Origin of the sequence: Halomonas sp. ML-15 (assembly GCF_014779595.1) — a bacterium.
Lineage (GTDB): Bacteria > Pseudomonadota > Gammaproteobacteria > Pseudomonadales > Halomonadaceae > Franzmannia.
This window is the reverse complement of record NZ_JACXZT010000019.1, coordinates 848,079-904,017: the sequence shown is the minus strand read 5'-3', so window position 1 is coordinate 904,017 and position 55,939 is coordinate 848,079. Positions and strand designations below refer to the sequence as shown.

Annotated in this window: 53 protein-coding genes and 2 tRNA genes (2 of these 55 only partly in view); 23 read left to right on the top strand and 32 right to left on the bottom strand. The window is 64.9% G+C overall.

Annotated features, from left to right (window positions below; translation table 11 throughout):
- Together mreC and IEI94_RS15965 are read right to left on the bottom strand one after the other, a co-directional pair.
- Positions 1-812 carry the 5' portion of a rod shape-determining protein MreC gene (gene mreC, locus IEI94_RS15970; protein WP_191168256.1) on the bottom strand. 94 nt of this gene lie to the left of the window's left edge, so only the first 812 of its 906 coding nucleotides appear in the window; its start codon is at positions 810-812; the stop codon falls past the left edge of the window.
- Positions 813-845: 33 nt separating this feature from the next.
- Complete coding sequence (locus tag IEI94_RS15965; protein WP_163502762.1) at positions 846-1,883, bottom strand: rod shape-determining protein; 1,038 nt, start codon at positions 1,881-1,883, stop codon at positions 846-848.
- A gap of 191 nt (positions 1,884-2,074) precedes the next feature.
- Between IEI94_RS15965 and gatC the strand changes: the two genes are divergently transcribed.
- From gatC to IEI94_RS15945, 4 genes are read left to right on the top strand one after another with little or no spacing between them, the layout of a single operon-like run.
- Complete coding sequence (gene gatC, locus IEI94_RS15960) at positions 2,075-2,362, top strand: Asp-tRNA(Asn)/Glu-tRNA(Gln) amidotransferase subunit GatC (protein ID WP_191168255.1); 288 nt, start codon at positions 2,075-2,077, stop codon at positions 2,360-2,362.
- Positions 2,363-2,382: 20 nt separating this feature from the next.
- Positions 2,383-3,843 (top strand): Asp-tRNA(Asn)/Glu-tRNA(Gln) amidotransferase subunit GatA, encoded by a 1,461-nt coding sequence (gatA, locus tag IEI94_RS15955; RefSeq protein WP_191168254.1) that lies wholly within the window; start codon positions 2,383-2,385, stop codon positions 3,841-3,843.
- A complete protein-coding gene (gene gatB, locus IEI94_RS15950; protein ID WP_191169630.1) occupies positions 3,843-5,294 on the top strand; it encodes an Asp-tRNA(Asn)/Glu-tRNA(Gln) amidotransferase subunit GatB in 1,452 nt (483 codons plus the stop codon). Before gatA ends, gatB begins: the two co-directional genes overlap by 1 nt.
- A 45-nt stretch (positions 5,295-5,339) precedes the next feature.
- The gene (locus tag IEI94_RS15945; protein WP_191168253.1) at positions 5,340-5,891 is read left to right on the top strand and encodes a cupin domain-containing protein; all 552 of its coding nucleotides are present in this window, start codon (positions 5,340-5,342) and stop codon (positions 5,889-5,891) included.
- A 7-nt stretch (positions 5,892-5,898) separates the two neighbouring features.
- Here IEI94_RS15945 and IEI94_RS15940 read toward each other — a convergent pair whose 3' ends face one another.
- The 5 genes from IEI94_RS15940 to IEI94_RS15920 all read right to left on the bottom strand — a co-directional run bounded on the left by IEI94_RS15940 (position 5,899) and on the right by IEI94_RS15920 (position 11,341).
- On the bottom strand, positions 5,899-6,066 hold the full coding sequence (locus IEI94_RS15940) for a DUF6435 family protein (protein ID WP_191168252.1): 168 nt from the start codon (positions 6,064-6,066) through the stop codon (positions 5,899-5,901).
- A 187-nt stretch (positions 6,067-6,253) separates the two neighbouring features.
- Positions 6,254-7,573, bottom strand: coding sequence for a DNA recombination protein RmuC (gene rmuC / locus IEI94_RS15935; RefSeq protein WP_318153412.1), 1,320 nt, complete (start codon positions 7,571-7,573; stop codon positions 6,254-6,256).
- A gap of 95 nt (positions 7,574-7,668) precedes the next feature.
- Positions 7,669-9,165 carry an aldehyde dehydrogenase gene (locus tag IEI94_RS15930; protein WP_191168251.1) on the bottom strand — a complete coding sequence of 499 codons (1,497 nt, stop codon included), beginning with the start codon at positions 9,163-9,165 and terminating at the stop codon, positions 7,669-7,671.
- Positions 9,162-10,544: an aspartate aminotransferase family protein gene (locus tag IEI94_RS15925; protein WP_191168250.1), complete on the bottom strand. Its 1,383-nt coding sequence runs from the start codon at positions 10,542-10,544 to the stop codon at positions 9,162-9,164. The genes IEI94_RS15930 and IEI94_RS15925 overlap by 4 nt, the downstream gene beginning before the upstream one ends.
- A 20-nt stretch (positions 10,545-10,564) precedes the next feature.
- Positions 10,565-11,341, bottom strand: a complete 777-nt coding sequence (locus tag IEI94_RS15920) for a gamma-glutamyl-gamma-aminobutyrate hydrolase family protein (protein WP_191168249.1) — start codon at positions 11,339-11,341, stop codon at positions 10,565-10,567.
- 259 nt (positions 11,342-11,600) lie between these two features.
- Between IEI94_RS15920 and IEI94_RS15915 the strand changes: the two genes are divergently transcribed.
- A complete protein-coding gene (locus tag IEI94_RS15915) occupies positions 11,601-12,977 on the top strand; it encodes a glutamine synthetase family protein (protein WP_191168248.1) in 1,377 nt (458 codons plus the stop codon).
- Between the two features lie 82 nt (positions 12,978-13,059).
- On the opposite strand, the gene IEI94_RS15910 is transcribed toward IEI94_RS15915, so the two are convergent.
- From IEI94_RS15910 to hemA, 13 genes are all read right to left on the bottom strand, one after another.
- A complete protein-coding gene (locus IEI94_RS15910) occupies positions 13,060-13,605 on the bottom strand; it encodes a glycine zipper 2TM domain-containing protein (RefSeq protein ID WP_191168247.1) in 546 nt (181 codons plus the stop codon).
- Between the two features lie 148 nt (positions 13,606-13,753).
- A complete protein-coding gene (locus IEI94_RS15905) occupies positions 13,754-15,043 on the bottom strand; it encodes an NAD(P)/FAD-dependent oxidoreductase (protein ID WP_191168246.1) in 1,290 nt (429 codons plus the stop codon).
- Between the two features lie 203 nt (positions 15,044-15,246).
- Positions 15,247-16,077: an ABC transporter permease subunit gene (locus IEI94_RS15900; protein WP_318153411.1), complete on the bottom strand. Its 831-nt coding sequence runs from the start codon at positions 16,075-16,077 to the stop codon at positions 15,247-15,249.
- Positions 16,078-16,079: 2 nt separating this feature from the next.
- Entirely contained in the window at positions 16,080-16,991 is a 912-nt protein-coding gene (locus tag IEI94_RS15895; RefSeq protein ID WP_191168245.1) for an ABC transporter permease subunit, read from the bottom strand.
- A gap of 158 nt (positions 16,992-17,149) precedes the next feature.
- The gene (gene potA, locus IEI94_RS15890) at positions 17,150-18,286 is read right to left on the bottom strand and encodes a polyamine ABC transporter ATP-binding protein (RefSeq protein ID WP_191168244.1); all 1,137 of its coding nucleotides are present in this window, start codon (positions 18,284-18,286) and stop codon (positions 17,150-17,152) included.
- Positions 18,287-18,353: 67 nt separating this feature from the next.
- Positions 18,354-19,457 carry a polyamine ABC transporter substrate-binding protein gene (locus tag IEI94_RS15885; protein WP_191168243.1) on the bottom strand — a complete coding sequence of 368 codons (1,104 nt, stop codon included), beginning with the start codon at positions 19,455-19,457 and terminating at the stop codon, positions 18,354-18,356.
- A 124-nt stretch (positions 19,458-19,581) separates the two neighbouring features.
- A complete protein-coding gene (locus IEI94_RS15880) occupies positions 19,582-20,928 on the bottom strand; it encodes a glutamine synthetase family protein (protein ID WP_191168242.1) in 1,347 nt (448 codons plus the stop codon).
- Positions 20,929-20,982: 54 nt separating this feature from the next.
- The gene (locus tag IEI94_RS15875) at positions 20,983-22,272 is read right to left on the bottom strand and encodes an NAD(P)/FAD-dependent oxidoreductase (protein WP_191168241.1); all 1,290 of its coding nucleotides are present in this window, start codon (positions 22,270-22,272) and stop codon (positions 20,983-20,985) included.
- 284 nt (positions 22,273-22,556) lie between these two features.
- A complete protein-coding gene (locus IEI94_RS15870) occupies positions 22,557-23,312 on the bottom strand; it encodes a HesA/MoeB/ThiF family protein (protein ID WP_191168240.1) in 756 nt (251 codons plus the stop codon).
- Between the two features lie 7 nt (positions 23,313-23,319).
- Positions 23,320-23,820: an Lrp/AsnC ligand binding domain-containing protein gene (locus IEI94_RS15865; RefSeq protein WP_191168239.1), complete on the bottom strand. Its 501-nt coding sequence runs from the start codon at positions 23,818-23,820 to the stop codon at positions 23,320-23,322.
- A gap of 186 nt (positions 23,821-24,006) precedes the next feature.
- Positions 24,007-24,846: a peptide chain release factor N(5)-glutamine methyltransferase gene (gene prmC / locus IEI94_RS15860; protein WP_191168238.1), complete on the bottom strand. Its 840-nt coding sequence runs from the start codon at positions 24,844-24,846 to the stop codon at positions 24,007-24,009.
- Positions 24,846-25,934, bottom strand: coding sequence for a peptide chain release factor 1 (gene prfA / locus IEI94_RS15855; protein ID WP_191168237.1), 1,089 nt, complete (start codon positions 25,932-25,934; stop codon positions 24,846-24,848). The genes prmC and prfA overlap by 1 nt, the downstream gene beginning before the upstream one ends.
- Positions 25,935-25,981: 47 nt before the next feature.
- A complete protein-coding gene (hemA, locus tag IEI94_RS15850) occupies positions 25,982-27,253 on the bottom strand; it encodes a glutamyl-tRNA reductase (RefSeq protein WP_191168236.1) in 1,272 nt (423 codons plus the stop codon).
- 167 nt (positions 27,254-27,420) lie between these two features.
- Between hemA and IEI94_RS15845 the strand changes: the two genes are divergently transcribed.
- From IEI94_RS15845 to IEI94_RS15805, 9 genes are all read left to right on the top strand, one after another.
- Positions 27,421-29,157, top strand: a complete 1,737-nt coding sequence (locus IEI94_RS15845) for a tetratricopeptide repeat protein (protein WP_191168235.1) — start codon at positions 27,421-27,423, stop codon at positions 29,155-29,157.
- A 57-nt stretch (positions 29,158-29,214) separates the two neighbouring features.
- Entirely contained in the window at positions 29,215-29,835 is a 621-nt protein-coding gene (gene lolB / locus IEI94_RS15840) for a lipoprotein insertase outer membrane protein LolB (protein ID WP_191168234.1), read from the top strand.
- Entirely contained in the window at positions 29,828-30,733 is a 906-nt protein-coding gene (gene ispE / locus IEI94_RS15835; RefSeq protein ID WP_318153410.1) for a 4-(cytidine 5'-diphospho)-2-C-methyl-D-erythritol kinase, read from the top strand. The genes lolB and ispE overlap by 8 nt, the downstream gene beginning before the upstream one ends.
- Before the next feature lie 32 nt (positions 30,734-30,765).
- A tRNA-Gln gene (locus IEI94_RS15830) sits at positions 30,766-30,840 on the top strand.
- A gap of 70 nt (positions 30,841-30,910) precedes the next feature.
- Positions 30,911-31,852 (top strand): ribose-phosphate pyrophosphokinase, encoded by a 942-nt coding sequence (locus IEI94_RS15825; RefSeq protein ID WP_191168233.1) that lies wholly within the window; start codon positions 30,911-30,913, stop codon positions 31,850-31,852.
- A gap of 115 nt (positions 31,853-31,967) precedes the next feature.
- Complete coding sequence (locus IEI94_RS15820; protein WP_191168232.1) at positions 31,968-32,639, top strand: 50S ribosomal protein L25/general stress protein Ctc; 672 nt, start codon at positions 31,968-31,970, stop codon at positions 32,637-32,639.
- Positions 32,640-32,744: 105 nt separating this feature from the next.
- A complete protein-coding gene (gene pth, locus IEI94_RS15815) occupies positions 32,745-33,329 on the top strand; it encodes an aminoacyl-tRNA hydrolase (RefSeq protein ID WP_191168231.1) in 585 nt (194 codons plus the stop codon).
- A gap of 75 nt (positions 33,330-33,404) precedes the next feature.
- Complete coding sequence (gene ychF, locus IEI94_RS15810) at positions 33,405-34,496, top strand: redox-regulated ATPase YchF (RefSeq protein ID WP_191168230.1); 1,092 nt, start codon at positions 33,405-33,407, stop codon at positions 34,494-34,496.
- A gap of 103 nt (positions 34,497-34,599) precedes the next feature.
- Positions 34,600-34,676, top strand: a tRNA-Met gene (locus IEI94_RS15805).
- A 56-nt stretch (positions 34,677-34,732) separates the two neighbouring features.
- On the opposite strand, the gene IEI94_RS15800 is transcribed toward IEI94_RS15805, so the two are convergent.
- The gene (locus IEI94_RS15800; RefSeq protein ID WP_191168229.1) at positions 34,733-35,659 is read right to left on the bottom strand and encodes a DMT family transporter; all 927 of its coding nucleotides are present in this window, start codon (positions 35,657-35,659) and stop codon (positions 34,733-34,735) included.
- Between the two features lie 89 nt (positions 35,660-35,748).
- Between IEI94_RS15800 and IEI94_RS15795 the strand changes: the two genes are divergently transcribed.
- Positions 35,749-36,657: a LysR family transcriptional regulator gene (locus IEI94_RS15795; RefSeq protein ID WP_191168228.1), complete on the top strand. Its 909-nt coding sequence runs from the start codon at positions 35,749-35,751 to the stop codon at positions 36,655-36,657.
- Positions 36,658-36,675: 18 nt separating this feature from the next.
- Here the strand turns inward: IEI94_RS15795 and IEI94_RS15790 are convergent, their stop codons facing one another.
- Complete coding sequence (locus IEI94_RS15790; protein ID WP_191168227.1) at positions 36,676-37,974, bottom strand: M18 family aminopeptidase; 1,299 nt, start codon at positions 37,972-37,974, stop codon at positions 36,676-36,678.
- Between the two features lie 128 nt (positions 37,975-38,102).
- On the opposite strand from IEI94_RS15790, the gene IEI94_RS15785 reads away from it, so the two are divergent.
- Positions 38,103-40,142, top strand: a complete 2,040-nt coding sequence (locus IEI94_RS15785; protein ID WP_191168226.1) for a carboxy terminal-processing peptidase — start codon at positions 38,103-38,105, stop codon at positions 40,140-40,142.
- A gap of 107 nt (positions 40,143-40,249) precedes the next feature.
- Complete coding sequence (ligB, locus tag IEI94_RS15780; RefSeq protein WP_191168225.1) at positions 40,250-41,956, top strand: NAD-dependent DNA ligase LigB; 1,707 nt, start codon at positions 40,250-40,252, stop codon at positions 41,954-41,956.
- Here the strand turns inward: ligB and IEI94_RS15775 are convergent.
- From IEI94_RS15775 to IEI94_RS15765, 3 genes are all read right to left on the bottom strand, one after another.
- On the bottom strand, positions 41,902-43,164 hold the full coding sequence (locus IEI94_RS15775) for an RNA polymerase sigma factor (RefSeq protein WP_191168224.1): 1,263 nt from the start codon (positions 43,162-43,164) through the stop codon (positions 41,902-41,904). The genes ligB and IEI94_RS15775 overlap by 55 nt on opposite strands.
- Positions 43,165-43,167: 3 nt before the next feature.
- On the bottom strand, positions 43,168-43,527 hold the full coding sequence (locus IEI94_RS15770) for a YciI family protein (protein WP_191168223.1): 360 nt from the start codon (positions 43,525-43,527) through the stop codon (positions 43,168-43,170).
- A gap of 95 nt (positions 43,528-43,622) precedes the next feature.
- Positions 43,623-44,549 carry a LysR family transcriptional regulator gene (locus IEI94_RS15765; RefSeq protein ID WP_191168222.1) on the bottom strand — a complete coding sequence of 309 codons (927 nt, stop codon included), beginning with the start codon at positions 44,547-44,549 and terminating at the stop codon, positions 43,623-43,625.
- Between the two features lie 108 nt (positions 44,550-44,657).
- Here IEI94_RS15765 and trpB point away from each other — a divergent pair, with 108 nt between their 5' ends.
- Both trpB and trpA read left to right on the top strand, forming a co-directional pair.
- The gene (gene trpB, locus IEI94_RS15760; protein WP_191168221.1) at positions 44,658-45,863 is read left to right on the top strand and encodes a tryptophan synthase subunit beta; all 1,206 of its coding nucleotides are present in this window, start codon (positions 44,658-44,660) and stop codon (positions 45,861-45,863) included.
- Positions 45,864-45,883: 20 nt separating this feature from the next.
- A complete protein-coding gene (gene trpA / locus IEI94_RS15755) occupies positions 45,884-46,699 on the top strand; it encodes a tryptophan synthase subunit alpha (RefSeq protein WP_191168220.1) in 816 nt (271 codons plus the stop codon).
- Here the strand turns inward: trpA and IEI94_RS15750 are convergent.
- The 3 genes from IEI94_RS15750 to IEI94_RS15740 all read right to left on the bottom strand — a co-directional run bounded on the left by IEI94_RS15750 (position 46,692) and on the right by IEI94_RS15740 (position 49,011).
- Positions 46,692-47,330 (bottom strand): LysE family translocator, encoded by a 639-nt coding sequence (locus IEI94_RS15750; RefSeq protein ID WP_191168219.1) that lies wholly within the window; start codon positions 47,328-47,330, stop codon positions 46,692-46,694. The genes trpA and IEI94_RS15750 overlap by 8 nt on opposite strands.
- Before the next feature lie 48 nt (positions 47,331-47,378).
- Positions 47,379-48,005 (bottom strand): LysE family translocator, encoded by a 627-nt coding sequence (locus IEI94_RS15745; protein ID WP_191168218.1) that lies wholly within the window; start codon positions 48,003-48,005, stop codon positions 47,379-47,381.
- 115 nt (positions 48,006-48,120) lie between these two features.
- The gene (locus IEI94_RS15740; protein ID WP_191168217.1) at positions 48,121-49,011 is read right to left on the bottom strand and encodes a LysR substrate-binding domain-containing protein; all 891 of its coding nucleotides are present in this window, start codon (positions 49,009-49,011) and stop codon (positions 48,121-48,123) included.
- A gap of 145 nt (positions 49,012-49,156) precedes the next feature.
- Between IEI94_RS15740 and IEI94_RS15735 the strand changes: the two genes are divergently transcribed.
- Both IEI94_RS15735 and IEI94_RS15730 read left to right on the top strand, forming a co-directional pair.
- Positions 49,157-49,867 (top strand): FMN-dependent NADH-azoreductase, encoded by a 711-nt coding sequence (locus tag IEI94_RS15735; RefSeq protein ID WP_191168216.1) that lies wholly within the window; start codon positions 49,157-49,159, stop codon positions 49,865-49,867.
- A gap of 143 nt (positions 49,868-50,010) precedes the next feature.
- On the top strand, positions 50,011-50,583 hold the full coding sequence (locus IEI94_RS15730; RefSeq protein ID WP_191168215.1) for an AAA family ATPase: 573 nt from the start codon (positions 50,011-50,013) through the stop codon (positions 50,581-50,583).
- A 163-nt stretch (positions 50,584-50,746) separates the two neighbouring features.
- On the opposite strand, the gene IEI94_RS15725 is transcribed toward IEI94_RS15730, so the two are convergent.
- Positions 50,747-51,829 (bottom strand): threonine aldolase family protein, encoded by a 1,083-nt coding sequence (locus IEI94_RS15725; protein ID WP_191168214.1) that lies wholly within the window; start codon positions 51,827-51,829, stop codon positions 50,747-50,749.
- Positions 51,830-51,900: 71 nt separating this feature from the next.
- Positions 51,901-52,779 carry a LysR family transcriptional regulator gene (locus IEI94_RS15720; protein WP_318153409.1) on the bottom strand — a complete coding sequence of 293 codons (879 nt, stop codon included), beginning with the start codon at positions 52,777-52,779 and terminating at the stop codon, positions 51,901-51,903.
- A gap of 110 nt (positions 52,780-52,889) precedes the next feature.
- Between IEI94_RS15720 and IEI94_RS15715 the strand changes: the two genes are divergently transcribed.
- The gene (locus IEI94_RS15715) at positions 52,890-53,777 is read left to right on the top strand and encodes an alpha/beta fold hydrolase (protein WP_191168212.1); all 888 of its coding nucleotides are present in this window, start codon (positions 52,890-52,892) and stop codon (positions 53,775-53,777) included.
- A 47-nt stretch (positions 53,778-53,824) separates the two neighbouring features.
- Here IEI94_RS15715 and IEI94_RS15710 read toward each other — a convergent pair whose 3' ends face one another.
- On the bottom strand, positions 53,825-54,565 hold the full coding sequence (locus IEI94_RS15710; protein WP_191168211.1) for an SDR family NAD(P)-dependent oxidoreductase: 741 nt from the start codon (positions 54,563-54,565) through the stop codon (positions 53,825-53,827).
- A 115-nt stretch (positions 54,566-54,680) separates the two neighbouring features.
- On the opposite strand from IEI94_RS15710, the gene IEI94_RS15705 reads away from it, so the two are divergent.
- The gene (locus IEI94_RS15705) at positions 54,681-55,292 is read left to right on the top strand and encodes a TetR/AcrR family transcriptional regulator (protein ID WP_191168210.1); all 612 of its coding nucleotides are present in this window, start codon (positions 54,681-54,683) and stop codon (positions 55,290-55,292) included.
- Here the strand turns inward: IEI94_RS15705 and IEI94_RS15700 are convergent.
- Positions 55,289-55,939: the 3' portion of an MFS transporter gene (locus IEI94_RS15700; protein ID WP_191168209.1), read on the bottom strand. The gene runs 936 nt beyond the window's last position; the window shows 651 of its 1,587 coding nt (coding positions 937-1,587); its start codon lies beyond the right edge, outside the window; its stop codon occupies positions 55,289-55,291. The two genes, IEI94_RS15705 and IEI94_RS15700, sit on opposite strands and share 4 nt — an antisense overlap.

Here is a 55,939-nt window from a genome sequence, read left to right as displayed (position 1 = left end):
AGCAGCAGGAAGTGGCGCGAGCGCTGCAGCTGTGCCACCGGGGTGGCGGTGACTCGGGCAAACGGCTGACCGGGGTCGTGGACCACCTCGCTGACCCGTGCCACCGGATAGCCGGCGGGGAAGCGCCCGGCCAGCCCCGAGGTGATCAGCAGATCACCTTCGCGGATATCGGCGGTATCCGGCACGTGCATGACATTGAGGGTATCGTAGCGTCCTGAGCCCTGAACGATGAAGCGCAGGCCGTTGCGATTGACCTGCACCGGCATGGCATGATTCGCGTCAGCCAGCATCAACACCCGACTCGAGTAGGCCGAGACCGCGGTGATCTGGCCCACCAGCCCCGACGCATCCATCACCGGCTGCCCTACATAGGCGCCGTCGCGGCGGCCGCGGTCAATCACCATCTGATGGGTAAAGGGGTCGGAGTCCAGCGACAGCAGTTCGGCGGTGAGGTAGGGCATGTCGGTCTGCCCTGCCGCATTGAGCAGCTCGCGCAGGCGCACGTTCTCGGCGGTCAGGCTGGCCATGCGCTGCACCCGGTGGGACAGGGTCAGCAGCTGTTCGCGCAGGCGGCGATTCTCTTCGACCAGCGCACGCTGGTCGGATAGCGCCAATGACCCCCAGGTGAGAACATCACTGGGCACGCTCACCACCCACTGGATCGGCGCCACCACAGTGGTCATCTGGGCACGCAGGTCTTCCATGCGCGAGAAACGGTGTTCCGCGAACATCAGCGCGAACGCCACTATCGCACACAGCAGCATACGATAGCCTGGCACCGGCCCGTGCGAGAACAGCGGTTTGATAAGCAATCCCCCCGAAGGCAGCCCAGCAGTGGCCGGGCGTTAGTCGCTCGAGAGCAGCTCGAAGGTATGCTGGTCGATCATCTCCAGGGCCTTGCCGCCGCCGCGCGCCACGCAGGTCAGCGGGTCCTCGGCGACGATCACCGGCAGGCCAGTTTCCTCGGCGATCAGCTTGTCGAGATCGCGCAGCAGCGCGCCGCCGCCGGTCAGCACCAGGCCGCGCTCGGCGATATCCGAAGCCAGTTCCGGCGGTGACTGCTCGAGGGCGCTCTTCACTGCCGTGACGATCGAGGCCAGGGTCTCCTGCAGCGCGTCGAGGATCTCGTGAGAGTTGAGCGTGAAGCTGCGTGGAATGCCCTCGGCCAGGTTACGACCGCGCACGTCGATCTCGCGCAGCTCACCGCCGGGGTAGGCGCAGCCGATCTCCTCCTTGATCCGCTCCGCAGTGGCTTCGCCAATCAGGCTGCCATAGTGGCGACGGACATAGGCGGTGATGGCTTCATCGAAGCGGTCGCCGCCGACGCGGATCGACTCCGAGTAGACCACGCCGTTGAGGGAGATGATGGCGATCTCGGTGGTACCACCACCGATGTCGACGACCATCGAGCCCTGCGCTTCCTCCACCGGCAAGCCTGCGCCGATCGCCGCCGCCATGGGCTCCTCGATCAGGAACACCTCGCGGGCTCCGGCACCCTCCGCCGACTCCTTGATGGCGCGGCGCTCGACCTGGGTCGACATGCACGGCACGCACACCAGTACCCGGGGGCTCGGCGTCAGGAAGGTGCTCTGATGCACCTTGCGGATGAAGTGCTGCAACATCTGCTCGGTGACGGTGAAGTCGGCAATCACCCCATCCTTCATCGGACGGATAGCGGTGATATTGCCCGGCGTGCGGCCCAGCATGCGCTTGGCATCGACGCCAACGGCGGCGACGCTGCGCATGCTACCGGACTGGCGAATCGCCACGACGGATGGTTCGTCGAGCACGATGCCCCGACCGCGAACGTAGATCAGTGTGTTGGCGGTCCCCAGGTCGATCGACAGATCGCTTGAGAACAGCCCCCGTAAACGTTTAAACATGAAAGTCTTTCACCTAGTGCAGACCGGAACCCTGTGCGGATGCAAACGGTATCACCACGGCCGATATGCAGCAAGCTGAAGTGCCTGCCAGCGAAGCCAAGATGTGGTACGGTTTGCGGCTATTTCAGCGCGGATGTCGGCCGCCGACGTCCGACGCCCCATCGATATCATGCTCAGGGGACGTTTTTACCATGGCGCTTGAACCCTCCGACGTACAGCGCGCGGCTCACTTGGCGCGGCTGGCCATGAACGACGCCGATGCTGCCGGCTACGTAGACGACCTCGGCCGTATTCTGGCCATGGTCGACCAGCTGCAGGAAGTCGATACCGACGGTGTGGCACCGCTTGCCCACCCCCTCGACACCACCCAGCGCCTGCGCGCCGACGAAGTCACCGAAGGCGACCAGCGCGATCACTTTCAGCGCGTTGCCCCGGCCGTCGAAGACGGTCTGTACCTGGTGCCCCGCGTCGTCGAATGAACCCGCTTCAGGATCCTGCCATGCATGACATGACTTTGACACAGCTCGCCCAGGCGCTCGCCGACGGCGACATATCCAGCCGCGAGCTGACCGAGACGCTGCTGGGCCGCATTGACCGCCTCGACGGCCGCCTCAACAGTTTTATCACCGTCACCCACGAGCAGGCCTTGGCCGCTGCCGACGCCGCCGATGCGCTGCGCGCCAAGGGCGGCGCCGGCCCGCTGACTGGCCTGCCGCTGGCGCTCAAGGACATCTACTGCACCAACGGCGTCAAGACCAGCTGCGGCTCGAAGATGCTCGACAACTTCATCGCCCCCTACGACGCCAGCGTGGTCGAGAAGCTCAAGGCCGCCGGTACGCTGAGCCTGGGCAAGACCAATATGGACGAGTTCGCCATGGGCTCGTCGAACGAGAACAGCTACTACGGCCCGGTGAAGAACCCCTGGGACCTCAACGCCGTGCCCGGCGGCTCCTCCGGCGGCAGTGCCGCAGCGGTCGCCGCCGGCCTGGTGCCGGCGGCGATGGGCACCGACACCGGCGGCTCGATTCGCCAGCCGGCAGCCTTCTGCGGCATCACCGGGCTCAAGCCGACCTACGGCCGGGTATCGCGCTACGGCATTATCGCCTACGCCTCTAGCCTCGATCAGGCCGGACCCATGGCGCGCACCGCCGAGGACTGCGCGCTGCTGCTCGGCGCCATCGCCGGCCACGACCTGCGCGACTCGACCAGCGTCGCCCGCGGCGTGCCCGACTACATGGCAGAACTCGGTGAATCGCTGTCGGGCCTCAAGATCGGCCTGCCCAAGGAGTATTTCGGCGACGGCCTGACCCCCGAGGTCGAACAGGCGGTGCGCGAGGCGATCAGGGTCTATGAATCGCTGGGCGCCAGCGTCCACGAGGTCAGCCTGCCGCACACCCACTACGCGATTCCGGCCTACTACGTGATCGCCCCGGCCGAGGCCTCCTCGAACCTGTCACGCTACGACGGTGTGCGCTTCGGCCACCGCTGCGACGCCCCCAGCGACCTGATCGATCTCTACAAGCGCTCCCGGGACGAAGGCTTCGGCGAGGAGGTCAAGCGGCGCATCCTGATCGGCACCCACACCCTCTCGGAGGGCTTCTTCGACGCCTACTACACCAAGGCACAGCAGGTGCGCCGGCTGATTCGTCAGGACTTCCTCGACGCCTTCGAGGAGGTCGACGTGCTGATGGGCCCGGCCTCGCCGACTCCAGCCTTCGATCTCGGCGCCAACAAGGACCCGGTGTCGATGTACCTGCAGGATATCTACACCATCGCCATCAACCTGGCAGGCATTCCCGGCATCAGCATCCCCGCCGGCTTCGCCGGGCAGCGGCCGATCGGCTTGCAGATCCTCGGTCCGCATTTCGCCGAGTCGCAGCTGCTCAACGTCGCCCACCAGTTTCAGCAGGCCACCGACTGGCACCAGCGCCGTCCCGCCCTTGCCGAGGAGAGTGCATGATGCAATGGGAAACCGTGATCGGGCTGGAAGTCCACGTCCAGCTCGCCACCAAATCGAAGATCTTCTCCGGTGCCTCCACCGCCTTCGGCGCCGAGCCCAACAGCCAGGCGTGTGCCGTCGACCTGGGCCTACCCGGCGTACTGCCGGTGCTCAACGAGGCCGCAGTGGCCATGGCGGTCAAGTTCGGCCTCGGCATCAACGCCGAGATCCCCGAAGTATCGGTCTTCGACCGCAAGAACTACTTCTACCCGGACCTGCCCAAGGGCTACCAGACCAGCCAGATGTACCACCCCATCGTCGGCGCCGGGGAGGTCGAGATCAGCCTCGAAGACGGCGCCACCAAGCGCATTCGCGTGCACCACGCCCACCTCGAGGAGGACGCCGGCAAGTCGCTCCACGAGGACTTCCACGGCATGACCGGCATCGACCTCAACCGTGCCGGCACACCGCTGCTGGAAATCGTCTCCGAACCCGACATGCGCAACGCCAAGGAGGCCGCCGCCTACCTCAAGGCGATTCATGCCATCGTCACCTACCTCGGCATCTCCGACGGCAACATGGCCGAGGGCTCGATGCGCTGCGACGTCAACGTCTCGGTGCGCCCCAAGGGCCAGGACACGCTAGGTACCCGCGCCGAGGTCAAGAACGTCAACTCGTTCCGCTTCGTCGAGCGCGCCATCGCCTTTGAGGTCGAGCGTCAGATCGAACTGATCGAGGATGGCGGCACGGTGGTCCAGGAGACCCGCCTCTACGACCCCGAGGCCGATGAGACCCGCAGCATGCGTACCAAGGAGGAAGCCAACGACTACCGCTACTTCCCCTGCCCCGACCTGCTGCCGGTGGTCCTCGACCGCGCCTATGTCGATCACCTCAGAAGCACCCTGCCGGAACTGCCCGCCGAGAAGCGTGCGCGTTTCGAGGGCGAGCTGGGCCTTTCCCCCTACGACGCCAACGTGCTCGCTTCTAGCCGCGCCATGGCCGAGTATTTCGAGGCAGTCAAGGACGCCTGCGGCGATGCCAAGCAGGCCGCCAACTGGGTTCAGGGCGAGCTCTCCGGCGCCCTCAACCGCGAGAACCTGGGCATCGAGCAGAGCCCGGTGTCAGCCGCTCAGCTCGGCGAGCTGGTCGCGCGGGTGCTCGACGACACCATCAACGGCAAGGCCGCCAAGCAGGTCTTCCAGGCGCTGTGGAACGGCGAAGGCGAGAGCGCCGACGCCGTTATCGAGGCCCGCGGCCTCAAGCAGGTCACCGACAGCGGCGCCATCGAGGCGATGATCGACCAGGTCATCAGCGACAGTCCGGTGCAGGTCGCCCAGTATCGCGACGCCGAGCCGGACAAGCGCGGCAAGATGATTGGCTACTTTGTCGGCCAGGTGATGAAGGCCTCGCGGGGTACCGCCAACCCCCAGCAGGTCAACGCGCTGTTAAAAGAAAAACTGGATCAGGCGTGATCCCCCGCGGCCGGCGTCAGGCCGGCCGCTTATCAGGAGATGGCCATGTCAGACGATGTTGGAGGGCGCCTGCGCGCACTGCGTACCCTGCGCGGCATATCCCAGCGCGAGCTCGCCAAGCGCTGTGGGGTAACCCATTCGAGCCTGTCGCTGATCGAACAGAGCAAGGTCAGCCCGTCGGTAAGCTCGCTGAAGAAGATTCTCGACGCTATCCCGATCAGCGTTGGCGACTTCTTCACCATGGACCTGGAAAACCGCGATCAGGTGTTCTATTCCGCCGACGAGCTGACCGATATGGGCAGCGGCGACGTGATCTTCAAGCTGGTGGGTGCCAACCGCGCCAGCCGCGCGCTATCCTTCATGATCGAGACCTACCCCGCCGGCAGCGATACCGGTCGTGAGATGATCGCCCATCAGGGCGAGGAAGCGGGGGTGGTACTGGAGGGCGAGATCGAGATCACCATCGGCGGCGAGAGCCGCGTGCTGAGCGCCGGCGAGGCCTACTACTTCGACACCAACGTGCCCCACCGCTTCCGCAATCCCGGCGACGTGGCCTGCAAACTGGTCAGCTGCTGCACCCCCGCCAAGACGTTCTAAACACCTCTCAGCTCTGCTTAAGTGCCTCGATCTTTTCGCGCAGCGCTTCAGCCTCTTCAGTGAGGCTGGCGTTGGCGCGCATATCGCCGTTGCGCGCCGCCAGCATCGCCTGCTCCAGCTTGCGCTCGTACTCCTTCTGCAGCTTCTTGCTCGGATCGCGGCTAAACAGTCCCATGGCGTCTCTCCAGTGCTGAATGGACATTTAGCCTACGCCAATAGCTATACAAAAGCGATACCAATATTGTACATAACACCCCCAGATACAGCATCTCTCCGCAGTAGCGGCGTTGCTCGGAACTGATCTGGCGCAGAACCTCCTCTTCGACCTGCCGCCAGCGTTCCTCGCTTGAGATAGCACCTGCCTAGCTGCTATCGGCATCGTGGCGGCCCTGCCCCGGATCCAGCTCCAGCCGCGCCCGCTCCACCAGCGCCTCGGGTAGCTCGCGCTTGACCGCCACGCCCAGCTCACGAAACTCGTCGGCCTGCTTGATCAGGTTGCCGCGGCCGTTGACCAGCTGACCGATGGCGTTGTCGTAGCTCTCCCGCGCGCCGTCGAGCTTGCCGCCGACCTCCTCCATGCTGGTAAGAAAGGTGCGCAGCTTGGCGTGAAACTTCTCGGCGCGACTGGCCAACTCGGCGCTATGCCGGCTCTGATCCTCGAAGCGCCACAGCTGGCGCACGATATTGAGGCTGGTCAGCAGGGTGGTGGGCGTCGCCACCAGCACGTTGCGCTCCAGGGCGCGCTGAAACAGCGATTCGTCATGCTTGAGCGCCTCGACGTAGGCCGACTCCACCGGGATGAACATCACCACCACGTCCGGCGAGTTGAGCCCCGGCAGGTCGTAATAGTGCTTATCGGCGAGCTCGTTGATACGCTCGCCCACCGCTCGGGCATGGGCCGCCAGCGCCTCGAGGCGGGTGGCCTCGTCGTCGGCATTGACGTAGCGCACATAGGCCGACAGCGAGGTCTTGGCGTCGATCACCAGGTGCTTGCCCTGGGGCAGGTAGACCAGCGCGTCGGGGCGCCGCCGCCCCGCCTCGGTGGTAAAGCTCACCTCACGCTGGTAGTCCTTGCCTGGCCGCAGCCCGGCGCCCTCCAGCACGTTCTCGAGCATCAGCTCGCCCCAGTTGCCCTGCAGCTTCTTCTGCCCCTGCAGCGCCTCGGTGAGGCGGCTGGCCTGGTCGGTGATCTCGCGGTTGAGGGTCTGCAGATGCTGCAGCTCGGTGCGCAGGCTGGCGCGCTGCTCGGTATCGAAGCGGTGGATCGCCTCGACCTTGTCGCGAAAGCCCTTCATCTCCGCCTGCAGCGGCTGCAGCAGGCCGTGGATATTGCGCTGCGAGAGCTCCGAGAAGCTGCGCCCCTTGCGCTCGAGAATCTCGTTGGCGAGGTTCTCGAACTCCTGCTTGAGCTGCTCGCGGCTATCGCGCAATAGCGCGAGCTGCTGCTCGAAGTGGCCGCGCTGCTGATCGAGGGTGGTGGCCAGGCGGGTGCGCTCCAGCGCCACCTCCTGCAGCTGCGCCTCACGCTCCTCCAGCCGCGCCTCGAGGCGCTGGCGCTGCGCCGTCGCCTCCCGGCGCTCGGCATCGCGACGCCGCGCGCCCAGGGCTGCGGCCAACGCGTAGGCGACGATAAACGCCATTACGGCAGCCAGCGCCGCCATCTGTTCGGGGGTAAGGGTCACGACACGACTCCGCCAGCAGGAAACCAAACGCTCTCGGCCCCGTCAGGGGCCGAGCTAATGGTAGCATGCGGCAGAGTCCTGGACTGGTTAAATCATCAGCCCTCTAGCGATATCCATACGCTCTTCAGCGTCGAGTACTCGGCCAGCGAGTGGTGCGACTTGTCGCGGCCGTTCCCCGACTGCTTGACCCCACCGAAGGGCATGGTCTGGTCACCGCCGGCCCAGTTATTGACGAACACCTGGCCGGACTGCAGGCGCCGGGTCACGCGCATGATGCGGTCGATATCCTGGCTCCACAGCCCGGCGGCGAGGCCATAGTCGCTGTCGTTGGCCATGGCGATGGCCTGCTCTTCGCTGTCGAAGCCGAACACCGCCAACACCGGCCCGAAGATCTCCTCGCGGCCGATGGTCATGGCTGGGGTGACGCCGTCGAACACCGTGGGCGTGATGAAGTAGCCGGGACGCTCCAGCGCCTGGCCGCCGCTGCGCAGCTGAGCCCCCTCTTCCACGCCCTGGCGGATATAGTCGAGGATGCGGCGATGCTGGGTCTCATCGACGATGGCGCCCATAAAGCTGGACGGATCCAGCGGATCACCCGGCTGCATCCGCTCGGCGGCCGCCAGCACCTTGTCGACGAACGCCTCGCGTATCGAATTCTCCACCAGCAGCCGCGAGCCGGCGATGCACACCTCGCCCTGGTTATGGAAGATTGCCGCGGCGGCGTGCTTGGCCACCGCATCGAGATGCTTGCAGTCGGCGAACACCAGATTGGGACTCTTGCCGCCGCACTCGAGATAGACCCGCTTGAGGTTGGACTGGCCGGCGTACTGCATCAGCTGCTTGCCGACCTGGGTCGAGCCGGTAAAGGCCAGGCAGTCGACGTCCATGGAGAGCGCCAGCGCCTTGCCCACGGTATGCCCGAAGCCCGGCAGCACCTGGAATACACCCCGCGGCAGCCCAGCCTCCCGGGCCAACTGGGCCAGGCGCAGCGCCGATAGCGGCGACTTCTCCGAGGGCTTGAGGATCACGCTGTTGCCGGCGGCCAGCGCCGGGGCGATCTTCCAGGCGGTCATCATCAGCGGGAAGTTCCACGGCACGATCGATGCCACCACGCCGAGCGGCTCGCGCAGTACCAGCCCCAGGCTGTCGTCGCCCGTAGGCGCCACCTCGCCGTAGAGCTTGTCGATGGACTCGGCCTGATGACGCAAGCAGCCGATGGCGCCGGCCAGATCGCCCAGCGAACTGTTCACCGGCTTGCCCATATCGAGGGTATCCAGCAGCGCCAGCTCGTGCTTGTGAGCTGCCATCAGGTCGGCGAGCTTGAGCAGCACCGCCTTGCGCTTGACCGGCGCCAGGCGCGACCACTCACCGCGCTCGAAGGCAGCGCGGGCATGCTCCACGGCCCGCTCGGCGTCGGCGGCATCGCAGCTGGCCACCTCGGCCAGGGTCTCGCCGGTGGCCGGGTTGACGCTGGTGAAGGTCTCGCCGCTCACCGCGTCGACGAACGCATCATCGATATAGGCGCGGGTCTCGAAGGTCAGCGAGGCGGCCAGCGCCTGCCACTCGGCCAGGGTAGAGGGATGAGTGCTCATGCCAGGGACTCCTGTAACGGGGATGTCGGGGTATCGGCCAGGCGTCGCGCGGTCTCGTCGAGGGCGGCGCGCGCCTTGGTCACCAATTCGTCGATCTCATGGTGACGAATCACCAGCGGCGGCGAAATGATCATGGTATCGCCCACCGAGCGCATTACCAGGCCACTGGCAAAGCAGATGTCGCGGCACAGATTGCCCGCACCGAGGGACTTGTCGAAGCGCTGGCCGGTGGCCGGGTCGATCAGCTCCAGGGCACCGATCAACCCCAGCGAGCGCGCCTCGCCGACCAGCGGGTGCGCGGCGAGTTCGGCCCAGCGCTGAGCCAGGTAGGGACCGAGGTCGCTGCGCACCCGCTCGACCACCCCCTCGGTCTCCATCAGCTCGAGGTTCTTGAGCGCCACCGCGGCGCAGGTGGGATGCCCGGAGTAGGTGAAGCCGTGAAAGAACTCGCCGCCCTCCTCGATCAGCGTCTCGGCGACCCGGTCGCCAACCAGTACCCCACCGATGGGCAGATAGCCCGACGACAACCCCTTCGCGATCGGCATCAGGTCCGGCTCGAGGCCGTAGTGGACGCTACCGAACCACTCGCCCAGGCGCCCGAAGCCGCAGATCACCTCGTCGACCACCAGCAGGATATCGTACTTCTCCAGCACCGCCTTGACCGCCGGCCAGTAACTGTCGGGAGGAATGATCGCACCACCGGCGCCCTGTACCGGCTCGGCGATAAAGGCCGCCACCTTGTCTTCACCGAGGGCCAGTATCTGCTCCTCCAGGGCCGCCGCGCAGTCGCGACCGAAGGTCTCGGGATCCTGACCGTGCGATTCGTCGAACCAGTAGGGCTGACGAATATGACAGATGCCCGGCACCAGCGGCCCGCCTTGGGCATGCATCGGCGCCATGCCGCCGAGGCTCATGCCGGCCACGGTCGAGCCGTGATAGGCATTCTCGCGGGCGATGATCACCTGCTTCTCGGGCCGGCCCTTGATCGCCCAGTAGCGCCGCACCATGCGCAGCACGGTGTCGTTGGCCTCCGAGCCCGAGCCGGTGAAAAAGACCCGGTTGATATGTGCCGGCGCCAGGCGGCAGAGCATCTCCGCCAGCTTCACCGCCGGTGGATGAGTGGTCTTGAAGAAGCTGTTGTAGTAGGGCAGCGCATGCATCTGCTGAGTGGCAGCGGCCACCAGTTCGTCTCGGCCATAGCCGAGGTTGACACACCAAAGCCCGGCCATGCCATCGAGGATGCGATTGCCCTGATCGTCGATGATATAGACGCCCTCGGCGCTGACGATAACCCGACAACCCTCCTCGCCAAGCGCCTTGAAGTCGCTGAAGGGGTGCAGGTAGTGGGCGCGGTCGAGCGCCTGAATATCATGGGTCATGGTGCTATTTCCTCAGCGTGTCAGGCGTCGATCAGCGTGGCGAGGCCCCGTCGCTCTGCGCTACGCTCGCGGCAAGCCGCGGCGAAGCCGTGGAACAGGGTGTCATAAAGTGGATGCTGGGCGGGCTGCCACTCGGGGTGCCACTGCACCGCCAGGGCAAAGCGCCGCGCCCCCTCCACCGAGAGCGCTTCGACCACGCCATCGGGTGCCAGCGCCTCGGCGCGCAGCCCCGGACCCAGCTCGGCCACACCCTGCTGATGCAGCGAATTGACACGACTGACTGGCGCCGCCTGCAGCGCCGCCAGGGTGCCGCCGGGCAGGATCGTCAGGTCGTGGCTGGGGGCGTACTGCGCCGCCTTGTCGCCCTGCGGTTCGCGGTGATCGAGCAGTCCCGGTACTTCCTGAAGCGCCTGGTGCAGGGTACCGCCGAAGGCGACATTGATCTCCTGGAAGCCGCGGCAGATGCCGAACAGTGGCATGCCAAGGTCCAGCGCTGCGGGAATCCAGGCCAGGGCCGCGGCATCGCGATGCAGGTCGTCGCGGGTATTCTGCGGCGCGCGTTCGGCGCCGTAGCGCGCCGGCGATACATTGGTATAGCTGCCGGTCAACAGCAGGCCGTCGAGCTCTGCCAGCAGGCTCGCCTCCAGGCCGCTGCCATCCTCCCACACCGGCAGCACCAGCGGGGCAAGCCCATAGTCGCGCAGCGCCTGCAGGTATTTATCGGTCACCATGTGCGCCGGGTGTCCCTCCACCTCGCGGCGACAGGCAATGACCCCGACCAGCGGTCGACTGGACATCGATGACTCCTTGCTCGTGACGATTCAACAGAGAGTAAGACTGTTATGCTTTGTTCAACATTACATGCCATACAGCCTGCTGCCAACCCTCCCGAGAGTTGCGCCAAGACCATCATAAGCACGGCACATACCGCCCAATAGTGCGACATTATGCGATTCGCGGCAAAGCTCAGGCGACACGCACCACCGTAAATAATTTGACAACACCCACACCAGTCGGAAAAGATGACGCCATGCTTCCAACGATAAGGTACTCCCCATGTCGGTGACCGCGTCTGCTGAGGCCGAGGCCTTCCTCGAGCGCCATCCCGATATCGACAGCATCGACCTGTTGATCAGCGACCTCAACGGCGTGATGCGCGGCAAACGCATCCCCCGCGACAACCTGATCAAGGCGTACAGCGCCGGCATCAATCTGCCCGCATCGCTGTTTGCCCTCGATATCAACGGCAATACCATCGAGGAAACCGGCCTGGGGCTCTCCACCGGCGATGGCGATCGCATCTGCCGCCCGGTCGCCGGCACCCTTGCGCCCTGCCCCTGGTTGCGCAAGGGGCGCCAGGGGCAACTGCTGATGACCATGTTCGAGGCCGACGAGAGCGGTTTCTTCGCCGACCCGCGTCAGGTGCTGCAACGCGTGCTACGCCGCTTCACCGACGCCGACCTGACCCCGGTGGTGGCCGTGGAGCTGGAGTTCTACCTGGTCGATCGCAGCCGCGATGCCCGGGGCTATGCCCAACCACCCTGCTCACCGACAACCGGTGAGCGCGCCTCCCAGAGCCAGCTCTACTCGATCAACGAGCTCGACGAATATGCGGATTTTCTGGAAGACATCCAGGCCGCCGCCGCCGCCCAGCAGCTGCCGCTGGATACCGCCCTCAAGGAGTGCGCTCCCGGGCAGTTCGAGATCAACCTGAGCCATTGTGACGACGTGCTCAAGGCCTGCGACAGCTCGGTGCTGCTCAAGCGCCTGATCAAGGGAGTGGCGATCCAGCACGGCTTCGAAGCCACCTTCATGGCCAAGCCCTACGGCGACGAGGCCGGCAACGGCACTCATGTGCATATCAGCCTGCTCGACGCCCATGGCCGCAACGTCTTCGCTGCCGAGGATAACGATCCACTGGGCACCCCGGCGCTGCGCCATGCCATCGCCGGGCTGCTGGCCCTGTTGCCGGCATCGATGGCGATCTTCGCCCCCAACATCAACTCCTTTCGACGCTTCCAACCCGGGCTCTATGTGCCCATGGCGCCGACCTGGGGCTACGACAACCGCTCGGTGGCGGTGCGCATCCCCTCCGGCCCCAAGGCCGCGAAGCGCATCGAGCACCGCGTGGCCGGCGCCGACGTCAACCCCTACCTGCTGCTGGCCACCCTATTGGCCTCTATAGACCACGGCCTGCGCCATCAGCTGACCCCGCCGCCGGCGATCGAGGGCAACGCCTACGACCAGTGCGAGCCGAGCCTGACCAACAGCTGGCAGCAGGCGCTGGCACTGCTGGCGGAAGACCGGGTGCTGGCCGAAGCGCTCGGCGAGCAGTTCCTCCACGTCTACCTGGCCAACCGTCAGGCCGAACGCGACCAGGCCATGCAGGCGGTCAGCCAGCTTGAGTATGACTGGTACCTGCGCCAGGTCTAGGCGCGTCCGAAAAACTGGCTGCCACAAACGGCACCGCCCGCACCAATCGGTGCGGGCGGTTATACGTTGCAGCGAGGCTGGTTTAGCCTTCGCGGACGCTCCACTGCGGCACACCATCCTGCATCAGCACCTGATTGCCCTGGGGAGCCTCATCGAGGCGCACGCTGTAGACGCGGTCTTCGAAGCGGTACTCGACGTCGTAGCCCTCATGCTCATCACGAGTGTCGACCACGGTGTTGCACTGCCGCTGGGTAGTGGCCTGCCCCTGATTGGCCTCGACCCGGCCCTGCACTTCACGGCCGGCCAGACCGCCGCCCACGGCCCCCGCCACGGTGGCGAGCTTCTTGCCGCTGCCGCCGCCGACCTGATTACCCAGCACGCCACCAACAACTGCCCCGGCGGCGGTGCCGAGCAGACGGTTGGGATCGCGGCTAGGCGCCTGCTGGTGGACGACCACGTCTTCGCAGACCTCGCGGGGCGTCTCTACGCTGCGCGTCACCGCGTCAACGCTCAAGATGTCGGCGTAGGTCGGTTCACGGTCGAAGGTCTGCACCTGATAGGCGCCTACTGCCAGGCCACCCATGCCCAGCACCGCCAGGGTCGATCCAATCACGATTGACTTGTTCATTTCTGCCTCCTTGTGTCATCCGACGTGGCGCTAGCCAGCGCGATGCGATAGACAGAGTATAGTTCGTGAACAGCGTTCGACATGCTTTCTGGCGGGGTTCAACAATGCTTCCATAATCCCCAGGCGCTGTCGCTCGATGGCGACATATTCATAGCCCCAGCCGATCACGGGTGGCGTAGTACCACGCCCCCAGCGCCGACAATGGCACCCGCAGCAGGCGCCCACCGGGGAACGGCAGGTGCGGCAACCCGGCGAAGGCGTCGAAGCGCTCGCTCTCACCTTCGATGACCTCGGCGACCAGCCGCCCGGACAGGTGACTGCAGGTCACACCGTGGCCGGAGTAGCCCTGGGCGTAGTAGACGTTGGCGTTGAGCCGGCCGAACTGCGGCAGGCGATTCACCGTCATCAGGAAGTTGCCGCTCCAGGCATGGTCGAACCTGACGTCGGCGAGTCCGGGAAAGGTCTTGAGCAGCTTGGGCCGGATCACCGCCTCGATGCTGGCCGGATCCTGGCCGCCATAGCTGACCCCACCGCCGTAGAGCAGCCGACCATCGCCGGTCAGGCGGTAGTAGTCGAGCAGGTAGTTGCAGTCCTCCACCGCCATGTCGTTGGGCAGCAGTGCCCTGCCCCGCTCACCCAGCGGCTCGGTGGTAACGATCTGGGTGCCACAGGGCATCGACTTGCGCTCCAGCTCCGGCACCACGCCCTGCAGATAGGCGTTGCCGGCCAGCACGACGCGTTCGGCCACGACACTGCCACCCGGGGTGCGCAGCCGCGCCGGTTCGCCATGCACCAGCTCAAGCAGCGGCGACTGCTCGAAGATGGTGCCGCCCAACGCCTCGAACGCCGCCGCCTCGCCAAGTACCAGATTGAGTGGATGCAGGTGGCCGCCGGAGTGGTCGACCAGCGCCCCGACATAGCGCTCACTGGTCACCTCGCGCTTGAGCGCTTCACCCTCGAGCATCTCGAGCTCGCGATTGCCGTAGCGCTGCCACAGCGCCCGGTGCTCGCGCAGCCCTTCGAGCTGCTTGGCATTGCAGGCGGCAAACAGATTGCCGTCCTTGAGATCGCAGTCGATGGCATACTGCTCGATACGCGAGCGGATGATGCGGTTGCCCTCGAAGGCCATATCGCCCAGCGCCCGGGCGGTCTGTTCGCCGTACTTGGCCTCGATGACGTCCATATCGCGGCTGTAGCTGTTGACGATCTGGCCGCCATTGCGCCCCGAGGCGCCAAAGCCGACCCGCGCCGCCTCCAGCACCACCACCTTGTAGCCGCGCTCGGCGAGATGCAGCGCCGAGGAGATACCGGTAAAGCCGGCGCCGACCACACATACATCGCAGCTCACCTCACCGCTTAGACTGGGCCGAGCGGGACCGGCAGTAGCCGTGGCTGCATAGTAGGAGGCCACGTGCTCGGTGGCCGGCGTCTGGGTCATACGTTATCTCCGCTAGGTGAATAGGTACCAGCAGCGCTTCGCGCTGCATCGCGACTGAAGTCGCTCCTACATTTGCCTTGGCGCCATTGCTCTTGTAAGAGCGGCTTTAGCCGCGATGGGTGGCTTAACCGGCAGCGCTTCGCACTGCATCGCGACTGACGTCGCTCCCACATTTGCCTTGGCGCCATTATCGCTTGGCTGCATCAGTGAGCATCCTGCTGCGCCATGGCCATGCGCCGCTTGTTTTCGCTGCGGCGCATGAAGTACCAGGCCAGGAAGGTCGCCAGCGATACGGTCAGGATGATCAGGGTGGCCAGGGCGTTGATCTTCGGCGAGACGCCCATGCGTACCGAGGAGAACACCACCATCGGCAAGGTGCTGGCGCCGGGGCCGGAGACGAAACTGGCGATCACCAGGTCATCCAGCGACAGGGTGAAGGCCAGCAGCCAGCCAGCGGCCAGCGCCGGGGCGATCATCGGCAGGGTGATCTGGAAGAAGGTCTTGAGCGGCGGCGAGCCGAGGTCGAGCGCCGCCTCCTCGATCGACAGATCCACCTCACGCAGCCGCGACGCTACCACCACCGCTACATAGGCGCTGCAGAAAGTGGTATGGGCGATCCAGATGGTGACCATGCCGCGGTCCGTCGGCCAGCCGATCATCTGCGCCATATGCACGAACAGCAGCAGCAGCGACAGGCCGGTGATCACCTCGGGCATGACCAGCGGCGCGGTCACCATGCTCGACAGCGCGGTCTTGCCGCGAAAGCGCGTGAAGCGCGTCATCACGAAGGCCGCCATGGTGCCCAGGCATACCGCCATGGTTGCCGAAAAGAAAGCGATACGCAGACTGGTCCACACCGCGCCAAGGATCTGGCGGTCGCGGAACAGTTCGATATACCAGCGCCCCGAGAATCCTGCCCACACCGTCACCAGCCGCGACGAGTTGAACGAGTAGAACATCAGGATCGCCATCGGCAGATACAGAAACAGCAGCCCCGCGATCAGCATCAGCGTGGTAAAGGACGGTTTCTTCATGGTCACTCCTTCAGCTCACGGCTCTGATAGCGGTGGAACAGCGCGATGGGGATGATCAGGATCGCCAGCATCACCATCGCCAGCGCCGAGGCCACCGGCCAGTCGCGATTGTGGAAGAACTCTTCCCACAGCACCTTGCCGATCATCACCGTATTGGGGCCGCCCAGCAGCTCGGGGATCACGTACTCCCCCACCGCCGGAATGAAGACCAGCATCGAGCCGGCGATGATGCCGCCCTTGGAGAGCGGCAGGGTCACCTTGAAAAAGGTATTGATCTTGCGCGAGCCGAGATCGGAGGCGGCCTCCAGCAGCGAGCCGTCGAGCCGCGCCAGGTTGGCGTAGAGCGGCAGGATCATGAACGGCAGATAGGCGTAGACGATGCCCAGGATCACCGCGAAGTTGGTGTTCATCATGCGGATCGGCGAATCGATCAGCCCCAGCCACAGCAGGCCGTTATTGATCAGGCCGTTGTTGCTGAGAATCCCCATCCAGGCGTAGACGCGAATCAGGAACGAGGTCCAGGACGGCAGCATCACCAGCAGCAGCAGCACCAGTTGCCAGCGCGCTGGCGCCCGCGCCATGGCATACGCCATCGGATAGCCGATCAGCAGGCACAGCACGGTCGACAGAAAGGCGATCTTTACCGAGCCCCAGTAGGCGGCGATATAGAGGGTGTCGGTGGTCAGGAACAGGTAGTTACCGAAGCTCAGCGCGATGTTCAGCGTTTCGGCGCTGTAGTCGAGGATGGCCCCGTAGGGCGGCACCGAGATCGCCGCCTCGGAGAGGCTGATCTTGAGCACGATGCCGAACGGCAGCAGAAAAAACAGTGTCAGCCACAGCAGCGGCACCGCAATCACCCAGCCGCGGCCGGGGCGCAGCGCACGCGGTAGGCGCGCCAGCGGAGAAGGCTTCATGACTCGCTCCTCAGAGGGTGTTTACAAACTACTGCGCTAGGCCATGCGGCGTTGAAATCAGCCTCAAAATGCTCATTTAACACCCAGTAAACTCCGCTTTTTCGGCTGATTTCGCCTTGCCTGGCCGTCGCTCGTGACATTTGTAAACACCCTCTCGCTCAGTCGCGCAGCATGATGGCGCTGCGGTCGTCCCAGTGGATATAGACGGTGTCGTCCCAGGTGGGGCGTTCGCCGCGGCGCTCGGTGTTGGCCAGGCTGACCTTGACCAGGTGCCCCTGCTCGGTGCGTACGAAATAGACCGAGAAGCCGCCCAGGTAGGCGATATCCTCGACCTTACCCGCCGCCCAGTTGTACTCGCCGCTGGGCTGCTGCCGGCTCAGCCAGGTCTTCTCAGGACGAATCGCCGCCCACACCCGGCGATTGTCGGCCTCGGTGCTGACCCCGTGGCTGATATAGATCTGGCGTCCCAGCTGCGGGCTGTCGATGATGCAGTGGTCGGCTTCATCGGCGACGATATCGCCCTCGAACAGATTCACGGTGCCGACGAACTCGGCCACCATGCGGCTGGCCGGACTCTCGTAGACGTCCATCGGCGAGCCGACCTGAGCGATCCAGCCATCGGCCATGATCGCTACCCGATCGGCCATGGTCATCGCCTCTTCCTGATCGTGGGTGACCATGATGCAGGTCACCCCGACTCGCTCGAGGATCTGCACCACCTCGAGCTGCATCTCGGTACGCAGCTTCTTGTCCAGGGCACCCATCGGCTCGTCGAGCAGCAGCAGTTTGGGCCTCTTGGCCAGCGAGCGTGCCAGTGCCACCCGCTGCCGTTGGCCGCCGGAGAGCTGATGCGGCTTGCGCTTGGCGAAGCGCTCCATATGCACCAGCTTGAGCATCTCGGCCACGCGGTCGTCGATCTCCTGCCGCGGTAGCTTGTCCTGCTTGAGGCCGAAAGCGATGTTCTGTGCCACCGTCATATGCGGAAACAGCGCATAGGACTGAAACATCATATTGATCGGGCGCTCATAGGGCGCCATGGCGGTGATCTCCTCACCGTCGAGCAGAATCTGGCCCTCGCTGGGCTTCTCGAACCCCGCCAGCATCCGCAGCAGCGTCGACTTGCCCGACCCCGAGCCGCCCAGCAGCGCGAAGATCTCACCACGGCGGATGCTCAGGTTGACGTCGTCCACCGCCAGGGCGCCGTCGAATCGCTTGCTGATACGGCGTATTTCGACCAGGGCGTCCTCGTCGAGACGCCGATGATGGGCCTGTTCCAGGCTCCCGGATTGCGGCATCGTTAAGCCCCCGAATATGATCGCGAAAGAAATGCGGCCGGCCCCGTGGGCCGGCCGCAGGCCGGGCTTACTGGCCGGACTTGACGCGGTTCCAGATCCGCGTGCGCATACGCTGCACCGCCAGCGGCTTCTCTTCCGCCACATAGAGGTTGTCCATCACCTCCTGGTCGGGGTAGACCGACGGATCATTGAGGATCTCCGGGTCGAGGTACTCGTTGGCCGCCAGGTTGGGGTTGGCATAGACCACGTACTCGGTGATGGCGGCGGCGATCTCAGGTTCGAGGATAAAGTTGATAAAGGCGTGGGCATTCTCGGGATTCGGCGCATCGGCGGGGATCGCCATCATGTCGAACCACAGCGCCGCGCCCTCCTTGGGAATGGTGTACTCGATGGTGAAGTCGCGCCCAGCCTCGGCGGCGCGGTCGGCGGCCTGAAAGATATCGCCGGAGTAGCCGGCGGCCACGCAGATATCGCCGTTGGCCAGGTCCGAGATATAGCGTGAGGAGTGGAAGTAGGTGATGTTGTCGCGCACCGCGGCGATCAACTCGCCAGCGGCTTCAAGATCCTCGCTCTCTTCGGAGAGCGGCGACAGGCCCAGGTAGGCCATCGCCGGAGACAACATTTCATCCCCCGAGTCGAGCATCGAGATTCCGCAGCCACCCTGGTTGAGGGCGGTGGTGACCTCGGGATCGAAGATCAGCGCCCAGGAGTCCACTGGCGCATCATCGCCGAGAATCTCCTGGACCCGCTCGACGTTGTAGCCGATGCCGTTGGTGCCCCACATATAGGGAATCGAGTACTGGCTGCCCGGGTCAACATACTCCAGATCATCCATCAGATCGGGGTTGAGGTTGGCCATATTGGGGATCTGGTCGTGATCCAGCTCCAGATAGACGCCGGCGCTGATCTGGCGGGTCAGGTAGTGGTTGGAGGGTACCACCACGTCGTAGCCTGAGCGCCCCGAGAGCAGTGCGGCTTCGAGCACCTCGTTGCTGTCATAGACGTCGTAGATGACCTCGATGCCGGTCGCTTCGGTAAAGCGCTCGAGGGTATCCTCGGCGATATAGTCCGACCAGTTGTAGACGCGAACCTCATTGGCCTGGGCCACCATCGCCCCCAGCCCCAGGGTGGCAGCGGCAACCGCTACCGACAGCGTGTGATATCGAAACATCGTGGCACCTCGTTCTTCGGATTGTTGTCGTCAGCCTCAGCGGCTGGCACCTGGCTAGCGTATCCGGCGCCTACTGGCGAGCCGTCAACGCTAGGTTTCACCTACTGCTCGGTGGTCGGCATGCTCATACGCTCAGCAACAGGAACTCGCGCTCCCAGGAGCTGATCACGCGCTTGAAGTTCTCGTTCTCGACCCGCTTTACCGCCACATAGCCCTGCACGAACTTGCGCCCCATATACTCCTCGAGCTCCTGGCAGTGCTCCATGCGCTCCAGTGCCTGCTCGAGTGTGAACGGCAGGCGCAGGTTGCGACGCTCGAAGGCGCGCCCCTTGACCGGCGCACTCGGCGCCACCTGCTTGATCATCCCCATATACCCACACAGCAGACTCGCGGCGATGGCCAGGTAGACGTTGGCATCGGCGCCGGGCAGGCGGTTCTCGATCCGCCGATTTTGCGGCGACCCGTCCGGCACCCGCAGCCCGCAAGTGCGGTTCTCCTCGCCCCACTCGACGTTGACCGGCGCAGAGGTGTCGGGCAGGAAGCGGCGGAAGGAGTTGACGTTGGGCGCCATCAGCGGCAGCGCTTCGGGGATATATTTCTGCAAGCCCCCGACATGCCACAGGAACAGGTCGCTGTGGGTACCATCGGCGTTGGCGAAGACGCTCTCGCCGGTGGTGATATCGAGCACGCTCTGATGCAGGTGCATGGCGCTGCCCGGCTCGTTGGTCACCGGCTTGGCCATGAAGGTCGCTGCCACATCGTGCTTGAGCGCCGCCTCGCGCAACGTGCGCTTGAACAGAAACACCTGGTCGGCCAGCACCAGCGGGTCACCGTGACGGAAGTTGATCTCCATCTGCGCGGTGCCCTCTTCGTGGATCAGGGTGTCGATATCCAGTCCCTGCTCCTCGCACCAGTCGTACATGTCCTCGAACAGCGGATCGAACTCGTTGGCAGCATCGATGGAGAACGACTGGCGCCCGGTTTCCTGGCGGCCGCTACGGCCGATCGGCGGCTGCAGCGGCAAGTCAGGGTCCTCGCAGCGCTTGGTCAGGTAGAACTCCATCTCCGGGGCCACCACCGGTTGCCAGCCCTGATCGGCGTAGAGCTTGAGGATCTTCTTGAGCTGGTTGCGCGGCGACAGCTCGATGGGAGTGCCCTGCTTGTCGAAGCAGTCGTGGATCACCTGGGCGGTAGGCTCCAGCGCCCAGGGCACTGGATAGGCGGCGTTGATATCGGGCTTGCAGATCATGTCGATGTCGGCGGGGTCGAGCAGCGAGTAGTAGATATCGTCCTCGACGTAATCGCCGGTCACGGTCTGCAGCAGCACGCTCTCGGGAAGACGCATGCCCTTCTCGGCAACGAACTTTGAGACCGGCGCGATCTTGCCGCGAGCGATGCCGGTGATATCGCTGACCAGGCACTCGACTTCGGTGATGCGTCGCTCTTTCAGCCAGCTTTCCAGATCTTTCATGGGAACCTCTTGGTGGCTACCGCCCGGTGGGCCGGTAAGCGAAGGGTATTGCGGTTATAGCCTATCGCGCAGTTTGTAGTACTGGGTGGCCAGCACCAGCAGCGGCGTGCGCAGACGCCGCCCGCCGGGGAAGCGTCGGTGCGGCATGGCCGCGAAGACATCGAAGCGTTCGTGCTGACCGGCAATGGTCTCGGCCAGCAGTTGTCCGGCCAGTCCGGCCAGGGCCATGCCGTGGCCGGAGTAGCCCTGAGCATAATAGAGGTTGTCGTCGAGGCGCCCGAAATCCGGCGCACGATTGAGGGTGATCGCCACGTCGCCTCCCCAGCGATACTCGATGGGAATCCCGGCCAGCGCCGGGAACAGTCGTGCGATCTTGGCATCGATGCGCGCCTCGAGACCACGCGGCTCGCGGCCGTTGTAGCTCACCTCGCCGCCATAGATCAGCCGCCGGTCGCCGGACAGTCGATAGTAGTCGAGCACGAAGTTGGCATCCGACAGGGCGTCGTTGTGGGGCAATACCTGGGCGACCTGGGCCTCGCTGAGCGGCGCAGTGGCGATCATGTAGTTGGCCGCCGGCATGATGCGGCCGTCGAGTTCCGGCACCAGGCCGCGCAGATAAGCGTTGGTGGCCACCACCAGGGTCGAGGCCAGCAGCGTGCCGCCCGGGGTGCGCACCCGTACCGGCTCGCCGCGCTGAATCTCCAGCGCCGGCGTGTGCGGGTAGAGCCTTGCCCCCGCCCGCTCGGCGGCGCGCGCCAGGCCCAAGGTGTAGTTGAGCGGATGCAAGTGACCCGCCTCGCTCTCGAACAGCGCCCCGGGGTAGGCATCGCTGACCACCCGTTCGCGTAGGGCATCGCCCTCGAGCCAGCTCAGCGCTTGATAGTCGTAGTCGCGGGCCAGGCGGTCGCGAAAGTCCTTGAGCTCATGCACATGGCGCGTCTTGACCGCCGCATGCAGATAGCCCCAGGCCAGGTCGCAGGGGATTTCATGGCGCTCGACCAGTGCGGCGGTCAGGCGTACCGCCTCGCGACTCATCTCCCAGATCTCGCGTGCGCGTGACAGACCCAGCGCCTTCTCCACCGTGGCGATGTCGGTGCCCAGGCCGGGCAGGATCTGCCCACCGCTGCGCCCCGAGGCGCCGTGGCCAATCTCGCCGGCCTCGAGCAGGGCGACCGAGTAGCCGCGCTCGGCCAGATGCAGCGCCGTGGAGCAGCCGGTTACACCGCCACCAATCACGCAGACATCCACGCGATGCTCACCGCTCAGGGGCTGGCTTGCCTCGAGAGAGACGGCAATGCTGTCGCGATAGTAGGATGCAGGCGCCTCGAAGGTCGGATCGGCCATGGGGAGTTCCTTGTCGGGCGAGCCGGGTCGCCGGCTATTGTTGTTGAATTCTTTCACCACCTGTCGGCGAAGTGCGGCCTCTCGGCACTGCGCTTCGCACCTAGTCTGCCATCAGACCACCAAGCCATGTCAAGTATTCAATAACGACAAGCATCTCAATATCGATCGCTTTCCCAGAAGACCGCAGCGGAGCAGGAAGGAAGGCCCGCAGCATGGCCTACAGTCGTCGGGCGCACCGGAGCGCGCTCACGGCGAGTGTCGAATACTTACTACCACTGCCGCGCTTAACGCGTGTGACAGGCCGCGCAAGCCGGGTCGCGGGGCACCTTGAAATGACGCCACTCACCGCGCAGACCGTCGAAGGTGGAGAGACCGCGATGCGGAGTCCCCGCGCCGCTCAGCAGCTTGATCGCCTCAAGGGCCTGAAAAGCACCGATCACCCCCACCAACGGCGCCACCACACCGTTCTCGGCGCAGCGCAGCGCTTCATCGGACTCACCCTCCTCGCCCGGGGGATAGAGGCAGGCGTAGCAGGGGCTCTCGGCATCGCGCGGATCGAACAGCGCCAACTGGCCAGAGAAGCGAATCGCCGCCCCCGAGATCAGCGGCTTGCCCGCCGCCAGGCAGGCGTGATTGATGGCGTAGCGGCTGGAAAAGCGGTCGGTACAGTCGAGCACCAGATCGCTCTCGGCCACCGCCGCCGCCAGCGCCTCGCCCTCGAGATGGTGCTGTACGGCGACCACCTGGCAGCCGGGGTTGAGCCCGCGCGCCGATTCGGCCGCGGAGTCGGCCTTGTTGCGCCCCAGATCGGTCTGACCGTGGGCGATCTGGCGCTGCAGATTGGAGAGCTCGACCTCATCGGCGTCGGCCAGGGTCAAGCGGCCAACGCCGGCGGCCGCCAGGTAGAGCGCCACCGGCGAGCCCAGGCCACCAGCGCCAATCACCAGCGCATGGCTGGCCAGCAGCCGTTCCTGACCGACGATCTCGATCGGCTCGAGCATGATCTGGCGGCTGTAGCGCAGCAGCGCTTCGTCGTTCATGGCAGTATCACTTGTCACTGAATTCATCGATATCCGGCACGTACAGGGTGAACTCCTCCTTGACCTCCTCCATCACCACATAGCTCTTCGACTCCTTGACCCCGGGCAGGGTCAGGACCACGTCGCCGAGCAGCTGACGGTAGGCGGACATTTCCGGAATGCGGCACTTGAGGATATAGTCGAACTGTCCGGAGACCAGATGGCACTCCTGAATCTGCGGCAGCTTGCTCACCGCGCGGCGAAACTCGTCGAATACCGCCGGCGACTGGGTCTCGAGACTGATCTCGACGAACACCAGCAGGTTGGCCTTGAGTGCCTTGGGATCGAGCACCGCCTTGTAACCACGGATGATACCCGAGCGCTCGAGGCGCTTGACCCGCTCCAGGCAGGGCGTCGTGGAGAGCCCCACCTGAGCGGCCAGGTCAACGTAGGAGATGCGCGCGTTGTCCTGCAGGCAGCGCAGGATATTGAGGTCGATACGGTCCAGCGAACGTGTCTTGGCTTTCATTATCGTATGCTATCCGGCCAATGGCAGTTGAGTTGGCAGTTGCTAGCAATATCTACTGTTAAAATTAGAATAACAAGAAATAAACAGTAGAATAGATCGGTTTGCCAGCAATCAAGAGCATGCAACGGCATACCCACCCACTACTATTACCACAGTCGCCGATAAGCGCTCCAGCCGCGCCGTCGCTTAGCCTTCAACGCAGCCCAGACTGACCCGCTCGCGCCCGCCAAGATCCTCGAGGGTGGCAACCCGCCGATAGCCCGCCTCGCCCAAGGCCGCACGCACCGCCTGCCCCTGAGCCATGCCATGCTCGAGCAGCAGCCAGCCGCCTGGCAATAGATGCTCCCGCGCCTGGACGATCAATCCCCTCAGGTCGACCATGCCATCGCCCTCGGCAACCAGCGCAGAGTGTGGCTCGAAGCGCACGTCGCCCTGCTCAAGGTGCGGATCGTCGGCGGCAAGATAGGGTGGGTTGGTGACGATCAGTGCAAAGCGCTGGCCGGCGAGCGCGGTGAACCAGTCGCTTTCACAAAAGCGCGCGTTGGTGATCGCCAGACGCTCGGCATTGGCACGGGCCAGCGCCACCGCGCCAGGCTCGCGATCGACGCCGAGCACCCGCCAGCCGGGGCACTCGCAGGCAAAGGCCAGGGCAATGGCGCCGGTCCCGGTGCCTAGATCGAGCAGCTCCCCGGCAGGTGCCGTGGCCTTCCCCAGCGCGGCCTCTACCAGTCGCTCGGTGTCGGGCCGCGGGATCAGGGTCGCCGGCGAAGTGGCCAGCATCAGCCCCCAGAATTCGCGCTCCCCGGTCAGGTAGGCCACCGGCCAGCCACTGGCACGCAGCGCTAGCAACGCCTCGAAACGCGCCCGCGGCCAGGCCTCGATGGTGCGGTCGCCCCAGGTGTAGAGCCAGGTGCGATCGCGCTCGAGCACATGACAAAGCAGCACCTCGGCATCCAGCCGTGGGCTCGGCGAACCGCCGCTCGCCAGCCGCCGGGTGGCACGCACTACCAGCTGGTCGAGGCGCATCACGCCTCCTGCAGGGCGGCCAGCTGCTCGGCCTGGTACTCGTGGATCAGCGGCTCGATCACCTCATCGAGCTGCTCACCGGTGATCACGTCGTTGAGCTTGTAGAGAGTCAGGTTAATGCGGTGGTCGGTAATCCGCCCCTGGGGGAAATTATAGGTGCGGATGCGCTCACTGCGGTCGCCAGATCCCACCAGCGAGCGTCGCGCATCGGCCTGCTGCTGACGCTGGCTGTCCATTGCGCTCTGCTTGAGGCGCGCGGCCAGCAGCGACATCGCCTTGGCGCGATTCTTGTGCTGGCTACGCTCCTCCTGGCACTCCACCACCACGCCGCTGGGCAGGTGGGTAATGCGAATCGCCGAGTCGGTGGTGTTGACGTGCTGGCCCCCGGCGCCGCTGGAGCGGAAGGTGTCGACGCGCAGGTCGCCGGCATTGATATCGATATCGGCCACCGCATCGGCCTCAGGCATCACCGCCACGGTGCAGGCCGAGGTGTGGATACGCCCCTGGGACTCGGTGGCCGGCACCCGCTGCACGCGATGCGCGCCGGACTCGAACTTGAGCCGCGCATAGGCGCCGTCGCCTTTGACCCGCGAGATGATCTCCTTGTAGCCGCCCTGCTCACCGTGGCTGGCGCTGACTACCTCGACCCGCCAGCCACGCTTCTCGGCGTAGCGCGAATACATGCGAAACAGATCGCCGGCGAACAGCGCCGCCTCGTCGCCGCCGGTACCGGCCCGCACCTCGAGAAACACACTGCGGCCATCGTCAGGGTCCTTGGGCACCAGCAGCCGCTTGAGCTCCTCCTCCAGCGCCTCGAGACGCTCGCGCCCCTCCTGCACCTCCATCTCGGCCAGCTCGCGCATCTCGGGGTCGCTGTCGCCGGTCAACTGGTCGGCGGACTCGACCTCCTCCTCCACACCACGGTATTCGCGCCAGGTAGTGACCAGATCCTCGAGCTCGGCGTACTCCATCGAGTAGTCGCGAAAACGCGCCTGGTCGCCGATCACGTCGGGCTCGGCCAACAGGGCGGAGAGCTCCTCGAACCGCTCGTGGAAGGATTCCAGACGCTGGCGCAGTGTGGCTTTCATTGACGATCCTGTTAACGGTAAAACGAAGCGAGCCTGGCTCGGGTCGACTAGGCGTCCTGGGACGGTGCCGAGGCGTCGATCAGCAGCGTCTCGGCGGCGGCGATAACGTCGTGGCGTTCGGCACCGGAGGCCTCGCGCAGACGCAGGGTGGGGCCGTGCATCAGCCGATTGGCCAGCTGGCTGGCCAATCGCGATACCACCCGCTGAGGATCCTCGCCCTTGGCCAGCTGAGCCAGCGCCTGGGCCTCGGCCTCGGCGCGGATGCCTTCGCCCTGCTCGCGATAGCGACGAATCAGCTGCCCCGCACCGCGCACCCGCCGCTCGTGCTGCCAGCTGCCGACGCCGTGCTCGATCAGCGACTCGGCCTGGTCGGCGGCCACCTGACGGTGACGGCGGTTCTCCTCGATGACCTCGTGCAGGTCGTCGACGGTGTACAAGAAGATATCCGAGAGTTCGCCGACCTGCGGCTCTATGTCACGGGGCACGGCGATGTCGACCATGAAGATCGGCCGGTGACGACGCTTCTTCAGCGCTCGCTCGACCATGCCCTTGCCGAGGATTGGCAGCGGTGCGGCGGTGGAGGAGATCACGATATCGGCGCGCTCCAGGGCGTGGGGGATCTCGTTGAGGGTAATCGCGGTGCCACCGAACTGACCGGCCAGCCGCTCGGCGCGCTCACGGGTGCGGTTGGCCACGACCAACTCGCGTACTCCGGCCTCGTGCAGGTGGCGTGCCACCAGCTCGATGGTCTCGCCGGCGCCGATCAGCAGCGCCCGGGAGTGGGAGAAGTCATCGAAGATATGGCTGGCCATGCTGACCGCGGCATAGGCCACCGACACCGGGTTCTCACCGATGCCGGTTTCGGTGCGAACCTGCTTGGCCACCGCAAAGGTGTGCTGAAACAGCCGCTCCAGCTCACCGCCGAGGCCGCTGTGCTGACGCGCCGTCTGATAGGCATCCTTGAGCTGTCCAAGAATCTGCGGCTCACCGAGCACCATCGAGTCGAGCCCCACCGCCACGCGCATCAGATGGCGTGCGGCGTCATGGTCGAGATAGTGGTAGGCACAGCGCGACAGATCCTCGACGCCGAGGCCGTGGAAACGGCCCAGCCAGTCGAGAATTCTGCCTTCGCCTTCGCTGTCGGTGACGCAGTAGAGCTCGGTGCGGTTGCAGGTCGACAGCACCGCCGCCTCATCGACACCCGGCAGCGCACGCAGCTCAGCGAGGGCCGCCTCGAGTTGCGTGGGAGTGAAAGCGACCTGCTCGCGAACCTCCACGGCAGCGGTCTTATGGTTGATTCCAAGGGCCAGAAGCGTCATGCAGTCTGCGTCTTCGCTAGGGGGAACGGCGAACTCGTCACGGTGGATCCTGTCCATCAAGACAGCGCATTCTACCACAGCCCACCACGCGGGCACTCCCCGACATGGCTTTGCTGCTGCCTCGCAAGGCGTTTATGCTGAGCCTTCGCTCTGGAAACGAGATCACCATGCCAGCACGATTCCCCCTCACCGCTCTTACGGCCACTGTCGCGCTGCTGCTGGCCGCCTGCCAGAGCACCGCGGTGACCCCCTTCGCCGAGCGGGACGACCCCATGGCCTCGGCACCGCCCATCGAGCGCGGGCTGGATGGCGACGGCCTGGCTGCTCTGATGACCGCAGAGTTCGCCGGCCAGCGCGGCGATTACCGCACCGCCAGCCAGGGCTATCTGGCCATGGCCGAGCGCTACCAGTCGGTTGCCCTGATCGAGCGCGCCGCCCTCGCCGCGCGCTTCAGCGACGACCCCGCGCTGTTCGAGACCACTGCGCGGCTGTGGCGTGAGCTAGCCCCCGAGGCCGAGGCCCCGGCGCGCCTGCTCTCCGGGCTCGCCATGCAGCGCGGCGACTGGCAGGACGGGCTCGAGCAGCGCCTGGCGCTGGCCAGACGCGGCGGCCATGCCGAACTGACGCAGTTCGTCGAGCAGGCCATTGATGAAGGGGCCAACCTGCCACCGCTGCTCGCGCTGCTCCACGCGCATCTCGACGTGGTCGATGCCTCGCGCACCCAGCACCATGACGCGGTGCTGGCCACTGCGCTCCTCGAGGCGGCCAGCGGCCATCCAGCCCGTGCCCAGGCACGACTCGACAGCCTCGATGACAGCCACGCCGAGCTTCCGGAGCTGTGGCTGACCCGCGCCCGACTGGCGCTGGACAGTGGCGACGCCGACGCCGCCCGCAGCGCCTCGCAGCGCGGGCTCGAGGTCTCCCCGAACGATGGCCGCTTCGTGCTGATGCTGGCGCAAAGTGAGCTGATGCTGGGCAACGTCGAGGCCGCCGAGGCGCAGACCGACAACCTGCTCGAACGCCACGCCGCCAGCGACGACCTGCGCCTGGCGCTGGCCCAGCTGTATCTCGACGAAGACCACCCCGAGCCGGCGCGACGCCTGCTGCTGCCGCTGGTAAGCGGTGATGACACACCGGCCCTGGCCTTTACCCTGCTCGGTGCCATTGCCGAGGAGGAGGGTGAGGTCGACAACGCCCTGCTCTACTATCGTCAGGTCCCGCCCGGGGAGCACTTCTTGCAGGCGCGGCTGTTTGCCGCCCGCATGCTGATAGAGGACGAACGCCTGCCCGACGCACGCGCCTTCCTGCGCATCGAGCGCCTGCGCCACGACGAAGAGGCCGCCGACCTGGCAGCCCTCGAGGTCGAGCTGCTCGACCAGCACGGCCTCGATGAAGAAGCCGACGCCCTGCTCGAGCAACAGCTCGACGAGACGCCGGACAGCGCCGAGCTGCTCTATCTACGCGCCATGCGTGCGTTCAACGCCGGTGACCTGGAGGCCATGGAACGCGACCTGCAGCGCATCATCGACAATGACCCCGAGCACGCCATGGCGCTTAACGCGCTGGGCTACACCCTGGTCGATCTTACCGACCGCACCGAAGAGGGGATGGCGCTGGTCGAGCGTGCCTACCGCTTGGCGCCGGACAACCCGGCGATTCTCGATAGCATGGGCTGGGGCTACCATCGCCTCGGCGATGACGAACGCGCCCTGCCCTACCTGGAGCGCGCCTACGCCAGCATGCCCGACCAGGAGATCGCCGCACACCTCGCCGAGGTGCTGTGGGAGCTTGGGCGCGAGGAGGAAGCCCGCGACGTGATCCGCGAAGCCCATGCCCGTTTCGACGAGCGGCCAGTGGTCGATGAACTGCTCGAGCGTCGCCCCGAACTATCTCCAGAGCTGTGATCCAGACCATCGCCCGACTGCATGTCAGGTAACCGACCAAAGGGAAATGAGCCCATAATGAAGCCCACCAAGACAGTGATGTCACTGGCAGTGCTGCTCACGCTATCGATGCTGGCAGGCTGCGCCAGCCGCGCTCCGGATGCCGACGCCCTCGCCGACCGCGGCGAATGGGGAGAGCAGCTCAGCGCCGTGGAAGCGCTGGAGCGCTGGCGCCTGGCCGGCCGGATCGGCATTCGTGCCCCCGGCGACTCCACCACCGCCAATCTCGACTGGCTACAGCGCCCCCACTATTATCGTCTGCTGCTGAGCGGCCCGTTCGGCGCCGGCACCAGCATTCTCGAAGGCCGCGACGGCCAGGTCAGTCTGACCACCAACCAGGGGCGCTTCGAGGCCGAGAGCCCCGAGGCACTGATGGAAGAGCAGCTCGGCTGGGCGCTGCCGGTGTCGGCCCTCGACCACTGGGTCCGCGGCCTGCCCGACCCCGACAGCCGCCACGATCTCGACCACGACGACCAGGGCTTTCCCGAGCTGCTGCGCCAGGATGGCTGGGAGATCGAGTACCGTGACTGGATAGAGGCCGAGTCGCTGTGGCTGCCGCGCCGTCTGGTGATGACCTTCGACGACATTCGCGTGACTCTGGTGGTCAACGACTGGCGGCTGGAAGAGAGTGGTGAGTGAAGCCCCCTTCCGCGCCGAGCTGGTGCTGCCGGCGCCGGCCAAGCTCAACCGCATGCTGCACATCACCGGACGGCGCAGCGACGGCTACCACGAGCTGCAGACGCTGTTTCAATTTCTCGACCACGGCGACGAGCTGCACTTTCGTCGTCGAGACGATGGCGAGATCCGCTTGACCCCAGCGCTGCCCGGCGTAGCCGACCACGACAACTTGATCATGCGCGCCGCCCAGCTGCTGCAGCGTGACAGCGGCTGCGCGCTGGGCGCCGATATTCATCTCGTCAAGCGTCTGCCCCTGGGCGGCGGCCTCGGCGGAGGCAGCTCGGACGCCGCCACCGCCTTGCTGGCACTGGACAGGCTATGGGACTTGCGGTTCGGCGAGGAGCGCCTGGCCGCCCTCGGCCTCATGCTAGGGGCCGACGTGCCGGTATTCGTGCGCGGCCGCGCCGCCTGGGCCGAAGGTATCGGCGAGCACCTCACCCCGGTAGAGCTGGATACCCCCTGGTTCGTGGTGATTCACCCCGGGGTAATGGTCTCGACACCGGCGGTGTTCCAGGCCCCGCAATTGACACGTAACACCCCCCCCATTAGTATGGCGCGCGCACTGCAGGGGGCGACGACGTGGCGCAATGACTGTGAGCCCACGGTGCGCACGCTGTATCCCGAGGTCGCCCGCGCCATCGACTGGCTGGCAGGCCAGGCACCGACCATGCTGACCGGCACCGGCGCCTGCCTCTTTGCTCGATTGACGGGTGAGGCGCAAGCCGATAGCATTTTGCAGCGGATGAGCCATGACTGGCAGGCCTTCAAGGCCCGCGGTCATAACGTTTCTCCCCTTCATGCGGCGCTGGGATACGCAGGCAGCGAGTCTGCCTCCTGTTGGCCCAACGCGACATGCTAATGCATGACGCGGGAGTGAGCGGTAAAGGTTGCTGGGGTATAGCCAAGTGGTAAGGCACCGGTTTTTGGTATCGGCATTCCCAGGTTCGAGTCCTGGTACCCCAGCCATTTCCCCTATCCTCCCTCAGGCCATGTGCATCCCTGAACGAGACCCAAGACTCCCAAAAGGTGGCTGCGCGTGTCAAAATTGATGGTTTTCGCCGGGAACGCCAATCCCGAACTCGCCCGCAAGATTGCCGAAGGACTCGATAACCGCCTCGGCCATGCGACAGTCGGCCAGTTCAGCGATGGGGAAATCGCGGTCGAGATCAACGAGAACGTGCGCGGCAAGGATGTCTTCATCCTGCAGTCCACCTGCGCGCCGACCAACGACAACCTGATGGAACTGATCCTGATGGTCGATGCCCTGCGGCGCGCCTCGGCGGCACGCATCACCGCCGTAGTGCCCTATTTCGGCTACGCCCGTCAGGATCGCCGAGTGCGCTCCGCCCGGGTGCCGATCTCGGCCAAGGTAGTCGCCGACATGATGGTCAAGGCCGGCGTCGACCGGGTCATGACCATGGATCTGCACGCCGACCAGATCCAGGGCTTCTTCGATGTGCCGGTGGACAACGTCTACGGCTCACCGATCCTGCTCGACGATATCGAGCGCCAGAATTACGACGACCTGGTGGTGGTATCACCGGACGTCGGCGGCGTGGTCCGTGCCCGGGCCATCGCCAAACAGCTGAATGCCGATCTCGCCATCATCGACAAGCGTCGCCCCCAGGCCAACCAGGCACAGGTGATGCACATCATCGGCGAGATCCAGGACCGCACCTGCGTGGTGGTGGACGACATGATCGATACCGCCGGCACCCTGTGCAAGGCCGGCGAAGCGCTAAAGCAGCATGGCGCACGCCGTGTGGTAGCCTATGCTACCCACCCGATCCTGTCTGGCCCGGCGGTGGACAACATCATGGGCTCGGTGCTCGACGAGGTCGTCGTCGCCGATACCATCCCGCTGTCCGAGTCCGCCCGCCGCAGCGGCAAGATTCGCCAGCTGTCGGTGGCCGGGCTGATCGCCGAGGCGATCCGCCGGGTCAGCAACGAAGAATCCGTCAGCGCGATGTTCCACTGACGTCAGTCAGGGTTCAGTGCGCGGATACGAGTCCGGCAACCGCCGGGCCCCGAGAGCGCCATACGTCTGGTCGCGGGCGATGGCGTTCTCTTGATTAACCATGAGGTTATACCTAATGTCAGATTTCACTCTTACTGCCAGCGTTCGCAACGACCTGGGGAAAGGTGCGAGCCGCCGCCTGCGTCGTGCGAACCAACAGGTGCCGGCCATCATCTATGGTGGTGAAGCAGCGCCTGAGTCCATCGCCGTGGACAAGACCTCCTTCTACAAGGCGATCGAGGACGAGTCGTTCTTCTCCTCGCTGATCACCCTCGAGGTCGCAGGCAAGCCGCAGCAGGTCGTCGTGCGTGACCTTCAGCGTCACCCGTACAAGCCGCTGGTCATCCACGCGGACTTCATGCGTGTCGATGCTACCCACGAGATCACCCTCAACGTGCCGCTGCACGTAGTCGGTGAAGACAAGTGTGCGGCGATCAAGGATCAGGACGGTGAACTCCACGTACTCGCCAACGAGGTGGAAGTCAGCTGCCTGCCGAAGGATCTGCCGGAGTACCTGGAGGTCGACATCACCGACGTCGAGCTGGGCACCACCCTGCACCTGTCCGACCTTAGCGTACCGGCCGGCGTGACCCTGGTTGCTCTGACCCACGGCGAAGACCACGACAACGCCATCCTCAACGTCACCAAGGCCAAGGTCCGTGCCGAGGAAGATGACGACGCACCCGAAGCACCCGAAGCGCCTGAAACCAAAGGTGACAGCGCTGAAGATGAGGGCAAGTCCGAGTAATCGGATAGTGTCCAGGGCACTCCCATGGGAGTGCCCCTCTGGGTTAGGATCAAGCGCTTCGGCGCTTGATTTTTTTTGCCTGTACTTTCAAGGAGGATCCTCGACATGCCCCAGGTCAAGGCGCTTATCGGGCTCGGCAATCCGGGTGACAAGTACGCAGAAACGCGTCACAACGCTGGCGCCTGGCTGGTCGAGGCACTCGCCAAGGACCTCCAAACGCCGCTGCGTGCCGAGCGCAAGTTCCTCGGCTACTACGCCAAGATCTCGCTGGCCGGCCACGAACTGCATCTGCTCAACCCGCAGACCTACATGAACCGCAGCGGCGGCGCCGTCGCGGCGCTGTGCCAATTCTTCAAGATCGCCCCTGACGAACTGCTGGTCGCTCATGACGAGCTCGATATCGCTCCCGGCACCGCGCGCTACAAGAGCGGCGGCGGCCACGGTGGTCATAACGGCCTGCGCGATATCATCAGCGCCCTGGGCAACGACAAGTCGTTCCACCGCCTGCGCATCGGCATCGGCCATCCCGGTGAAGCCGGCCAGGTGGTCAACTATGTGCTGGGGCGCCCCGGCAAGGCCGAGCGCAGCGCCATCGACGCCGCCCTGGATGAAATCGCGGCCACCCTGCCCGACGCCGTCAGCGGCGACTGGGCCCGGGCCATGAACCGCCTCCATAGCTTCAAGGGCTGAATGCTGGGCGCTCTCGCCCGCTTGCCGTAGAATACCGGCCAATCGTCACTTTCGAACACTTTTCAGGATGCTCCAATGGGTTTCAACTGCGGTATCGTCGGCCTGCCCAACGTCGGCAAGTCCACCCTCTTCAACGCACTGACCAAGTCCGGTATCGACGCCGAGAACTTCCCGTTCTGCACCATCGAGCCCAACGTCGGTATCGTACCGATGCCCGATCCGCGTCTCGACAAGCTGGCCGATATCGTCAAGCCGCAGAAGGTGCTGCCGACCACCATGGAGTTCGTCGACATCGCCGGCCTGGTGGCCGGCGCCTCCAAGGGCGAGGGGCTGGGCAACAAGTTCCTGGCCAATATCCGCGAGACTCAGGCCATCGCCCACGTGGTACGCTGCTTCGACAACGACAACGTCATTCACGTCGCCAATCAGGTCGACCCGCGCAACGATATCGAGACCATCAACCTCGAGCTGGCATTGGCCGACCTGGACACCGTCGAGCGCGCCATCCAGCGCCTGGTAAAAATCGCCAAGGGCGGCGACAAGGACGCCATCGCCACCAAGGCGATCCTCGAACGCATCCAGCCGCACCTCGCCGAAGGCCTGCCGCTGCGCAGCGTCGGCCTCGATGACGATGACAAGAAGCAGCTCAAGAGTTTCGGCTTCTTGACCCTCAAGCCGACCATGTACATCGCCAACGTCAACGAGGATGGCTTTGAGGCCAACCCCTACCTCGACGTGGTACGCGAGATCGCCGCCGAGGAAAACGCGGTGGTGGTACCGGTATGCAACCAGATCGAGGCCGAGATCGCCGAGCTGGATGACGAGGAGCGCGCCATGTTCCTCGACGAGATGGGCATGGACGAGCCAGGCCTCGACCGGGTGATCCGCGCCGGCTATGCGCTGCTCGACCTGCAGACCTACTTCACTGCCGGGGTCAAAGAGGTGCGCGCCTGGACCGTCAAGGTCGGCGCCACCGCCCCCGAGGCCGCAGGCGTGATCCATACCGACTTCCAGAAGGGCTTTATTCGCGCCGAAGTGATCGGCTACGACGACTACGTCGAGCTGGGCGGCGAACAGGGTGCCAAGGACGCCGGCAAATGGCGCCTGGAGGGCAAGGAGTACGTCGTCAAGGATGGCGACGTGATCCACTTCCGGTTCAATGTCTAGAAGCCAGGTTGTATCTGAACAAGTCCGCGAGCGCTGCCAGTGTTCAGTCATAACCTAAAATGGTTGACGGATCATGCCCTTACCCGTATGATTCGCCTCCGTTGGCTACGTAGCTCAGCTGGTTAGAGCACATCACTCATAATGATGGGGTCCCCTGTTCGAATCAGGGCGTAGCCACCACGAATCGATTACCCCGCTGCCCATGGCAGCGGGGTTTTTCGTTTCACACCCCACGATCAAGCTCGCTGGGTACCTCCTAGCGACGGCGTGACGGTCAAGCGCCCGCGGCATAGCGCAATCACCACCCCCAGCAGTGCCACCAGCATGCCCACGATCCCCCAGCGGCCCGGCAGCTCGCCGAACATCAGCGCCGCCCATACCAGGGTGACCGGCGGCGTCAGGTAGACCAGCGTCGAGGTCTGAGTGACCCCCAGCCGCCGCAGGCAGGCCACGAAGAAACCGTAACCGCCCAGGCTCGAGAGCACGATCAACCAAGCCATCGAGGCCAGGGTGACGCTATCCAGCACCGGCAGCGCCAGCCGGCCCTGGCCGGCGATCAGCGCCGCCAGGGTAAAGATCAAGGTGGCCGCCCACAGCTGCATGGTCAGGGTCGCCGCCATCGGCAGGCGCAGCGCGCGGCGCACGCTGACGAAACTGCCCAGGGTCACCGAGACCACCGATAGCAGCGGCAACGTGTAGGCCCATAGCGGTGCCGCCTGAACGCCGTTGATATCATCGAATACGCACACCCCCACCCCAAGCGTTGCCAGCAGCATGCCCAGCCAGCCCTGGGCCCCTAGCCGCTCACCCAGCCAACGGCCAGCCAGGGTCGCTGCCAGCAGCGGCTGGAGTGCCGCTATCAGCGCTGTCAGCCCGGCACTGACCCCAAACTGCAGGGCCAGGATGATCCCCAGCAGATAGCCCCCCATGGTCAGCGAGCCAACGCCGGCCTCGGCCAGCAGTGCCCTGGCAGGCAAACGCTGGGGCACACTGCAGCGCCAGTAGAGCCCCGCCGCCAGGCTGGCAAACAGGAAGCGCCAGGCGAATAGCGCCAGGATCGGCATCGACGATGCCGTCGCCAGACGCCCGCCGACGAAACCGGAACTCCAGCAGATAACGAAACCGACAGCACAGGCCAGCGATATCAGCGCGGGGGGAAGCATGATCACGACCTCACATTGGTGAATGGGCCTTGATCCTGCGCCGCACAACGCCTTTAATAAATCGAAATCAAATTGATGGTGGCTTCAATATGTCTGAAGGCTCATCCGCTGCCCTGGACCTCGAGCTGCTACGCAGTTTCCACGCCGCCACCCGGCTCGGTTCGCTGGCGGCCGCCGCCGAGGAGCGCCACCGCACCCTGGGGGCCATCAGCATGCAGATCAAGCGCCTGGAACAGGCGCTGGGATCGCGGCTGCTGGATCGCGGCCCCCGCGGCGTGACACCTACCGCCTCCGGCGAGGCGCTGCTGCAAGAGTCGCGCGAGCTGCTGCGGCTGCACGACGCCATGCTGTCGCGCTTCACCGGGCGCCGGCTGGCGGGCAAGGTCAAGCTCGGCCTACCCGAGGACTACGCCCGCGAGCTGCTCACCGGGGTCCTGCCGGAATTCATGGCCCACCACCCCGATGTGCTGCTCGAAGCGGTCACCGCCACCAGCGGTGAGCTGGCACGCCAGCTCACCCGCTCGCAGCTATCGCTGGCGGTGGTGCTCGACCGCCCACACCGCCTGCCCGATGGGGAGCCGCTGTGGCAAACCTCGCCGGTGTGGGCCGGCCCGCGCACCGGGGATCTCACCCAGCGTCCCAGCGTGCCGCTGGCACTACACGAGGTGGACTGCCCCTATCGCGAGCTCGCCACCCAGTCACTGGAGGCGGCCGGCACCGCCTGGCACGCGGTGTTCACCAGCACCAGCATTCATGCGGTGGAAACGGCAGTGGAGGCAGGGCTGGCGATCAGCGTCATCGACCGCGAGCGGCTGACGCCGGCCATGCGCGAGCTGGGCACCGAGGAAGGATTACCGCCGCTGCGCCCCTGCGAGGCGCGGCTGCATATGGCGCAGCATATCGAAGCGGCCTCGCGACCGGCGGTGATGGCGCTCGCCGCGCTGCTGCGCGAGCGCCTTCAGGCCCGCGGACCATGGCGAGCACTGCCGCTAGCCTGAAGGGATCAGGCCTACTTGTCAGGCTAACATGGGACGGTTGACGAACGCCTTGAGGGCGCGGATCAGATGGGCAACATCGCGACTGCCGGCTGTCTCGCGGATCGAGTGCATGCCCCACTGGGCCACCCCCACATCCAGCGTCGGCACACCGAGCTCGGTGGCGGTAATCGGGCCGATGGTACTGCCGCAGCCCATGTCGGCACGGGTCACGAAGGTCTGTACCGGCACCCCGACCTCGAGGCACAGGTCGCGGAACATCGCCGCAGTGCCACTGTTGGTGGCATAGCGCTGGTTGGCATTGACCTTGATCACCGGCCCGCCGTTGATCGCGGGGCCGTGTGCCGCGTCGTGCTTGTCCGCGAAATTGGGGTGCAGCGCATGGGCGTTGTCGCAGGAGATCATCCTGGATGACTGGATCAGCCGGATGAACGACTCTTCGCCGGGCGCGCCGAGCTGCTCGCAGACCCGGCGCAGCACGTCGGCAAGGAACGGCCCCTGGGCGCCGCAGGCACTGGCACTGCCGACTTCCTCATGGTCGTTGGCGACCAGTACGGCACCCTGCTGTCCATCGGAGTCGAGAAGCGCCTCAAGGCCGATGAAGCACGACAGCAGATTGTCGAGGCGGGCGCTGGCAACCAGCTCTGCGTTGACGCCGACCCGCGCCGGCGGCTGGGTATCGTAGAGCGCCAATTCGAAATCCAGCACCTCGGCCCGCTCCAGGCCGTGCTGCTCGTAGAGCCAGCGGCTCAGCAGCGACGCCAAGTCCTGCTCTTCGCCGCCCTGCAGTACCACCGGCGCCATCTGCGTCTGCGGATTGACGGCACGGCCGTTGTTGGCCTCACGGTCGAGGTGGATCGCCAGACTAGGAATGATCGCCACCGACCGCTCGACGTTGAGCAACACGCCCTGCAGGCGCCCATCCTCGCGACGCACATGGACGCGCCCTGCGAGCCCCAGGTCGCGGTCGAACCACGGCGCCAGCAGCGCACCGCCGTAGACCTCCACGCCCAGTTGCAGCCAGCCCTGCTGGTGCAGCGACGCATTGGGCTTGAGGCGCAGCCCCGGGCTGTCGGTATGCGCACCGATCATGCGCAGCGCGCTGAGCGGCTCGCTGGGCAGCTGCAGGGCGATGATCGAGGAGTCATTGCGCGTTACATAGACCCGCTCGCCCGGGGAAATCTGCCAGACATCTGTCTCCTCCAGGCGACGGTAGCCGGCACGCTCCAGACGCCGCGCCATGTTGGCCGTAGCATGCCAGGGTGTCGGAGATGCTTGCAGAAAGGACAACAATCGTTCCAATGTAGGGTCGTGGGGCATGATGATCCTCATCTAAGAGTCTGTGTCTGGCGACGCAGGCTGCTACAATGCCGGCTCGGCCATGGCAACTCAGGTGCCGGACGCTGGTCTAGGGAAGAAGTGTACATGAAACCGGGAGTGCTTCATTGATGAGCCTGATTGCAGCCATTCGGCAATTGAGTGCCTTTGTGCTGGTGCTGATGATAAGCACCGCTATACATGCCCAACCCGAACCTTCCGATGCTCAACGTCAGGCTGCCACCGAGGTCGCCGAATCGCTACGCTATGGCCACTACGCCGACGTCAGCCTCGGCAAGGCGTGGTCGCGGGAGGCCTTTCAGCGTTATCTGGAGGTGCTCGACGGTCAGCGCGCCTACTTGACCCAGGCCGATGTCGACGAATTTCGTGATCTTGAGGGCCAGCTCGACAACGTGCTCTATGACGGTGAACTGGAGCCAGTCTTCGCTCTCCACCACCGCTATCAGCAGCGCCTGGAGTCGCGCCTCAACTGGATCCTGGATCGTCTTGACGAGGGGTTGAACTACACCTACGACGACGACGAGCGCCTCGAGCTCGACCGCGATGAAGCCCCTTGGGCCGAGAGCCAGGCCGAGCTCGACGAACTGTGGACCAAGCGGCTCAAAAATGCCGCCCTCAGCCAGAGTCTCAACGACCTCGACGACGAGCAGGTGATCGACAACCTGCGTCAGCGCTACGAGGGACAGCTGTCACGGGTGCGCCAGACCAACAGCGAAGACATCTTCGGCCTGTTCATGGCCGCCATGACCAGCACCATCGACCCGCATACCGAGTACATGTCGCCCCGCCAGGGCGAGTCCTTCGATATCCAGATGCGGCTGTCGCTGGAAGGCATCGGCGCACTGCTGCAGAGCGAAGGCGAGTACGTCAAGGTCTCCAGCCTGGTGCCAGGCGGCCCCGCCGAGCGCGCCGGCGTGCTGGAGCCTGCCGATCGCATCATTGCAGTGGGCCAGGAAGACGAAGAGGAGATGGTCAACGTCATCGGCATGCGTCTTGACGAAGTCGTCGACCTGATCCGCGGCCCCAAGGGCTCTGTGGTACGCCTCGACGTGGTGCCCGCCCAGGCCGTCGACATGACCCGCTCGCGGGTCGTAGAGATCACCCGCGACACCGTCGACCTGGAGGATCAGGCCGCCAGCAGCGAAGTGGTCGAAACGACCCGCGACGGCCGCAGCCACCGGGTCGGGGTGATCAAGATCCCGACCTTCTACGTCGATTTCGACGCCTGGCAGGCCGGCGAGGACGAATATCGCAGCACCACCCGCGACGTGGCCCGCGAAGTCGAGTCGCTCAAGGAGCAGGGTGTCGAGGGGATCGTCCTCGATCTGCGCAACAACGGCGGAGGCGCGCTGCAGGAAGCCAACTCATTGATCGGCCTGTTTATCGACCGCGGTCCCACCGTGCAGGTGCGCGACGCCCGCGGCCGCATCAGCCTATACGGTGACACCGAGAGTGGCAGCCTTTACGAGGGCCCGCTGGGGGTGCTGGTCAATCGCCTGTCGGCCTCGGCATCGGAGATCTTCGCCGGCGCCATCCAGGACTACGGCCGCGGCGTGGTGCTGGGCAACCGCACCTTCGGCAAGGGCACCGTACAGACCATCAATGACCTCAGCCACGGCCAGGTCAAGCTGACCCGCGCCAAGTTCTATCGCATCTCCGGGGAGAGTACCCAGCACCGCGGCGTGGAGCCGGATATCGTGTTCCCCAGCCTGCTCGATCCCGAGATCATCGGCGAGAGCGCCCTAGACAACGCCCTGGAGTGGGATACCGTACGCGCCGTGCAGTATCGCAACTACGGCGAGCCGTGGCGCTACCTCGAAGAGCTAAGCGCGCGGCACCAGGAGCGCGTTGAAACTAACCCCAACTTCATCTATCTCGAGTCTCAGGCCGAGCTGGCCCGCGAACTGCGCGAAGAGCAGACCAGCGTCAGCCTCAACCGCGAACAGCGGCAGCGCGAGATGGAAGAGCTGGAGGGGCGCCAGCTTGGTCTGGAGAATGATCGGCGCCGGGCCTTGGGACTTGAGCTACTCGACGACTGGGTCGACGCTCGCGGCGAGGATGAAGAGGAGAGCGAGCCCGCCGAGCGAGCCAAGCTGCTGGAAAGCGCCGAGGTGCTCCTCGACTACGCGCTGCTGACCGACCGGCGCTAAACTCACCCGCACGGCCTACCCCACTGCCCCGCCTCCTAGGCGGGGCAGTGGTTTGTGCATTCGACTATGCTGATATCCATACTGTGTGCCATGACAGGGATGTCAGCATGAACGCCTCTACCCTCTTCGCGGCGACTCGCGTCCGCCACTTCGTCGCCATGCTCCTGGCCAGCGTCGCCTGGCCGCTGCTGGCCGATGACTGTGCGTCCATCGACCCCGCTAGCCAAGCTCAGTTGGCGGCACTGATCGACGCGTGGGACGCCGCCTACTACCAGCGCGGCGAGCGGCTGGTCGACGACAGCCTCTATGACCAGACGCGCGAGCGACTGACACGCGCACAGTCCTGCAGCGGTTTGCGCTCCGATGACACATACCATGAGCCAGGCGGCCCCCTCGACCACCCGGTCGTCCAGACCGGCCTGGCCAAGCTCGACGACCAGGCCAGCCTGGCGCGCTGGATGCAGCGCCGCCAGGCGCACTCGCTGTGGGTGCAGCCCAAGGTCGACGGCGTGGCCGTGACCCTGGTTTATGAGCATGGCCGACTGGCCCGGGCGATCAGTCGCGGTGATGGCGAGCGCGGCAGCGATTGGCTCGAGCATCTGCATCAGGCGCCCCACGTTACCCAACGTCTGGCGGCCCCCTACCCGCCGCGCGTGGTGCTACAGGGCGAGCTCTACCTGCGCCTCGAAAACCACGTGCAGGCCGAACACGGCAGCGCCGGTGCACGCAGCGCCATTATCGGCTTGATGGCGCGCCACGCCTGGCAGGCGGCAGATGCCGAGCGGGTGGGGCTGTTCGTGTGGGACTGGCCGGACGGCCCTGCCGAGATGCCGCAGCGGCTGGAGCGACTCGACGCCTGGGGCTTTGCCGACAGCGTGGCGATGACTCAGGCCGTGACCCAGGCCGACGAGGTCGCCACCTGGCGCCAGCGCTGGTATCGCAGCGCCCTGCCCTTCGCCACCGACGGGGTGGTGGTGCGTCAGAGCCAGCGCCCTTCCCCGGACGCCTGGCAGGCAGCACCGCCAGACTGGGCGGTGGCCTGGAAACACCCTGCCCAGCAGGCGCTGGCCGAGGTGCGCGGCGTCGAGTTCCGCGTCGGCCGCACCGGCCAGATCACCCCAGTACTCAGGTTGATGCCCACTCTTCTCGACGACCGCACCATTCGTCGCGTCAGCCTTGGCTCACTGGCACAGTGGCAGCAGCACGACATCCGTCCCGGCGACCATATCGCGATCCGCCTCGCCGGCCTGACCATCCCCCAGTTCGAGTCGGTGCTGGCACGCCAGACGCCGCGTCCGCCACTAGAGGCCCCCGATCCCGCGGCATACCATCCGCTCAGCTGCCTGCGTCTGACGCCCGGCTGCGAGAGCCAGTTTCTGGCCCGCTTGACATGGCTCTCGGGACCCGAGGGCCTGGATATGCCCGGTATCGGTGAGGGCAGCTGGCAGCGCCTGCTAGATGCCGGGTTGATCGAGGAGCTGCTCGACTGGCGTGACCTCAGTTCGACACAACTGCAACAGGCCCACGGTGTCGGCGAGGTGCGTGCCGCACAGTGGCATGCCCGCTTTGCCGCTGCCGACGACTATTCGCTGCCACGCTGGTTAGCGGCGTTGGGCATGCCCAGCGTGGCACCTGAGGCGCTACATGACGCCAATGGCGCGGTAGTGCTCGACGAACTGCGCCGGCGCTCCGCCGCCGACTGGCGCGCCAAGCCCGGGATTGGCGAGATCACCGCCGAACGGCTGGTAGCGTTCTTCACTCATCCGCGCATCGGTGCCTGGCTCGACACGCTGCCCGCATCAGGCCCAGGTTGAGCGCACACTTCGGCCAGGCGGCGCTCGAGAAAGCGCTGCTCGGCCGCCTGGGGCGACAGCGCCAGCGCCTCGCGGTAAGCCACGGCGGCCTCCTCGTAGCGTCCCAGTCGGCGTAGCAGGTCGGCGCGCACCGCCGGCAGCAGGTGGTAGCCCGGCAGATGAATGTTATCCAGCAGCGCCAGGCCGACCTCCAGGCCATCCGCCATAGCGATCGCTACGGCGCGATTGAGCGCCACCACCGGCGTCGGCTGCATGGCGTGGAGCAGGCTATAGAGCGCTGCAATGCGTCGCCAGTCGGTGTCTGCGGCGCTGGGCGCCTCGACGTGCAGCCCGGCAATCGCGGCCTGCACGCCGTAGGGGCCAGGCGGGCCCTCGCCCAGCATCTGCTGCAGCTGGGCACGCCCCTCGTCGATCGAATCACGCTGCCAGCGCGAGCGCTCCTGATCCTCCAGCAGCACGATATCGCCGTTCTCGTCGAGGCGCGTATCGCGCCGCGCATCGTGGAACAGCATCAGCGCCAACAGACCGCGCGCCTCCGGCTCGGCGGGCAGCAGGCCGACCAGCAGGCGCCCCAGGCGGATCGCCTCCCGGCACAGCTCCTCGCGCACCAGCCGCTCGCCACTGCTGGCTGCATAGCCCTCGTTGAAGATCAGATAGATCACCGCCAATACCGCATCGAGACGCTCACCAAGGGTCTCGTCGTCCGGCACCTCGAACGGAATGCCGGCATCGCGGATCTTGGCCTGGGCACGCACCAGCCGCTGGGCCAGCGTCGGCACCGGTAGCATAAAGGCGCGAGCGATCTCCTCGGTGGTCAACCCGCCCAGGGTGCGCAGCGTCAGGGCCACCTGGGCAGGCCGTCCCAGCGCCGGGTGGCAGCAGGTAAACATCAGCCGCAGGCTATCCAGCGGCATCTCGTCATCCGGCGCCGGCGATTCGCTCAGGGTCTGCTCAAGGTGTATGGCCAGTTCGTCCTGCTTGCGCTCGAGCATCTGGCGATGGCGCAGCTGATCGAGCGCCTTGTGACGGGCGGTCGCCGCCAACCAGGCCAACGGGCTCGGCGGCGTGCCCTGCTCCGGCCACTGGCGCATGGCGGCCTCGAAGGCCGCCTGCAGCGCATCCTCGGCCAGGGCGAAGTCACCAAAGCGGCGAATCAGGCCCGCCAATAGCCGACCATGTGCCTCGCGGTAGAGTGCATCGAGGTTCATAGCCTACATACGATAGGCGGGGTCTACCGGCCGCACCTCGACCGAACCCCCGACGCGCAGCGGCGGGATACGCCGGGCCAGCGCCAGCGCCTCATCGAGATCGCGGCACTCCACGACATGGAAACCGCCCAACTGCTCCCGCGCCTCGGCGAAGGGCCCATCATGAGTCACCACCTGGCCATTGTGCTCACGCAGCGTCGTGGCGCTCGCCACCGACTGCAGCCGAGCGCCCCCACGATAGGTGCCACTGGTGACCATCTCCTGGATCAGCGCGTGGTAGTCGTGCATTACCGCATCGCGAGATGCGTCCGGCAGCCCCTCCCAGAGCGCCTCATCGATACAGCACATCAGCATGTATTGCATGTCACTTCTCCCCCGTTTGTCTGACAAGGCCGTTCACCCTGGTCATCACCCTATCGCTGCAGGACGGCACTATTCGACATTGCTTAGGGGAATTCCTAGATAACGCTAGTGGCCACATCGTCCCTATCCTCGGAAAGGATAGAACGCCTTAGCCATTCGACAAGCCGAACACTCCGGCGTGGATTGTCGCTGGGTGAGAGCCACAGGCACAGTCGAGCGGGGGTCTCGACGCAACCCCAGGGGGCGACGAGACGCCCAGTCCGCAGGTCATCCTCGACCAGCAGCCGGGGCGCTATCGCCACCCCCAATCCCGCCACTGCCGCCTCCATCAGATAGTAGAGGTGATCGAAGCCCTGCCCGTCGACCAGCGCCCGATCAAGACGCGCCAAATCGAGGCCATGCGCACGCACCCAATGCGGCCAGGCCTGAGGCCGCGAGGCGGTATGCAGCAGCTTGGCGTCAAACAGCGTCGCCGGCTGCTCCGGATCGAACCGAGAGGCCAGTGACGGGCTCACTACCGCGCAGATCTGTTCTGCTGCCAATTCGATCACCTCCACGCCGGCCGGCCACGGCGGTGCGGAAAAGGTCAGCGTCGCGCTCACCTCGTCCTTCCCGGGGAGAACGTCACTCTCGCTGGAGACGACATGCAGCTTGAGTTCGGGCAGCTCACGATGAAGGTGGTCGAGCCGGGGAATGAGCCAGCGCGCCAGGAGAGTACCCGGACAGGCCAGGATGAAGGGGGAACCTTCGACGTCACGCTTCAACTGGGTACAACTCTCCCGCAAGCGGGCAAATGCCTCGCCTACGCCGCGCTGAAACCGTTGCCCGTGACTCGTGAGTTCCAGGCCTCGGCCTGCCTTGGCAAACAGTGCGACGCCGAAGTGTTCCTCCAGGCTGCGCAGCTGACGGCTAACCGCACCGTGGGTAACACTGAGTTCTTCCGCCGCAGCCGTCACGCTGCCCAACCGCGCGGCGGCCTCGAAAGCGCGCAAGGCGCTAAGGGAAGGCATGGAGTGCAACATAGACTTGTGATCCTGGCTCACATGTAGCGGCCATCTTATCGATATTTCGCCCCGCCTGTCTGCGCTAGCTTCGTTACATGACTTCCCATGATCCCTGCGAGGTGCCCCATGACCGACGACTCGATGCAGCCTGATGGCAATGGCATGTTTGGCCGCTTCGGCGGTCGCTTCGTCCCCGAGACGTTGATGCCACTGATTGCCGAGCTGCAGGCCGAATACGGCGCGGCTAGGAATGACCACGAGTTCCAGTCTCGACTCGCCTACTTCCAGCGCGACTATATTGGCCGCCCCAGCCCCCTCTACTTCGCCGAACGCCTGACAGAGCACTACGGTGGGGCAAAGATCTACCTCAAGCGCGAGGAGCTCAACCATACCGGTGCGCACAAGATCAACAGCTGCATCGGCCAGATCCTGCTGGCCAAGCGAATGGGCAAGACACGCATCATTGCCGAGACGGGCGCCGGCATGCACGGCGTCGCCGCGGCCACCGTGGCGGCCCGCTTCGGCATGCCCTGTGTGGTCTACATGGGCACCACGGATATCGAGCGCCAGCAACCCAACGTGCTCCGCATGAAGCTGCTCGGCGCCGAGGTCATTCCTGTCACGACCGGCACGGGCACGCTCAAGGACGCGATGAACGAGGCGCTGCGCGACTGGGTGACCAACGTCGATGACACTTTCTACATCATCGGCACCGTGGCCGGGCCACACCCCTATCCCGCCATGGTGCGTGACTTCCAGGCGGTGATCGGACGCGAGACTCGCACCCAGATCCTCGAGAAGGAGGGGCGTCTGCCCGACTCCCTCGTCGCCTGTATCGGCGGCGGCTCGAACGCCATGGGGTTGTTCCATCCCTTTCTCGACGACGCGACGGTCGACATGATCGGCGTCGAGGCCGGCGGCAAGGGCAACGAAACCGGCATGCATGCGGCGAGTCTTAGCGGCGGAGTACCCGGCGTTCTGCATGGCAATCGCACCTACCTGCTGCAGGATGGGGATGGTCAGATCACCGATGCCTACTCGATATCGGCCGGGCTCGATTATCCGGGTATCGGCCCGGAGCACGCCTGGCTGCATGAGCAGGGGCGCATCGACTACGTCTCGATCACCGACGACGAAGCGCTCGAGGCGTTCCAGAGCTGCTGCCGTCTGGAGGGCATCATCCCGGCGCTGGAGTCGGCCCACGCCCTGGCCGAGATCGCCAAGCGCGCCCCAAGACTGCCCCGCGACCACCTCATGGTGGTCAACCTGAGCGGACGTGGCGACAAGGACATGATGAGCGTCGCCCACCATCTCGGCGAGAACTACCAATGAACGCTGCCAAGGAGACTCTCATGCACAACGCGACTCGCCTCGATAACCGCTTTATCGCGCTCAAGGCGGAGCAGAGGCCGGCACTGGTGACCTACATTGCCGCTGGCGATCCCGACCTCGAGACCTCGCTGGAGATCCTCAAGGGGCTGCCGGCGGCTGGCGCCGATATCATCGAGCTCGGCATGCCATTCAGCGATCCCATGGCCGACGGCCCGGTGATACAGAAGGCCACCCAACGCGCCCTCGAAGGCGGACAGAACATGGCCCGGACGCTCGAGATGGTGCATGCCTTCCGCCAACAGGACACGCAAACGCCGCTGGTGCTGATGGGCTATTACAATCCCATCTTCCGCTACGGTGTGGAGCGATTCCTGGAGGATGCCGCCCGCGCCGGTGTCGATGGCTTGATCGTGGTCGACCTGCCCCCCGAGCATGACGCCGAGCTATGCCTGCCGGCCAGGGAACATGGCATCGCTTGTATCCGTCTCGCCACACCGACCACCGACAGCCAACGGCTGACCCGGGTGCTGGAGAATGCGTCGGGCTTCCTGTACTGCGTCTCGGTGAACGGCATTACCGGCGGCCTCGCCCCGGCACTCTCCGATGTCGAGGGTATGGTGGGTCGGCTGCGCCAGCATAGCCACTTGCCGATAGCGGTCGGTTTCGGCATTCGCAGTGCCGCGCAGGCCGCCGCGATTGGCCACTTCAGCGATGCCGTAGTGGTCGGCTCAGCCCTGGTAGAGCGCATTGAAAGCGCCGACACTCGGTCTGGCGCCGTCGAGGCAGTTCATGGCCTGGTGCGGGAATTGGCCGAAGGCGTGCGGCGGGTTAGGTGATGTGACGCGGCTCCGCGGCAAGCTTGGCCGCCATGCCGGCCAGCACGCCGCCCATGACGTAGCGCTGCACAACCAGCCAGGTGGGGCGCTGCTGAAACCAGGTGGCGATGCCCGCCGCCGACAGGGCGATCGCCAGGTTGACCGTGAAGCTCACACCGATCTGGGTGAAACCCAACACCAGGCTCTGCAGGAGCACCGAGCCATGCTCGGGCGAAACGAACTGCGGGAAGATCGCCAGGTAGAAGACGGCGATCTTGGGATTGAGCAGGTTGGTCAGAAAGCCCATCAGGAACAGCTTGCCAGGCCGGTCCACGCTGAGCGTGCGTGCCTCGAAGGGAGAACACGCGCCTGGCCTGACGGCCTGCCACGCCAGAAAGAGCAGGTACAAGGCACCGAGCCACTTGAGAATCTCATAGGCCAGGGGGATGGCCAGAAACAGCGCGGTCAGGCCGACGGCCGCCGCCAGCATGTGTACCAGGAAGCCCGCCATCACCCCAAACAGCGAGATCACTCCCGCTGCTCGCCCCTGGCAGACCGAACGCGAGATCAGGTAGATCATGTTCGGCCCCGGGGTCAGTACCACGATCAGGGCGGCCATGGCGAAAAGCAGCAGATCGGACAGCGGTATCACGGCGTTCTTCTCCTTGTCGGACAGGTGGCATCCAGCTCCAGTTCTTCCTCAGGCCGGCCGCCTGGCCAGCAGCGCCCAGACCCCGGCGCCCGACAGCAGCGAACCTCCCAGCAGATGGAAGCCGCGCTGAGCACGTGGCGTGGACAGCAGGCGACGAGCGGAAGCGGCAAAGAACGCGTAGAGGGTGGCATTCAGCGTGGCCAGGGTGACGAAGGTGGCGGCCAGCACCCACAACTGCGGCGTTACCGGCATCTGCGGATTGAGGAACTGTGGCAGAAAGGCCATGAAGAACACGATGCCCTTCGGATTGAGCGCCGTGACCAGGTAGGTATTGCCGAACAGCTTCCAGCGCGACACGGACTCCGCCGGGGTCAGCACGACGCTCGTACTCGCTCCGGCACGCAGCAGCTTGATACCCAGGTAGAGCAGGTAAAGCCCACCGACCCACTTGACCGCGGTAAACCAGAACGCCGAGGTGGCCAGCAGTGCACCGAGGCCCAGCAGTGACATCGCCAGGGCCGTGGAATCACCCAGGGCGACGGCAGAAACCAACGGCACATTGGCACGCCGTCCCGAGGCCAGCGAATAGCTCATCACGGTAAGAATCGTCGGACCAGGGATTGCCAGCATCACGGCAGAAGCGGCCACAAAGGCCAGCCAGAGCTCGATGTTCATCTCTCTTGTCTCATTATTGATGAGTTAACGACCCTGTCAGCATGCCCAGGCAGGGCATTGGCCGGCAAGCAAAAATTTTGTTCGTTGGGCTCAATGATTCACCGTGTCGCTATCCTTAATTCGAGGCTTCTGCAAAGGCCTCTCTCAGCCATTCGGCCACCCGCTCGAGGGCAACGTGGCCTTTGAAACGGCCATGCCGAACCAGTTGATAGCGAAGTCCCGGCAGTCTTGGCCCGAAGGGTGCCTGCAGCACGCCGCGCTCGAGTTCCGCCTTCACCAGGGCCAAGCTCAACAGCGCCACACCCTGCCCGGCGATGGCGGCCTGTATCGCATGGCTCTCGTCGGAGAAGGTCAGGCTCGCACCCAGGTCGGCCATATTGCCACCCGCCGCCTGACACCAGTGCTGCCACGACGGCAGGCCCAGCGTAGCGCAGTACCAGTCGAAGACGATATGACGAACCGCCTTTAGGTCTTCGTAGCGGGCAAGGCCCAACTGCGGGCTGGCCACCAAAGCAAAGCTGTCCTCGGCCAGTACTTCCGCTTCATGCTCCGGATAAGGCCCCATGCCGTAACGAATCGCCAGCGACGCACCGCGTGACAGATCCAGTGGCGCCTCGCTGGCATGGATGCGCAAGTCGATATCGGGGTGTCGGGTATGGAAATCGGCCAGTCGCGGTAATAGCCATTGGCTGGCGAAGGCCGGGGTGCAGGAGAGCGTCACGCTGGCGGGCGCCGAACGTTCGCGCAGCGTATCCAGGGTGTTGCTGAAGGCATCGAAACCACGCTGCAGCACGGGAAACAGATGCTCCGCCGCTGGCGTTGGTACCACCTGACGCACGCGCCGCTCGAACAGGGCCACGCCCAGCAGCGTTTCCAGCTCGCGCACCTGGTGGCTGATGGCCGCCGGGGTCACGGCCAGCTCCTCGGCGGCCTGCTTGAAGCTGCGATGGCGCGCCGCCGCCTCGAAGGCGCGCAGTTGGGAGAGCGGCAGCAGGCGTCGATTCATATGGCCTCGTTTCGTGGATGCTACTTATAGACAAATTCAACTTGTCTATCTTTCAAGAATAGATCGTTTGTCAGCCCAGTATCATCAGGAAGATCCTGTCATCCATGCAGCAGATAGATGAATTCAACTGACAGGAGATTGTCCCATGGCCACCCTACTCCACCTGGATGCCAGCGCGCGCCCCGGTCGTTCCGGAGTCGATCCCCACGGCTCCCACTCCCGGCGCCTCAGCGCCCATTTCGTCGAGCAATGGCGACTGGCGCGTCCCGCTGATCGCATCCTCTATCGCGACCTGGGCCAGCATCCGCCGCATCCCGTCACTGGCGATTGGATTCATGCCGCGTTCACCAAGCCGGAGGCCCGCGAACCCTGGATGCATGACGCCCTGGCCGAGAGCGATGCCCTGGTCGATGAGCTGCTGGAGGCCGATCTGATCGTCGCCGGCGTGCCGATGTACAACTTCGGCGTCCCCGCCGGCTTCAAGGCGTATATCGACAATATCGTGCGGGTCGGGCGCACCTTCGGCTTCGACCGCTCGCGCCAGGGCCTGCCCTACTGGCCAATGCTGACCGATATGCACAAGCGCCTCGTGGTGCTGGGCTCCCGGGGCGACTATGGCTACGAACCGGGCCAGCGCATGGCCCATGCCAACCACGTCGAACCGCATATCCGCACCGTGTTCGGCTACCTCGGTATCGAGGACGTGCACGGGATCGCCGTGGAGTACGACGAGTTCGGCGACGAACGACTGCAGCGTTCACTGACCCAGGCCGAGCGGGATATCGATTCGCTGGTGGAAGCGTTGGCGGCGAGCCAGAAAACAACCCACAACATCGTTGCTCCGATTCACGACTGACCTCGGCTGGCCCGTAACGCTCATTCCGTACACGGGCCAGCCATGCCGCATCTTGCCCAAAGGGACGAGATGGCTATAATGCGCCGCTCATTCCAGTGCCCACGGGGCAGATCAACCCTCTCTGTATCAGGGATGAACGGCGCATGGCGGTACGACTACATCTCTTCGGTGCCTCGGGGTCAGGCACAACGACGCTGGGCTCGGCGCTGGCCAAGCGGCTGGATATCCCCTTTCTGGATACCGACAGCTACTACTGGCAGCCAACCGATCCTCCGTTTACCACGAAGCGTGATCCCGCTGAGCGAGTTGCCATGATCGAGCGCGAGATAGCCGAGTGCGATTCATGGGTACTTGCCGGTTCCCTGTGCAGCTGGGGGGATCCCTTGCTGCATCACTTCACCCTGGCGATATTTCTCTCGCTCCCCCATGCGCGACGCATGGGGCGGCTGCTCGACCGCGAGCGAGCCCGCTATGGCGATCGTATCCAGCCAGGCGGAGACATGCATGACACCCACCGGGAGTTCATGGACTGGGCCAGGCGCTACGACACCGGCAAGGCACCGCTACGCGGCTTCGACCTTCACGAGCGCTGGATGTATCGTCTCACCTGCCCGATCATGCGGCTCGACTCCCGGCAACCGGTAGAGGCACTCTGCGACGCTGTGATGATGCACCCCACCTGCCGGCAGACACCAACGTCGTTGTTACGATCATAGTGTGCAGGACTCGGCCTGTGCCTCGTGAGTTTCCCCCACCTACCACTTTCTCTGGCTCAGGCAGAGCAGGGTATCGATCGCTGGAGGAAGCGTTGGCGGCGAGCCTTGAACCACGTCTAATCGCCAATCAGTAAAACAACGTGGCCACTGCTCGCTTTGCTGACTAAGAAGTCCTTGGCTTATATCCAAGCTCTCGGGTAAAGCACCCGATAGCATCGATAACCTCTTCGGGGTTCATCTCCAGAGCCGAGGTGCCGATATGCACCTCAAACATGGACAGGCCCTGATACGGTGAAGGCATGGCCGCGTCGAATAGCCAGATTCCTTTGTGGTCGGCTACTTTGTCTCGCGCCTCACGCATGTCTTGAGCAGAGGCCTCGATGATAATCTGGAAACTAGGCGTGCATGGTTGCTGTGGATTCACCCTGACCACGCCTTCCACTTTGGCAATCTGCTCGGCCAAAAGGTTGGCTCGCTCGAACATTGCCGGCACGCGGGGGAGCATTACCTCGAGGCCTTGCAAGGCAGCAAGAGAATAGGGAAATTGTCGATACAGTTTCTGTCCCAGTCGGTGCTGCCAGATACGTGCTTCTGCGATGAAGTCCGCCGGGCCAAGTAGTGCCCCACCCGCAAAGCCTCTCAATACTTTGTATAGCGAGACGTACAGCGTATCAAAAGGCGCAGCAATCTCGGCCAGCGTGCAACCATAACCCGGCTGCGCTTCCCAGATACGCGCGGCATCGGCATGCAACGGGATGCCTTGCGATCGTGCATGGTCAGCCATTTCCCTCAGTTCATCCAAAGGAATGGTCACACACCCGAGCGGTCGCAAAGCAAGCTCTATGACTGCCGCACCGAGCGGCTCTTTGATCGCCTTGAGGTCCTCGATAGTCGTCTGCTGATCGTATGCGCCGAGCTTAGTGCTCTGTAAGCCAAATAGCTCGCTATATGCCTTGGCCTCCCACTCTTCAATGTGCGAGCGAGGGTGAATGGCAATACGGTTGCACTGGCGACGCTGGGACCAGATCTTAAGAGCAATGTTCTGGGCCGCTTTACCTGAGGGCATAAAGACGGCCGCCTCATGGCCCAGTAGCTCGCAAAGACGCGCCTCCAGCTTCTCGGTCACGCCAACCCCATGACGATCCATGGGCATATTTCCCGCATACTCCGCCAAGTCCAGCAGCGCATCACGGCACGTCGAAGGGACATCATAAGAGAGTGGCCGCGGCGAGGAAGTGTCAACCATAACTGTCCTTTTAATTGTCTTGCCGTGTTCAACTCGAAGACTAGCAGGTAGCGCACCGAACCAGTTTCACATCACGGTTCCTGGCCGGCGAAACGGCGTCGCCAGCCTACCTCCTTGACCCGCGCTATCAACGCCTGCGCGGCCGATGAGCCAGGATTCGCAAAGGCGTAGAAACAGGCATCGGGCAAGGGCGGCATCCCCTCATCGGCGCCCAGGGCTCTGAGACCATCGCGCAATTGGCTGCGGGCCACCGGAGCCACCGCAAAGCCCGCCCTTGCCGCCGCCAAGCAGCCCGCCATGCTGCTGCTCTCGAATGCCAGTCGCCAGGGCTTTGCCGCCTGACTCAAGGCCGTGATGGCCGACTCCCGATAGATACAAGGCTCGGGAAAGGCGGCCAGTGCGACCTCGCCCGCTGCAGCGAAGGGTCGCTGGGCCGCGAAGGCCCAAACCAGCTCCTCTTGCCATAGCAGCTCGCCGTTCTCGGCCACCCGTGAACACTGCTTACCGAAGACCACCTCTAACTGTTCGGCTTGCAGCTGTCTGATCAGCCCGGCGGTGATCCCCACCTTCAACTCGATGGACGCCTGGGGATGCCAGCGATGGAAGGTTTCCAGTACCTGAGGCAGCCAGCTACCGGCGAAGTCTTCCGAGGCGCCGATCCGTATGCGTCCACTGATACTCGCGCCGCTCAGTCGGGCTCGGGCCTCGCGCTCCAGACCAATGATATTACGCGCATAGGTGATGAGCAGCTCGCCTGCCGCGGTCAGTTGAAGGCTACGTGTGGTGCGCTCCAGAAGCCGGCTTTGGGTTGCCAGCTCCAAGCGCTTGATGTGGCCACTGACGGCCGATGGCGTCAGCGCCAGCCGTTCGGCAGCGACCGCAAAGCCGCCGCTCTCCACCACCTCGAGAAAAGTACGCAGCAGCACGATATCCAGGCTTGTGCGAGACACGGCCATGCCACCTCACTGTTCATGAAATATCGTCAATACCATGCAACTCATCACGAATCATCGCACAGCAAGGGATTACGCTCCTAGTGACACTAACGAGAGATGACGCCATGACGACATATCGGAGCATCACGACCCCAACGCTGGAAGTGGGCTACCTGGAGTGGAATCCACAGGGCCAGCACACGGCGGTACTGCTGCACGGCTGGCCGGATAGCCCCGAGGGTTGGGCCGACGTCGCCGAGCGCTTGGCCGCAGCAGGCTATCGCGTGCTATGCCCGGCACTGCGCGGCTTCGGACCGACCCGCTTTCGCCATGCGCACACCATGCGCAGCGGGCAGCTCGCTGCCCTGGGGCGCGACCTGCTGGATTTTATCGCCGCCCTGAAACTGCAGCGCCCGATCCTGGCGGGGCATGATTGGGGCGCCCGCGCCGCGGCCAATGCCTGTGGCCTCGGCGCCGAACAGGCCTCCCACCTGATCATGATGTCGGTGGGTTACGGTACCAACGACCCACAGCAGACCATTTCTCTCACTCAGGCCCGCAACTACTGGTATCACTGGTATATGGCCACACCTCGCGGAGGGCGAACCGTCGAGCAGGATCGCCATGCCTTTGCCCGCATGATGTGGGACAGCTGGTCGCCGCCTGACTGGTACCAGGAGAAGGATTTCGCCGTAGCGGCCACGGCCTTTGACAACCCCGACTGGGCAGATGTGGTACTGCACTCCTACCGGCATCGCTGGGGGTTCGTCCCTGGAGACCCGACCTATAACGAAGATGAGGCGCGGCTCAACCCGGCGCCGCGACTGGCGGTGCCCACACTGGTGCTGCACGGCGCTGCCGATGCCTGCAATCACCCCGATAGCTCCGCCGGCAAGGAGAGCTTCTTCACCGGCCCTTATCGGCGCCAGTTGCTGGAAGGCGTCGGTCACTTCCCTCAGCGGGAAGCCCCCGAGCAAGTGGCCGACGCCATTCTGGCCTTCGTTCAACGCTAAAGCATGCCCATCGATCTTGGTTGCTAAGTCATGATTGATGGGCGCATCTAGATATTGGCGCCGCCGTCGATGGTGAACTCCGCTCCGGTTACCGAGCGCCCTTCCGGTCCTGTCAGCCAGGCCACCAGGCCGGCCACGTCGTCGGCCTCGTTGTAGCGTGGAATGGCCATCAAGCTGCGCTGGGGATCGGAGAGTTCGCCATCGGCGGGATTCATATCGGTGTCGGTGGAACCCGGATGCACGATATTGACGTTGATCCCCCGAGACCCAAGATCCCGCGCCAGCCCCTTGGTCAGCCCTACCAGACCCGCCTTGCTCATGGCGTACAGGCTGATGCCGGGCCAGGGCACTCGCTGGGCGAGATTGCTACCAATGGTGACGATGCGCCCACCCTCCGGCAGATGTGCCGCCGCCGCTATCACTGCCACAACAGGGGCACGCAGGTTGATCGCGATGGTGCGATCCAGCTCCTCCAAGGTCGCCTCGTCGATGCTGCCGGTCGGGAAGATGCCCGCATTGTTGATCAGGATATCGAGGCCGCCCAGCTCGGCCACCGTGCGCTCGACGGCCGCCTCGATCGCCGCGGCATCGACGTTATCGGCGCGAATGGCCAGCGCCCGACCGCCTGCGGACCTGATCTCATCCACGACCGCCTGCGCCTGGGCCTCGCCGTTGACATAGGTTACCGCAACGCTTGCCCCCTCTGCCGCCAGGCGCCGCGCGATGGCGGCCCCGATACCACGGCTGCCCCCGGTGATCATCGCTACCTTTCCGTTGAGTCGCTGCATGTCTTGCCTCCGCTTATTGCGATTTATATAGTGAACGATACAAAAGCAAGATGGCTAGACATGAGGCTGCCTGTCAAGATATTTTGTAGTTATCGATACAAAAAAGGAGTTCGACATGGCTCAGCGCGGCAGACCCCGCGGCTTCGACAGGGAAGATGCCCTGCGTCGAGCCATGGAGGTGTTCTGGGTTCAGGGTTACGACAACGCCTCGCTCGCCGACCTGACCCGAGCCATGGGCATCAACGCGCCCAGTCTCTACGCCACCTTCGGCAGCAAGGAGGCGCTGTTCCAGGAGGCAGTGGCGCTTTACGTGCGCACGGAAGGCAGCGGTATCTGGGAGCAGGTGGACACGGCAGCGACGGCACGTGCCGCCATCGAACAGGTGCTGCGCACCACGGCCGAGGCCTTTACCCGTGGGGCTACCCCGAGGGGGTGCATGATCGTGCTGGCCGCACCGCAGATGCAGGGCGCCAATGCCCAGGTCTGCGACGCCTTGAAAGCCCACCGACAGGCCAACGGCTGCCTGCTGGAACGCCGCCTGACACGTGCCGTCGAGGAGGGCGAGCTGCCCGCCTCAACGGACTGCCGTGCACTGGCCAGCTATATCGTCACCCTGCAGCACGGCATGTCGATCCAGGCCCGCGACGGCGCCTCGCGGGAAACGCTGCTGGCGATCGCCGACTGCGCCATGGCGGGCTGGGAGGCCCTGACGACTGACCCGAACTAGCAGAGCGTGCAGGGCTCGCCTTTCTCCGCTGATGCCTCTTGGGTCTCACCTATCGCGCCGACATGGCGCAGGCTGACGATGGAGACCACCGCCAGTGCCAGGATGACGACGCCGCCCACCGTGGCGGTCAGGTTCAGTCCGGCGGTGAAGGCCTGCTGGGCTTCCAGCAGCAGCCCAGCAGGTAAGCTTTCACCAGCCGAAACGGCAGCCCAGAGGCTCTCCTCCACGACGCCGGATACGTCGGCAGTCACGCCATCGGCCATGACGTCACTGATCTGCGCGCGGTAAACGAAGGTCGCCAGGCTACCCAGCAGCGCAACGCCCAGCGCAACGCCAAGCTCCTGGACCATCTCCGACATCGCCGAGGCCGAACCCGCCTTATCCGCCGGCGCCGCGCCCACTACCAGATCCGTGCCCAGCGCGGCGATGGTGCCCAGGCCGAGATAGACCAGCGAGAACCCTGCTATCGCCAGCCCTACCCCACTGGCATTCACCTCGACGCTTGCCAGCAGCCAGTAGCCCAGCGTCGAGAGCGTCAGTGCGGCGCCCACCACATAACCGGGGCGGATACGGCGGGCGAGCAGCGGCGCCACGATGCCCGCCAGCACCATCATCAGCGCCGGCGGCCCCATCCAGAGTCCCGCCGC

Excerpts from the sequence above, each read along its gene's own strand:
- IEI94_RS15775 (WP_191168224.1), bottom strand. The coding sequence starts at position 43,164 with ATGAACCTCGATGCACTCTACCGCGAGGCACATGGTCGGCTATTGGCG.
- IEI94_RS15900 (WP_318153411.1), bottom strand. The coding sequence starts at position 16,077 with ATGAAGAAACCGTCCTTTACCACGCTGATGCTGATCGCGGGGCTGCTG.
- IEI94_RS15785 (WP_191168226.1), top strand. The coding sequence starts at position 38,103 with ATGAGCCTGATTGCAGCCATTCGGCAATTGAGTGCCTTTGTGCTGGTG.
- IEI94_RS15940 (WP_191168252.1), bottom strand. The coding sequence starts at position 6,066 with ATGGGACTGTTTAGCCGCGATCCGAGCAAGAAGCTGCAGAAGGAGTAC.
- IEI94_RS15845 (WP_191168235.1), top strand. The coding sequence starts at position 27,421 with ATGCCAGCACGATTCCCCCTCACCGCTCTTACGGCCACTGTCGCGCTG.
- IEI94_RS15875 (WP_191168241.1), bottom strand. The coding sequence starts at position 22,272 with ATGGCCGATCCGACCTTCGAGGCGCCTGCATCCTACTATCGCGACAGC.
- IEI94_RS15705 (WP_191168210.1), top strand. The coding sequence starts at position 54,681 with ATGGCTCAGCGCGGCAGACCCCGCGGCTTCGACAGGGAAGATGCCCTG.
- ychF (WP_191168230.1), top strand. The coding sequence starts at position 33,405 with ATGGGTTTCAACTGCGGTATCGTCGGCCTGCCCAACGTCGGCAAGTCC.
- IEI94_RS15770 (WP_191168223.1), bottom strand. The coding sequence starts at position 43,527 with ATGCAATACATGCTGATGTGCTGTATCGATGAGGCGCTCTGGGAGGGG.
- IEI94_RS15725 (WP_191168214.1), bottom strand. The coding sequence starts at position 51,829 with ATGGTTGACACTTCCTCGCCGCGGCCACTCTCTTATGATGTCCCTTCG.
- IEI94_RS15885 (WP_191168243.1), bottom strand. The coding sequence starts at position 19,457 with ATGTTTCGATATCACACGCTGTCGGTAGCGGTTGCCGCTGCCACCCTG.
- IEI94_RS15930 (WP_191168251.1), bottom strand. The coding sequence starts at position 9,165 with ATGAGCACTCATCCCTCTACCCTGGCCGAGTGGCAGGCGCTGGCCGCC.
- IEI94_RS15765 (WP_191168222.1), bottom strand. The coding sequence starts at position 44,549 with ATGTTGCACTCCATGCCTTCCCTTAGCGCCTTGCGCGCTTTCGAGGCC.
- trpB (WP_191168221.1), top strand. The coding sequence starts at position 44,658 with ATGACCGACGACTCGATGCAGCCTGATGGCAATGGCATGTTTGGCCGC.
- lolB (WP_191168234.1), top strand. The coding sequence starts at position 29,215 with ATGAAGCCCACCAAGACAGTGATGTCACTGGCAGTGCTGCTCACGCTA.
- IEI94_RS15920 (WP_191168249.1), bottom strand. The coding sequence starts at position 11,341 with ATGTCCAGTCGACCGCTGGTCGGGGTCATTGCCTGTCGCCGCGAGGTG.
- prmC (WP_191168238.1), bottom strand. The coding sequence starts at position 24,846 with ATGCGCCTCGACCAGCTGGTAGTGCGTGCCACCCGGCGGCTGGCGAGC.
- IEI94_RS15910 (WP_191168247.1), bottom strand. The coding sequence starts at position 13,605 with ATGAACAAGTCAATCGTGATTGGATCGACCCTGGCGGTGCTGGGCATG.
- IEI94_RS15870 (WP_191168240.1), bottom strand. The coding sequence starts at position 23,312 with ATGAACGACGAAGCGCTGCTGCGCTACAGCCGCCAGATCATGCTCGAG.
- IEI94_RS15945 (WP_191168253.1), top strand. The coding sequence starts at position 5,340 with ATGTCAGACGATGTTGGAGGGCGCCTGCGCGCACTGCGTACCCTGCGC.
- IEI94_RS15965 (WP_163502762.1), bottom strand. The coding sequence starts at position 1,883 with ATGTTTAAACGTTTACGGGGGCTGTTCTCAAGCGATCTGTCGATCGAC.
- IEI94_RS15865 (WP_191168239.1), bottom strand. The coding sequence starts at position 23,820 with ATGAAAGCCAAGACACGTTCGCTGGACCGTATCGACCTCAATATCCTG.
- gatC (WP_191168255.1), top strand. The coding sequence starts at position 2,075 with ATGGCGCTTGAACCCTCCGACGTACAGCGCGCGGCTCACTTGGCGCGG.
- pth (WP_191168231.1), top strand. The coding sequence starts at position 32,745 with ATGCCCCAGGTCAAGGCGCTTATCGGGCTCGGCAATCCGGGTGACAAG.
- IEI94_RS15715 (WP_191168212.1), top strand. The coding sequence starts at position 52,890 with ATGACGACATATCGGAGCATCACGACCCCAACGCTGGAAGTGGGCTAC.
- IEI94_RS15745 (WP_191168218.1), bottom strand. The coding sequence starts at position 48,005 with ATGAACATCGAGCTCTGGCTGGCCTTTGTGGCCGCTTCTGCCGTGATG.
- IEI94_RS15795 (WP_191168228.1), top strand. The coding sequence starts at position 35,749 with ATGTCTGAAGGCTCATCCGCTGCCCTGGACCTCGAGCTGCTACGCAGT.
- IEI94_RS15710 (WP_191168211.1), bottom strand. The coding sequence starts at position 54,565 with ATGCAGCGACTCAACGGAAAGGTAGCGATGATCACCGGGGGCAGCCGT.
- IEI94_RS15740 (WP_191168217.1), bottom strand. The coding sequence starts at position 49,011 with ATGAATCGACGCCTGCTGCCGCTCTCCCAACTGCGCGCCTTCGAGGCG.
- gatA (WP_191168254.1), top strand. The coding sequence starts at position 2,383 with ATGCATGACATGACTTTGACACAGCTCGCCCAGGCGCTCGCCGACGGC.
- IEI94_RS15895 (WP_191168245.1), bottom strand. The coding sequence starts at position 16,991 with ATGAAGCCTTCTCCGCTGGCGCGCCTACCGCGTGCGCTGCGCCCCGGC.
- IEI94_RS15880 (WP_191168242.1), bottom strand. The coding sequence starts at position 20,928 with ATGAAAGATCTGGAAAGCTGGCTGAAAGAGCGACGCATCACCGAAGTC.
- potA (WP_191168244.1), bottom strand. The coding sequence starts at position 18,286 with ATGCCGCAATCCGGGAGCCTGGAACAGGCCCATCATCGGCGTCTCGAC.
- IEI94_RS15915 (WP_191168248.1), top strand. The coding sequence starts at position 11,601 with ATGTCGGTGACCGCGTCTGCTGAGGCCGAGGCCTTCCTCGAGCGCCAT.
- IEI94_RS15735 (WP_191168216.1), top strand. The coding sequence starts at position 49,157 with ATGGCCACCCTACTCCACCTGGATGCCAGCGCGCGCCCCGGTCGTTCC.
- IEI94_RS15730 (WP_191168215.1), top strand. The coding sequence starts at position 50,011 with ATGGCGGTACGACTACATCTCTTCGGTGCCTCGGGGTCAGGCACAACG.
- IEI94_RS15925 (WP_191168250.1), bottom strand. The coding sequence starts at position 10,544 with ATGACCCATGATATTCAGGCGCTCGACCGCGCCCACTACCTGCACCCC.
- IEI94_RS15790 (WP_191168227.1), bottom strand. The coding sequence starts at position 37,974 with ATGCCCCACGACCCTACATTGGAACGATTGTTGTCCTTTCTGCAAGCA.
- gatB (WP_191169630.1), top strand. The coding sequence starts at position 3,843 with ATGCAATGGGAAACCGTGATCGGGCTGGAAGTCCACGTCCAGCTCGCC.
- IEI94_RS15820 (WP_191168232.1), top strand. The coding sequence starts at position 31,968 with ATGTCAGATTTCACTCTTACTGCCAGCGTTCGCAACGACCTGGGGAAA.
- trpA (WP_191168220.1), top strand. The coding sequence starts at position 45,884 with ATGCACAACGCGACTCGCCTCGATAACCGCTTTATCGCGCTCAAGGCG.
- IEI94_RS15905 (WP_191168246.1), bottom strand. The coding sequence starts at position 15,043 with ATGACCCAGACGCCGGCCACCGAGCACGTGGCCTCCTACTATGCAGCC.
- prfA (WP_191168237.1), bottom strand. The coding sequence starts at position 25,934 with ATGAAAGCCACACTGCGCCAGCGTCTGGAATCCTTCCACGAGCGGTTC.
- ligB (WP_191168225.1), top strand. The coding sequence starts at position 40,250 with ATGAACGCCTCTACCCTCTTCGCGGCGACTCGCGTCCGCCACTTCGTC.
- IEI94_RS15800 (WP_191168229.1), bottom strand. The coding sequence starts at position 35,659 with ATGCTTCCCCCCGCGCTGATATCGCTGGCCTGTGCTGTCGGTTTCGTT.
- hemA (WP_191168236.1), bottom strand. The coding sequence starts at position 27,253 with ATGACGCTTCTGGCCCTTGGAATCAACCATAAGACCGCTGCCGTGGAG.